At 61.0% G+C, this 57,671-nt stretch carries 52 protein-coding genes (2 of these 52 cut by a window edge); 29 read left to right on the plus strand and 23 right to left on the minus strand.

Features of this window, described 5'->3' with window-relative positions; genetic code table 11:
• On the minus strand, positions 1-732 hold the 5' portion of the coding sequence (locus tag R3175_RS10590) for a hypothetical protein (protein ID WP_318944242.1). 333 nt of this gene lie to the left of the window's left edge; the window shows 732 of its 1,065 coding nt (coding positions 1-732); its start codon is at positions 730-732; the stop codon falls past the left edge of the window.
• Between the two features lie 318 nt (positions 733-1,050).
• A complete protein-coding gene (locus tag R3175_RS10595) occupies positions 1,051-1,665 on the minus strand; it encodes a TetR/AcrR family transcriptional regulator (protein ID WP_318944243.1) in 615 nt (204 codons plus the stop codon).
• Positions 1,666-1,819: 154 nt separating this feature from the next.
• Between R3175_RS10595 and R3175_RS10600 the strand changes: the two genes are divergently transcribed.
• The 9 genes from R3175_RS10600 to R3175_RS10640 all read left to right on the plus strand — a co-directional run bounded on the left by R3175_RS10600 (position 1,820) and on the right by R3175_RS10640 (position 13,803).
• The gene (locus R3175_RS10600; protein WP_318944244.1) at positions 1,820-3,637 is read left to right on the plus strand and encodes an acyclic terpene utilization AtuA family protein; all 1,818 of its coding nucleotides are present in this window, start codon (positions 1,820-1,822) and stop codon (positions 3,635-3,637) included.
• A complete protein-coding gene (locus R3175_RS10605; RefSeq protein WP_318944245.1) occupies positions 3,634-4,500 on the plus strand; it encodes an SDR family oxidoreductase in 867 nt (288 codons plus the stop codon). Before R3175_RS10600 ends, R3175_RS10605 begins: the two co-directional genes overlap by 4 nt.
• A gap of 11 nt (positions 4,501-4,511) precedes the next feature.
• Entirely contained in the window at positions 4,512-6,128 is a 1,617-nt protein-coding gene (locus R3175_RS10610; protein ID WP_318944246.1) for an acyl-CoA carboxylase subunit beta, read from the plus strand.
• A gap of 43 nt (positions 6,129-6,171) precedes the next feature.
• Positions 6,172-7,329, plus strand: coding sequence for an acyl-CoA dehydrogenase family protein (locus R3175_RS10615; RefSeq protein ID WP_318944247.1), 1,158 nt, complete (start codon positions 6,172-6,174; stop codon positions 7,327-7,329).
• A 21-nt stretch (positions 7,330-7,350) separates the two neighbouring features.
• Entirely contained in the window at positions 7,351-8,184 is an 834-nt protein-coding gene (locus tag R3175_RS10620) for an enoyl-CoA hydratase/isomerase family protein (protein ID WP_318944248.1), read from the plus strand.
• 9 nt (positions 8,185-8,193) lie between these two features.
• Positions 8,194-10,170: an acetyl/propionyl/methylcrotonyl-CoA carboxylase subunit alpha gene (locus R3175_RS10625; RefSeq protein ID WP_318944249.1), complete on the plus strand. Its 1,977-nt coding sequence runs from the start codon at positions 8,194-8,196 to the stop codon at positions 10,168-10,170.
• Positions 10,167-10,994 carry an NAD(P)-dependent oxidoreductase gene (locus R3175_RS10630; protein ID WP_318944250.1) on the plus strand — a complete coding sequence of 276 codons (828 nt, stop codon included), beginning with the start codon at positions 10,167-10,169 and terminating at the stop codon, positions 10,992-10,994. Before R3175_RS10625 ends, R3175_RS10630 begins: the two co-directional genes overlap by 4 nt.
• A 77-nt stretch (positions 10,995-11,071) precedes the next feature.
• The gene (locus R3175_RS10635; protein ID WP_318944251.1) at positions 11,072-12,901 is read left to right on the plus strand and encodes a long-chain-acyl-CoA synthetase; all 1,830 of its coding nucleotides are present in this window, start codon (positions 11,072-11,074) and stop codon (positions 12,899-12,901) included.
• A 215-nt stretch (positions 12,902-13,116) separates the two neighbouring features.
• On the plus strand, positions 13,117-13,803 hold the full coding sequence (locus R3175_RS10640) for an SDR family oxidoreductase (protein WP_318944252.1): 687 nt from the start codon (positions 13,117-13,119) through the stop codon (positions 13,801-13,803).
• A gap of 185 nt (positions 13,804-13,988) precedes the next feature.
• Here R3175_RS10640 and R3175_RS10645 read toward each other — a convergent pair whose 3' ends face one another.
• Positions 13,989-14,465 (minus strand): DM13 domain-containing protein, encoded by a 477-nt coding sequence (locus tag R3175_RS10645; RefSeq protein ID WP_318944253.1) that lies wholly within the window; start codon positions 14,463-14,465, stop codon positions 13,989-13,991.
• Positions 14,466-14,754: 289 nt separating this feature from the next.
• The gene (locus tag R3175_RS10650) at positions 14,755-16,902 is read right to left on the minus strand and encodes a TonB-dependent siderophore receptor (RefSeq protein WP_318944254.1); all 2,148 of its coding nucleotides are present in this window, start codon (positions 16,900-16,902) and stop codon (positions 14,755-14,757) included.
• A 293-nt stretch (positions 16,903-17,195) separates the two neighbouring features.
• On the opposite strand from R3175_RS10650, the gene R3175_RS10655 reads away from it, so the two are divergent.
• Positions 17,196-18,047, plus strand: coding sequence for a sterol desaturase family protein (locus tag R3175_RS10655; RefSeq protein WP_318944255.1), 852 nt, complete (start codon positions 17,196-17,198; stop codon positions 18,045-18,047).
• A 30-nt stretch (positions 18,048-18,077) separates the two neighbouring features.
• On the opposite strand, the gene R3175_RS10660 is transcribed toward R3175_RS10655, so the two are convergent.
• Positions 18,078-19,058, minus strand: a complete 981-nt coding sequence (locus R3175_RS10660; protein ID WP_318944256.1) for an NADPH:quinone oxidoreductase family protein — start codon at positions 19,056-19,058, stop codon at positions 18,078-18,080.
• A 140-nt stretch (positions 19,059-19,198) separates the two neighbouring features.
• On the opposite strand from R3175_RS10660, the gene R3175_RS10665 reads away from it, so the two are divergent.
• The 5 genes from R3175_RS10665 to R3175_RS10685 all read left to right on the plus strand — a co-directional run bounded on the left by R3175_RS10665 (position 19,199) and on the right by R3175_RS10685 (position 23,991).
• A complete protein-coding gene (locus R3175_RS10665; RefSeq protein WP_318944257.1) occupies positions 19,199-19,933 on the plus strand; it encodes a trimeric intracellular cation channel family protein in 735 nt (244 codons plus the stop codon).
• Positions 19,934-20,110: 177 nt separating this feature from the next.
• Positions 20,111-21,409 carry an NCS2 family permease gene (locus tag R3175_RS10670; protein WP_318944258.1) on the plus strand — a complete coding sequence of 433 codons (1,299 nt, stop codon included), beginning with the start codon at positions 20,111-20,113 and terminating at the stop codon, positions 21,407-21,409.
• A gap of 11 nt (positions 21,410-21,420) precedes the next feature.
• Complete coding sequence (locus tag R3175_RS10675; RefSeq protein ID WP_318944259.1) at positions 21,421-21,963, plus strand: adenine phosphoribosyltransferase; 543 nt, start codon at positions 21,421-21,423, stop codon at positions 21,961-21,963.
• 12 nt (positions 21,964-21,975) lie between these two features.
• A complete protein-coding gene (locus R3175_RS10680; RefSeq protein ID WP_318944260.1) occupies positions 21,976-22,638 on the plus strand; it encodes a fumarylacetoacetate hydrolase family protein in 663 nt (220 codons plus the stop codon).
• A 42-nt stretch (positions 22,639-22,680) separates the two neighbouring features.
• Positions 22,681-23,991 (plus strand): AarF/ABC1/UbiB kinase family protein, encoded by a 1,311-nt coding sequence (locus R3175_RS10685; RefSeq protein WP_318944261.1) that lies wholly within the window; start codon positions 22,681-22,683, stop codon positions 23,989-23,991.
• Positions 23,992-24,507: 516 nt separating this feature from the next.
• On the opposite strand, the gene R3175_RS10690 is transcribed toward R3175_RS10685, so the two are convergent.
• On the minus strand, positions 24,508-25,191 hold the full coding sequence (locus R3175_RS10690; protein WP_318944262.1) for an SIR2 family NAD-dependent protein deacylase: 684 nt from the start codon (positions 25,189-25,191) through the stop codon (positions 24,508-24,510).
• Positions 25,191-26,582 carry an FAD-binding oxidoreductase gene (locus R3175_RS10695; protein ID WP_318944263.1) on the minus strand — a complete coding sequence of 464 codons (1,392 nt, stop codon included), beginning with the start codon at positions 26,580-26,582 and terminating at the stop codon, positions 25,191-25,193. The genes R3175_RS10690 and R3175_RS10695 overlap by 1 nt, the downstream gene beginning before the upstream one ends.
• Before the next feature lie 200 nt (positions 26,583-26,782).
• Between R3175_RS10695 and serA the strand changes: the two genes are divergently transcribed.
• Together serA and R3175_RS10705 are read left to right on the plus strand one after the other, a co-directional pair.
• Positions 26,783-28,012: a phosphoglycerate dehydrogenase gene (serA, locus tag R3175_RS10700; RefSeq protein ID WP_318944264.1), complete on the plus strand. Its 1,230-nt coding sequence runs from the start codon at positions 26,783-26,785 to the stop codon at positions 28,010-28,012.
• Between the two features lie 166 nt (positions 28,013-28,178).
• Positions 28,179-28,463 (plus strand): hypothetical protein, encoded by a 285-nt coding sequence (locus R3175_RS10705; RefSeq protein WP_318944265.1) that lies wholly within the window; start codon positions 28,179-28,181, stop codon positions 28,461-28,463.
• Positions 28,464-28,526: 63 nt separating this feature from the next.
• Here R3175_RS10705 and R3175_RS10710 read toward each other — a convergent pair whose 3' ends face one another.
• Positions 28,527-29,183: an OmpA family protein gene (locus R3175_RS10710; RefSeq protein WP_318944306.1), complete on the minus strand. Its 657-nt coding sequence runs from the start codon at positions 29,181-29,183 to the stop codon at positions 28,527-28,529.
• Between the two features lie 42 nt (positions 29,184-29,225).
• Complete coding sequence (locus tag R3175_RS10715; protein ID WP_318944266.1) at positions 29,226-30,239, minus strand: alpha/beta hydrolase; 1,014 nt, start codon at positions 30,237-30,239, stop codon at positions 29,226-29,228.
• A gap of 168 nt (positions 30,240-30,407) precedes the next feature.
• Here R3175_RS10715 and R3175_RS10720 point away from each other — a divergent pair, with 168 nt between their 5' ends.
• Positions 30,408-31,301 carry an alpha/beta hydrolase gene (locus tag R3175_RS10720; RefSeq protein ID WP_318944267.1) on the plus strand — a complete coding sequence of 298 codons (894 nt, stop codon included), beginning with the start codon at positions 30,408-30,410 and terminating at the stop codon, positions 31,299-31,301.
• Positions 31,298-32,059, plus strand: a complete 762-nt coding sequence (locus R3175_RS10725) for an SDR family oxidoreductase (RefSeq protein ID WP_318944268.1) — start codon at positions 31,298-31,300, stop codon at positions 32,057-32,059. The genes R3175_RS10720 and R3175_RS10725 overlap by 4 nt, the downstream gene beginning before the upstream one ends.
• On the opposite strand, the gene R3175_RS10730 is transcribed toward R3175_RS10725, so the two are convergent.
• Genes R3175_RS10730 through R3175_RS10745 form a run of 4 tightly spaced genes read right to left on the minus strand, consistent with a single transcriptional unit; the run spans position 32,049 to position 35,301 of the window.
• A complete protein-coding gene (locus R3175_RS10730) occupies positions 32,049-32,369 on the minus strand; it encodes a GIY-YIG nuclease family protein (protein ID WP_318944269.1) in 321 nt (106 codons plus the stop codon). The two genes, R3175_RS10725 and R3175_RS10730, sit on opposite strands and share 11 nt — an antisense overlap.
• A complete protein-coding gene (locus R3175_RS10735) occupies positions 32,366-33,271 on the minus strand; it encodes a DMT family transporter (protein WP_318944270.1) in 906 nt (301 codons plus the stop codon). The genes R3175_RS10730 and R3175_RS10735 overlap by 4 nt, the downstream gene beginning before the upstream one ends.
• Positions 33,272-33,299: 28 nt before the next feature.
• Complete coding sequence (locus tag R3175_RS10740) at positions 33,300-34,580, minus strand: TRAP transporter large permease (RefSeq protein ID WP_318944307.1); 1,281 nt, start codon at positions 34,578-34,580, stop codon at positions 33,300-33,302.
• 43 nt (positions 34,581-34,623) lie between these two features.
• Entirely contained in the window at positions 34,624-35,301 is a 678-nt protein-coding gene (locus tag R3175_RS10745) for a TRAP transporter small permease (protein ID WP_318944271.1), read from the minus strand.
• 147 nt (positions 35,302-35,448) lie between these two features.
• Here R3175_RS10745 and dctP point away from each other — a divergent pair, with 147 nt between their 5' ends.
• Complete coding sequence (gene dctP / locus R3175_RS10750; RefSeq protein WP_318944272.1) at positions 35,449-36,546, plus strand: TRAP transporter substrate-binding protein DctP; 1,098 nt, start codon at positions 35,449-35,451, stop codon at positions 36,544-36,546.
• 81 nt (positions 36,547-36,627) lie between these two features.
• Here dctP and R3175_RS10755 read toward each other — a convergent pair whose 3' ends face one another.
• On the minus strand, positions 36,628-37,428 hold the full coding sequence (locus R3175_RS10755) for a mechanosensitive ion channel family protein (protein WP_318944273.1): 801 nt from the start codon (positions 37,426-37,428) through the stop codon (positions 36,628-36,630).
• A gap of 12 nt (positions 37,429-37,440) precedes the next feature.
• Positions 37,441-38,523: a hypothetical protein gene (locus R3175_RS10760; protein WP_318944274.1), complete on the minus strand. Its 1,083-nt coding sequence runs from the start codon at positions 38,521-38,523 to the stop codon at positions 37,441-37,443.
• 376 nt (positions 38,524-38,899) lie between these two features.
• On the opposite strand from R3175_RS10760, the gene R3175_RS10765 reads away from it, so the two are divergent.
• Entirely contained in the window at positions 38,900-40,204 is a 1,305-nt protein-coding gene (locus R3175_RS10765; protein WP_318944275.1) for an MFS transporter, read from the plus strand.
• A 241-nt stretch (positions 40,205-40,445) separates the two neighbouring features.
• Entirely contained in the window at positions 40,446-40,766 is a 321-nt protein-coding gene (locus R3175_RS10770; protein WP_318944276.1) for a hypothetical protein, read from the plus strand.
• A gap of 147 nt (positions 40,767-40,913) precedes the next feature.
• Here R3175_RS10770 and R3175_RS18135 read toward each other — a convergent pair whose 3' ends face one another.
• The 4 genes from R3175_RS18135 to R3175_RS10795 form a co-directional block, all read right to left on the minus strand.
• A complete protein-coding gene (locus tag R3175_RS18135) occupies positions 40,914-41,885 on the minus strand; it encodes a thrombospondin type 3 repeat-containing protein (protein ID WP_413231764.1) in 972 nt (323 codons plus the stop codon).
• A gap of 115 nt (positions 41,886-42,000) precedes the next feature.
• Positions 42,001-43,062, minus strand: coding sequence for an OmpA family protein (locus R3175_RS10785; protein WP_318944277.1), 1,062 nt, complete (start codon positions 43,060-43,062; stop codon positions 42,001-42,003).
• 533 nt (positions 43,063-43,595) lie between these two features.
• Positions 43,596-43,958: a hypothetical protein gene (locus R3175_RS10790; protein WP_318944278.1), complete on the minus strand. Its 363-nt coding sequence runs from the start codon at positions 43,956-43,958 to the stop codon at positions 43,596-43,598.
• Between the two features lie 72 nt (positions 43,959-44,030).
• Positions 44,031-44,654: a LysE/ArgO family amino acid transporter gene (locus tag R3175_RS10795; protein WP_318944279.1), complete on the minus strand. Its 624-nt coding sequence runs from the start codon at positions 44,652-44,654 to the stop codon at positions 44,031-44,033.
• Positions 44,655-44,772: 118 nt separating this feature from the next.
• Between R3175_RS10795 and R3175_RS10800 the strand changes: the two genes are divergently transcribed.
• Positions 44,773-45,651, plus strand: a complete 879-nt coding sequence (locus R3175_RS10800) for a LysR family transcriptional regulator ArgP (RefSeq protein ID WP_318944280.1) — start codon at positions 44,773-44,775, stop codon at positions 45,649-45,651.
• Here R3175_RS10800 and R3175_RS10805 read toward each other — a convergent pair.
• The 3 genes from R3175_RS10805 to R3175_RS10815 form a co-directional block, all read right to left on the minus strand.
• On the minus strand, positions 45,636-47,297 hold the full coding sequence (locus R3175_RS10805; protein WP_318944281.1) for a methyl-accepting chemotaxis protein: 1,662 nt from the start codon (positions 47,295-47,297) through the stop codon (positions 45,636-45,638). The genes R3175_RS10800 and R3175_RS10805 overlap by 16 nt on opposite strands.
• Positions 47,298-47,553: 256 nt before the next feature.
• Entirely contained in the window at positions 47,554-49,569 is a 2,016-nt protein-coding gene (locus R3175_RS10810; protein WP_318944282.1) for a PhoX family phosphatase, read from the minus strand.
• A 160-nt stretch (positions 49,570-49,729) separates the two neighbouring features.
• Positions 49,730-49,969: a hypothetical protein gene (locus tag R3175_RS10815; RefSeq protein ID WP_318944283.1), complete on the minus strand. Its 240-nt coding sequence runs from the start codon at positions 49,967-49,969 to the stop codon at positions 49,730-49,732.
• Between the two features lie 324 nt (positions 49,970-50,293).
• Between R3175_RS10815 and R3175_RS10820 the strand changes: the two genes are divergently transcribed.
• Together R3175_RS10820 and R3175_RS10825 are read left to right on the plus strand one after the other, a co-directional pair.
• Positions 50,294-50,458: a hypothetical protein gene (locus R3175_RS10820; RefSeq protein ID WP_318944284.1), complete on the plus strand. Its 165-nt coding sequence runs from the start codon at positions 50,294-50,296 to the stop codon at positions 50,456-50,458.
• 253 nt (positions 50,459-50,711) lie between these two features.
• Entirely contained in the window at positions 50,712-51,521 is an 810-nt protein-coding gene (locus R3175_RS10825; protein ID WP_318944285.1) for a crotonase/enoyl-CoA hydratase family protein, read from the plus strand.
• A 64-nt stretch (positions 51,522-51,585) separates the two neighbouring features.
• Here the strand turns inward: R3175_RS10825 and R3175_RS10830 are convergent, their stop codons facing one another.
• Positions 51,586-51,918, minus strand: coding sequence for a hypothetical protein (locus tag R3175_RS10830; RefSeq protein ID WP_318944286.1), 333 nt, complete (start codon positions 51,916-51,918; stop codon positions 51,586-51,588).
• A 605-nt stretch (positions 51,919-52,523) separates the two neighbouring features.
• On the opposite strand from R3175_RS10830, the gene R3175_RS10835 reads away from it, so the two are divergent.
• The 4 genes in view from R3175_RS10835 to R3175_RS10850 are tightly spaced (each overlapping or abutting the next) and all read left to right on the plus strand, a layout consistent with a single transcriptional unit that may run on beyond the window.
• Positions 52,524-55,325, plus strand: coding sequence for a monovalent cation/H+ antiporter subunit A (locus tag R3175_RS10835; protein ID WP_318944287.1), 2,802 nt, complete (start codon positions 52,524-52,526; stop codon positions 55,323-55,325).
• A complete protein-coding gene (locus tag R3175_RS10840) occupies positions 55,325-55,690 on the plus strand; it encodes a Na+/H+ antiporter subunit C (protein ID WP_318944308.1) in 366 nt (121 codons plus the stop codon). Before R3175_RS10835 ends, R3175_RS10840 begins: the two co-directional genes overlap by 1 nt.
• Positions 55,687-57,204, plus strand: coding sequence for a monovalent cation/H+ antiporter subunit D (locus tag R3175_RS10845; RefSeq protein ID WP_318944288.1), 1,518 nt, complete (start codon positions 55,687-55,689; stop codon positions 57,202-57,204). Before R3175_RS10840 ends, R3175_RS10845 begins: the two co-directional genes overlap by 4 nt.
• A protein-coding gene (locus R3175_RS10850; RefSeq protein WP_318944289.1) for a Na+/H+ antiporter subunit E crosses the window boundary here: on the plus strand, positions 57,204-57,671 show its 5' portion. Its footprint extends 21 nt past the window's final position; only the first 468 of its 489 coding nucleotides appear in the window; it begins with the start codon at positions 57,204-57,206; its stop codon lies off the right edge, out of view. The genes R3175_RS10845 and R3175_RS10850 overlap by 1 nt, the downstream gene beginning before the upstream one ends.

The following is a 57,671-nucleotide window of genomic DNA, read 5'->3' on the forward strand; positions in this document are numbered from 1 at the left end:
ATCCGGAGCCAGCGCCGGCTGGGTATCGGGGATCAGCAGCCAGACCAGGGCCCGGATGGCGTTGGGCAACCCTGCCCATTTCTCGTTGTCGAGGCACTGAGCGGCCCGCTCCGCCTGGGGGGCGATGTTCCGGGGCACACCAGCCATGGCGCCGGAGTTGGCATCGTTGACGATGCCCTGCATGCCGGTCAGCAGGCCGACCATGAAGGTCAGCTCATCCTGATCCTCGAACAGGAAGGGGCACTCGACATTTTCCTGGCTGGGGTCATAGTCGTAGGCGCGCATCGCCCGCTGGAAGGCCTGGTAACGACGCTTGGCCACCTCGGCATTCAGCCGTTTCATGCTCTCCCGAGCATCCTTGGCCTCGGCCACGTTGCCCTGGTAATCCGCTCGCAGGTACCGCAGCTCCTCTTCCCAGGCCAACAGCTCGGTGCAGTTGCCGGCCAGCAACATCAGCAGTGAACCGGTAGTATCCGGTGAGGACGTTACCCGGGAGAAGGAATACACCAAGGGATCCAGCGATTCACCCAGGCTGCAGGCCATCTTGGGATCGTCCATCTGCAACACGTAGGGGGTGGCTTCGCCTTCGGCATAGTTAGTCAGAACAATGCCCGTGGTGGAATAGATAGGGTTGGCAGAACAGCCCGCCAGCACTAGCAGAGAGGCTACTACCAGCAGCTTGGCATGGATTCCGCGCAGGATTGCTTTTGGAGTCGCTAAGGAGGAAGTCATAGATCGCCCTGTTTACGTTGTTTTTATTGACTCAAGAGGCCAGCGCAATTGACCCACCCGCATTTCCAGCCGAAGCAATCGGACCAGCCAACGGCACGCCACTCAAGTCGTGTCTCTCAATTACGAAGAATGCGACGAACGTCGCACAACGATAATGGCTTTATCGCCAAAAAAATATGCCGATCAGGCCAATGGCCCATTTGCAATAGTTGGAAAATTCTTCGCATCCCGTTTTATTTCAGGATGTTACTGTAAATAGCAGAAATGGCACGAACGTGCCAGACAAGAATGGAAAATCAGGAAATTCCGGCCAACTTTTTAACCCGTCAGCCCGAGGCTCCGCATCACCTGATCGGTCAACTCCGACATCCCCATCTCCCCGCCGGGGCGGTACCAGGTCACGGTCCAGCTTAAGGCACCGGTGAGGAGGCGACGAACAACAAATGGCTCGGCGGCAACGTCGCCAGTCTCGTACAGGCGGCTGAGCACATCCAGCCACAGCTGCTCGTAGATATCCCGCAGCGCCAGGACTTCCTCCTGCGCTTCCGGGGACAGGCTGCGCCACTCGAACACCAGCACCGACATGGCCTCACTGGTCTGGCCGTTGATCGATTCCAGCTCGGCGTAAATCAGTGCCCGCAACTTCGCCCGGTCGCCGTCCGCTTGATCGACGGCTGCCTGCATCAGCGCCGTGTTGAGCCGAATGGTTTCCACCATTACCGCCTTGAGGATGGCCTCCTTGGTGCGGAAATGGTGAAACAGACTGCCGGACTGAATGCCAACTGCCGCCGCGAGATCCCGCACGGTGGTCCGTTCGTAGCCCTTGTCCCGGAACAGGCGCGCCGCCTCTTTCAGCAATCGACCGCGAGCGCTGTCCGGGGCGGAAACCAGATTATCGGCAATGAGGGCATGGAGGATGTCGTCTTGGTTCACAGGCAGATCCGGCTGATTGTCAGGAAAGACCCATTCTATCGTGTTGCGCCCTATTTACAAACCAAGCGCTTGCTTGGTATCGTCATTTGACACTCGCAACATGGCAGCCATGCCATCCACGACGTCACTGTCATCCGCACAATAAGGTCAACTCATGGCAGAGCTCGACACCCAATCCCAGTCAATCCGGATCGGCTGTTCCGCCGCTTTCTGGGGCGATACCGAAACCGCCGCCCGGCAGTTGGTCCAGCGCGGTGACCTCGATTACCTGGTCTCCGACTACCTGGCCGAAATCACCATGTCCATTATGGCCGGACAGAAAATGAAGGATCCCAAGGCCGGCTATGCGCGGGACTTCGTCCAGAGCGTGATGGGCCCGCTGCTTCAGGAACTGAAAACCAAAGGCATCCGGGTGCTCAGCAACGCCGGTGGGGTCAACCCGGTGGCCTGCCGGGATGCCCTGCAGGCGCTGTGTGACCAAGCCGGCGTGGACCTGAAGATTGCCCTGGTACTGGGGGACGACTTGATGCCCCAGAAAAAAGCTCTGGTACAAGCCGGTGTTACCGAACTGACCACCGGGGCGCCGATGCCGCCGGTCATGGTGAGCCTGAATGCCTACCTGGGCGCACCGGGCCTGGTGGCCGCGCTGGAGCAAGGCGCGGACATCGTGATTACCGGTCGCGTTGCCGACAGCGCCCTGGTGCTCGCCCCCCTGGTCCACGAGTTCGGCTGGGCCTGGGACGACTACGATCGCCTGGCCCAGGGCAGCCTGGCCGGGCACCTGCTGGAATGCGGCGCTCAGGCCACCGGCGGCAACTTCACCGACTGGCAGGACGTGGCGGACGGCTTTGAGGACATGGGGTTCCCCATCGCCGAAGTCAGTGCCACGGGCGACTTCATCGTCACCAAACCGGAAGGGACGGGCGGCCAGGTCACCCGCGGCACCGTCGCCGAGCAACTGGTCTACGAAATCGGCGATCCCCGCGCCTACCTGCTCCCGGATGTAAGCTGCGATTTCACCCGGGTCGTCCTTGAGGAACTGGGCGATGACCGGGTTCGGGTTACCGGAGCCAAGGGCCGACCACCGACCGACAGCTACAAGGTATCGGGCACCTGGCCCGATGGTTTCAAATGCACCGTCACCTTCCTGCTGGCCGGCATCGATGCCAAGGCCAAAGCCCAGCGGGTGGCCGACGCGATCCTGGCCAAGACCGGCCGGATGTTTGAAGAGCGCGGTTTCCCCCCCTACAGCGAGACCAGCATCGAACTGCTCGGCACCGAAGCCACCTACGGCCCCCATGGCCGAGCCGACCAGTGCCGGGAAGTGGTGGTCAAGATCAGCGTGGCACACCCTAAAAAAGAGGCCCTGGTACTGTTCTCACGGGAAATTGCCCAGGCCGCCACCGGGATGGCCCCGGGTCTGACCGGCATTGTTGGCGGCCGCCCCACAGTATGGCCGAAGATCCGCCTGTATTCCTGCCTGGTGCCCAAAGACCGGGTGACCGTCACCATCGACCTCGGGGGCGAAGTCACGCCGGTGCTTGTGGACACCCAGGGCGGCTTCAAACCGGATACTCTGCTGACCAACAAGGTGCCTGCCCCCGACCAGGACTCCGACACCGAGGTTCCCCTCATCGAGCTCGCCTGGGCCCGCAGTGGCGACAAGGGCGACCACAGCAACATCGGCGTCATCGCCCGGCAGCCGGAATACCTGCCATACATCGCCGCGGCCCTCAGCGAGCAACGGGTCGCCGACTGGATGGCCCACACCCTGAATCCGGACCACGGCCGGGTCACTCGCTGGGCACTGCCCGGGCTGCACGCCCTGAATTTCCTGCTGGAGCACAGCCTGGGAGGCGGCGGTGTCGCCAGCCTGCGCATCGACCCCCAAGGCAAGGCCTTTGCCCAGCAGTTACTGGAAATCCCGGTCCCGATCGCCTCCTCCGTCTTGAACAAAGGAACTCCATCATGAGCTATCAATCCGTACTTCGCCCCGGCCTGTTCGAGGGCCAAACCTTCATTGTGACCGGTGGCGGCTCCGGCATCGGCCGCTGCACCGCCCACGAACTGGCCTCCCTGGGTGCCCGGGTGGCGCTGGTAGGACGCAAGGCAGAAAAGGTGGACGCGGTGAAGGCCGAGATCACCGAAGACGGCGGCAGCGCCACCGCCCACGTCTGCGACATCCGTGAAGAGGAGTCGGTGAAAGCCACGGTGGCGGCCATCGTCGAGGAACATGGCGGCCTGCACGGGGTGGTGAACAACGCCGGCGGCCAGTTCCCCTCGCCGTTGACCGGCATCAACCAGAAAGGCTGGGAAACCGTGGTCCGCACCAACCTCACTGGCGGTTTCCTGATGGCCCGGGAGGCCTATACCCAGGTGCTGGCCAAGTCCGGCGGCGCCATCGTCAACATCGTGGCCGACATGTGGGGCGGCATGCCCGGTATGGGGCACTCCGGTGCCGCCCGGGCGGGCATGGTGAACTTCACCCAGACCGCCGCCTACGAGTGGGGGCACTCCGGGGTAAGGGTTAACGCCGTGGCCCCCGGCTGGATCGCCTCCAGCGGGATGGACAACTACCCCCCCGCCATGCGGGAGTGGATCCGCAACCTGGCCAGCTTCGTGCCGCTGAAACGCATGGGCACCGAGGCGGAAATCAGCGCAGCCATCTGCTTCCTGCTCAGCCCCGGTGCCGCCTTTATCAATGGCGACTGCCTGCGGATCGATGGCGGTGCCTCCCAGGGGTCGCCGATCTGGCCGCTTCCGGAGGCCAAAAACAATGATCCGTTCAACGGATTCCATCGCAGCACAACGCCCAAAGTGCTCAGCGAGGACTGAGGAGACCTGCCATGGAAGTATTGGAAAGCACCCTCTCGGCCCATTCCGACGAGTTCCGGGCCAACGCCGAGGCCATGGAGGCCCATATCCAGACCTGGCGCGAGGTGGAGCAGAAGGTCCTGGACCTGGCGGAAGCCGCCCGGGACAAGTTCACCAAGCGCGGCAAACTGCTGCCGCGGGACCGACTCAACCGCCTGCTGGACCGGGGCACCCCGTTCCTGGAGCTGTGCTCCCTGGTCGGTTACAAGATGCACGACGACAAAGACGGCAGCATGGCCGGGGGCGGCATCATCGCCGGCATTGGCGTGGTCAGCGGGGTACGCTGCCTGGTGGTGGCCAGCAACAGCGCGATCAAGGGCGGCACCATCACCCCGGCCGGTCTCGACAAGACCCTGCGGCTACAGCAGATCGCCATGGAGAACAAGCTGCCGGTGGTGTCCCTGTCCGAGAGCGGCGGCGCCAATCTCAACTACGCCACCGATATCTTCGTACTCGGCGCCCGGGGCTTCGCCAACCAGGCCCGCCTGTCCGCCGCCGGCATCCCCCAGGTGACCGTGGTGCACGGCAACGCCACCGCCGGGGGCGCCTACCAGCCCGGCCTGTCGGATTACGTTGTGACTGTACGCAACAAGGCCAAGATGTTTCTCGCAGGCCCGCCGCTGCTGAAGGCGGCCACCGGCGAAGTGGCCACCGATGAGGAACTGGGCGGCGCCGAGATGCACGCCCAGGTGGCCGGCACCGCCGAATACCTGGCAGAGGACGACGCCGACGGCATCCGCTATGCCCGCAACATCCTCTCCGCCCTGCCCTGGAACGAGCAGTTGCCGCCCCAGCGGGAACTTGACTGGGAGGAGCCGAAGTACTCACCGGAGGAGCTGATCGGGGTGGTCCCGGCGGACGCCAAGAAGCCCTACGACGTACGGGAGGTTATTGCTCGCATTGCCGACGGCTCCCGCTTCATGGACTTCAAGAACGAGTACGACGACCAGACCGTGTGCGGCACCATCCGCATCGAGGGGCACTCGGTGGGGGTGATCGGCAACAACGGTCCCATCACCCCACAGGGGGCCGTCAAGGCGGCGCAATTCATCCAACTCTGCGACCAGGCCGGTACCCCCCTGCTGTTCCTGCACAACACCACCGGTTTCTTGGTGGGTACCCATGCCGAGCAGCACGGCATCATCAAACACGGCTCCAAGATGATCCAGGCCGTCGCCAACTGCCGGGTACCCAAACTGGCCGTTGTAGTCGGTGGCTCCTACGGTGCCGGCAACTACGCCATGTGCGGTCGTGGCCTGGACCCGCGCTTTATTTTCGCCTGGCCCAACAGCCGCACCGCCGTCATGGGCCCGGCCCAGGCGGGCAAGGTGATGCGCATTGTGGCGGAGGAGAAACAGCGCCGCAGCGGTGTCGAACCGGATGAGAAGACCCTGGCGTTCCTCGAGCAGGCCACCGCCAAGAAACTGGAGGACGGCTCCACCGCCCTGTTCGGTACCGCCCGGCTGTGGGACGACGGCCTGATCGATCCCCGGGACACCCGCCGGGTCCTGGCCCTGGCGTTGTCCGTCTGTCGCGAGGCCGAAGCCCGACCGCTGCGCCCCAACACCTTCGGCGTCGGCCGGCTTTAAGCCCACAAGAACAAGCATCCATTACCCAGTTACGGAGAGACCCATGAAATTCACCGCAGAACACAAGGCCCTCAGAAAGACCGTCCGCGATTTCGTCGAGAAGGAGCTCAACCCCTACATCGACGAATGGGAAGCCGCCGGCGAGTACCCCATCCACGACGTCTTCAAGAAACTCGGCAACCTCGGTCTGCTGGGCATCCACAAACCGGAAGAGTATGGCGGCATGGGGCTGGACTACAGCTACAACCTGGTGGCCGCAGAGGAATTCGGCCGCGCCAAGTGTGGCGGCGTGCCCCTGTCCATCGGGGTACAGACCGATATGTGTACCCCGGCCCTGGCCCGCTTCGGCTCCGACGAACTGAAACGGGACTACCTGGTCCCGGCCATCGCGGGCGACATGGTGGGCTGCATCGGCGTTAGCGAGGTGGGCGCCGGCTCTGATGTTGCCGGCCTGAAGACCACCGCCAAGAAAGACGGGGATGATTACATCATCAACGGCTCCAAGATGTGGATCACCAACTCGCCCAAGGCGGATTTCATCTGCCTGCTGGCCAACACCTCCGACGATTCCGCCCACAAGAACAAGTCGCTGATCGTGGTGCCGATGAACAGCCCGGGCATCAGCTTCAGCAATCACCTGGACAAGCTGGGCATGCGCTCCTCGGAGACCGCCCAGGTGTTCTTCGACGACGTTAGGGTGCCCCAGCGCAACCGCATCGGCGCCGAGGGCACCGGCTTCATGATGCAGATGATGCAGTTCCAGGAAGAGCGCATGTGGGCGTCCGCCAACATGATCCTGGCGCTGGAGAACTGCGTCGAGCAGACCATCGCCTACTGCCGCGAGCGTCAGACCTTCGGCCAGCCGCTGATCGACAACCAGGTCATCCATTTCCGGATGGCCGAGCTGCAAACGGAAATCGAAGCCTTGCGGGCGCTTACCTACGAGGCCTGCGACCTGCACATCCAGGGCAAGGACGCCACCCGCCTGGCGTCCATGGCCAAGCTGAAAGCCGGCCGCCTGGGCCGTGAGGTGACCGACAGCTGCCTTCAGTACTGGGGCGGCATGGGCTACATGTGGGACAACCCGCTGTCCCGGGCTTACCGGGACGTACGGCTGGCGTCCATCGGCGGCGGTGCCGACGAGATCATGCTGGGCATCATCTGCAAGATGATGGGCACCCTTCCCGGCAAGAAAAAGTAAGCACCAGGCAGGGAGACAGCCATGACCGATCTACCCCATTGCGACACCTTAACCCTGGAGCGCCAGGGTCACGCCCTGCGGATCACCCTCAACCGGCCCCAGGTCCGCAACGCCATGAGCCTGCAGATGGTGGCCGAACTGGCGACCGTGTTCAGCCAGATCGAAACCGATGACAGCATCCGCGCCGTGGTCCTGCGCGGCAGCGAGGGCCACTTCTGCGCCGGCGGCGACATCAAGGACATGGCCGGCGCCCGCGGTCAACCCGCGGCCGAGGGCGAACAGGACCCGTTCTACCGCCTCAACCGCGCCTTTGGCCACATGATCCAGCAGGTCAACGAATCGTCCAAGGTGGTCATTGCGGTGCTGGACGGCGCGGTGATGGGGGGCGGATTCGGCCTGGCCTGCGTCTCCGATGTCGCCCTTGCCGGACCCACGGTGACCTTCGGCCTGCCGGAAACCAGCCTTGGGGTCATTCCCGCCCAGATCGCGCCCTTCGTGGTGGAACGCATCGGCCTGACCCAGACCCGCCGGCTGGCCCTGCTGGGGTTACGGATCGACGGCGAGGAGGCCGCGCGACTGGGATTGATCCATCAGCTCTGCGCCGAGGACACGGCTCTCGAGGCCGCTGTCGCCGAGGCCCTGGATCGCATCCGCCATTGCGCTCCGCAAGCCACGGCCGCGACCAAACAGTTGCTGCACCGCGTCGGCAAGGAGCCCATGCACAGCCTGCTGGACGATGCGGCAGAACAGTTCGCCGCGGCGATTCGCGGCCAGGAAGGTGCCGAGGGCACCCTGGCCTTTATGCAGAAGCGCCCACCGGCCTGGGCGGAATCCGGACCGGTACAGGAAGACTGAGGAAGCGTCATGTTGAAGAAACTGTTAGTCGCCAACCGGGGCGAAATCGCCGTCCGGGTCATCCGTACCGCCCGCGCCCTGGGCTACCGCACCGTGGCCGTATACTCTGAGGCTGACGCCCACGCCCTGCACGTGCAGGAAGCCGACGAGGCGGTGCTGATCGGCCCGCCGCAGGTGTCGGCGTCCTACCTCAAGGCCGAGGCCATCCTCGACGCCGCCCGCAAGACCGGCGCCGACTGCGTGCATCCCGGCTATGGCTTCCTGTCGGAGAATGCCGGCTTCGCCAACGCCTGCGCCAATGCCGGCCTGGTGTTCGTCGGCCCGCCGGCCGCCGCCATCGAGTTGATGGGCAGCAAGCGGCGCTCCAAGATCGCCATGCAGGAGGCCGGCGTGCCAGTGGTGCCCGGTTTCGAGGGGGACAACGCCAGCGATGACGAGCTGATGGCCGCCGCCCGGGACATCGGCTACCCGCTGATGATCAAGGCCTCCGCCGGCGGCGGTGGCCGCGGCATGCGGCTGGTCCATGGCGAAGTCGACTTGGCGGACAACATCGCCAGGGCCCGCTCCGAGGCCAAACAGGCCTTTGGCGACGACGAGCTGATCCTGGAAAAGGCGGTGATCGAGCCCCGCCACATCGAGATCCAGGTCTTCGCGGACAACCACGGCAACGCCGTCTACCTGGGGGAGCGGGACTGCTCCATCCAGCGCCGGCACCAGAAAGTGGTGGAAGAGGCCCCCTCCCCGTTCGTCACCCCGGAACTGCGCCAGGCCATGGGCGAGGCCGCGGTCAAGGCGGCCCTGGCCTGCAACTATCGGGGCGCGGGGACGGTGGAGTTCCTGGTGGACCAGCAGCGCAACTTCTACTTTCTGGAAATGAATACCCGGCTGCAGGTCGAACACCCGGTGACCGAACTGGTCACCGGCCAGGACCTGGTGGCCTGGCAACTCGCGGTGGCAGAGGGAGAGCCGCTGCCGCTGGACCAGGACCAGATCCGGCTCGACGGGCACGCCATTGAAGTCCGCCTCTACGCCGAGGACCCGGCCCACCAGTTCACCCCTCAGACCGGTCGACTGGACCGGTTTGAGCCGGCTTCGGGGGATGGCATCCGGGTGGACAGCGGCATCCGTAGCGGCGATACCGTCACCCCCCACTACGACCCCATGCTGGCCAAAGTGATTGCCTGGGGCCAGACCCGCAACGAGGCCCGGCGACGGCTGATACGGGCCCTGGAAGATACCCAGGTCAACGGCGTGGTGACCAACCGCTATTTCCTGAGCCGGGTTATTGACCACGAGGTCTTCGGAGCCGGTGAAGCCACCACCGCCTTCCTGGACCAACACTTTGCCGGCGATCCCTCGCTGTCGGAGGCAACCGTTTCGCCACGGCAATTGGCGATGGCCGCCGCCGTGCTCAACCACGACCATGGCCACACCCGGGGCTGGAGCAACGCGCTGGCGACGGTGGTCCCGCTGCGCCTGGAAAGCGGCCAGGGCACCCACGAATTGCTGGTCCAGCGTCACGGCAACGACCTTCAGGTGCGTATTGGCGATGAACAAATCGGGCTGGCAGACCTCCAGGTTGACGATGGCCAGCTATGCTATATCGACAACGGGGTTCGTCACCGTTGCCAATATCAGCATTGCGGCGATCACCTATATTTGCAGCTGTCTGGACAGTCGGTGCGGTTGACCGACCGGACCCACCAGCCCCCGCAAGTGGACAGTCTGGCCGGCTCCGGCAAGGTCCTGGCCACCATGGACGGCGCCATCATCGACGTACTGGTCGAGGAAGGGCAGCCGGTCCGCCAGGGGGATGTGCTGGTGATTCTGGAAGCCATGAAGATGGAACACCCGGTCAAGGCCGATCGGGATGGCCGGATTCGTAGCGTCCATACCGCACAGGGCGATCAGGTCCGAAGGCAGCAGTTGTTGGTGGAAGTCGAACCCACCATCGAAGCACAAGCCGCCAAGGAGACAGATCAATGAGCCGACTTTCCGATCGAACCGTGTTTATCACCGGAGGCAGCCGCGGTATTGGCCGCGCCATCGCCCTGGCCTGTGCCCGGGAAGGCGCCCGGGTGGTGATCGCCGCCAAGTCCGACACCCCGCACCCCAAGCTGCCGGGCACCATTCATACGGTGGCCGATGAAATCCGGCAACTGGGTGGCGAGGTTCTGCCGCTGGTGCTGGATGTGCGGGACGAAAACATGGTCAAGGCCCGCATCGATGAAGCCGCCAACCATTTTGGTGGCCTCGACATGCTGGTCAACAACGCCGGCGCCATTCGCCTGCAGGGGGTCGAGAAGCTCAAGGTGAGCCGTTACGACCTGATGCACCAGGTGAATGCCCGGGCGGTGTTTGCCTGCAGTCAGGCCGCACTGCCCTGGCTCAAGGACTCGCCCCAGGCCCACATTCTGAGCCTGTCGCCGCCGTTGAACCTGAATCCGAAGTGGTTTGCCCAGTACGGGGCCTATACCACCACAAAATACGCCATGACCATGCTCACCATCGGCATGGCCGAAGAGTTTCGACGCTACGGCGTCAGCGTCAACGCCCTGTGGCCGAAGACGCTGATCGCCACCGCCGCCATCGAATTCGAGGTGGGCGGCAAGGCAATGATGGAGCAAGGACGCAAGCCGGACATCATGGCCGATGCCGCGGTCAGCATCCTCGGCCGCAGCGACCAATCCCTGACCGGGCAGGCGCTGATCGACGAGGACGTGTTGAGGCAGGATGGGGCGAGTGACTTCGATCGCTACCGCTACGCCGAGACCGACAAGCCGCTGCTGCCGGACCTGTTTCTCGACTGAGCCCCGGGGCATTGCGTATCCGCGGGGCCGGCAAACAACATTACTGATCCATTGCACCAACCCGAACGGATAACCGCATGACCGACAACACCGTCACCGCACGCGATCTGGTCCGCAGTCTGCCTGGCATACTGCGGCGCATTCCCTCCATCGCCAAGGGGTTCTACTACTACTCGGTAAAGGACGATCAGAAAGAGCTGACCCTTGGCACCCTGATCGAGCATAACGCCGAGAAGTACGGCGACCGCAATGCCATCCTCTATGAAGACCGCAGCATCAACTGGCAGGACTTCAACGCCTGGGCCAACCGCTACGCCCATTTCTTCCGCGCCCAGGGTCTGCAGAAAGGCGATGCGATTGCCATCTTCCTGGAGAACCGGCCGGAGCTGCTGGCGGTGGTGGCCGGTGCCGCCAAGATCGGCGTCGCCTGCGCCATGCTCAACACCTCCCAGAAGGGCAAGGTACTGGAGCACAGCATCAATCTGATCCAGCCCAAGCTGGTGGTGGTGGGCGAGGAACTCACCGAGTCCTTCGACGGCATCAGGGACAGGCTGGAGCTCCAGCACGAACGTCCCTTCCTGTTCCTCGCCGACGCCAACACCCTCAACGTGTTTGGCGAAGCGCCCCAGGGCTATGCCAACCTGGCGGAACTGGTGAGCGCCTACAAGGGCGTCAACCCGGTGGTCAACACCCCGCCCACCCTGGGCGACACCGCCATCTACCTGTTCACCTCCGGCACCACCGGCCTGCCCAAGGCGGCGCCGGGCTCCCACCGCAAGTTCATCAAGGCCTACGGCGGCTTTGGCCTGATGTCCCTGAGCATGGAACCCGAGGACGTGCTGTACTGCACCCTGCCGCTGTACCATGGCACCGCCCTGCTGGTGTGCTGGGGGTCGGTCATTGCCGGCGGCTCCGCCATCGCCCTGCGCCGCAAGTTCTCCGCCAGTGCCTTCTGGGACGACGTGCGCCGCTACCACGCCACCACCTTCGGCTACGTGGGCGAGCTGTGCCGCTACCTGCTGAACCAGCCGGCCAGCGACCAGGACCGCAACCACAGCCTCACCAAGATGATTGGCAACGGCCTGAGGCCATCGATCTGGACGCCCTTCAAGGACCGTTTCGGCATCGAGACCGTGGCAGAGCTGTACGCCTCCAGCGAAGGCAACATCGGCTTCAGCAACTTCTTCAACATGGACAACACTGTGGGCTTCTCCACCGCCCCCTACAAGCTGGTGAAGTTCCATGAGGGTACCCGGGACCCGATCCGCAACGCCAAGGGTTTCATGGAGGAAGTGAAGCCGGGTGAGCCGGGCCTGCTGCTCGGCGAAATCACCAAGAAGTGGTCCTTCGAGGGCTACACCCAGAAGGAAGCCACCGAGAAGTCCATCCTTCGGGACGCCTTCAAGAAGGGCGACCAGTGGTTCAACACCGGCGACGTGCTGCGGGAAATCGGTTTCCGCCACCTGCAGTTCGTGGACCGCATGGGGGACACCTTCCGCTGGAAGGGTGAGAACGTCTCCACCACCGAGGTGGAGAACATCATCGACGGCTCCGGCCTGGTGGAGGAAGCCATCGGTTACGGTGTCGAGATCCCCAACACCAACGGCAAGGCCGGCATGGTGACCCTGGTGCCCCAGCAGGGCAAGGCGGATTTCGACATCCAGGCGCTGTTCAACTATCTCAGCGAGAACCTGCCGCCCTATGCCATCCCGGTATTCATCCGGGTGACCGACGGCATCGAGAAGACCGGCACCTTCAAGTACCGCAAGGTGGATATCCAGAAGCTGGCCTATTCCACCGAGAAGGCCGAGGACGATGTCTACGTCAGGTTGCCGAAGACTCAGGAATACACCCTGGTGACGCCAGAGTTGGAGAAGGAGATCAACGAAGGCAAGGTGCGGTTCTGATCACCCGCCAGATTCATTCAGCGGGGGCGTGAAGGATCACGCCCTTCTGCTCTTTCCCCGCAGTGTCCTCCCTATCCTAACGGCCGGTTGAACAATGACGCGCATCCGCGTCATGCAAATTGAGTATTCAACTAACCCGGCGGTTGCCCGATAATCCCCTGACAACAGAACACCCCAACCCATGGAAAGATCACTGAATCAGGGATGTAGCACCTATGACGACACTGATTATTGGCGCGAACGGTAAGATTGGACGTCTGCTGGTTGAGAAATGCGTTGCCAACGGCATGGCCGTCAGGGCGATGGTCCGTCACAGCGGGCAGGCCCAGCAGTTTGAGGAGATGGGCGCCGAGGCCGTAATGGGCAATCTGGAAGGCTCGATGGATGAGGCCTTTCGGGGCTGCGAGCGGGTGGTATTCAGCGCCGGCTCCGGCCCTTCGACCAGTCCCCACAAGACACTGCTGGTGGACCTGTGGGGCTCGATTCGGGCCATCGAGCACGCCGAACGGCAAGGGATACGCCAGTTCGTCATGGTGAGCTCGCTCAAGGCGGACGATCCCCTCCGCGGCCCCGAGAAGATCCGTCACTACCTGGTGGCTCGCAATTGCGCCGACGACCGGCTGATGCGATCCAGCCTCGACTACACCCTGCTGAGACCGGGGCGACTGCTGGACGAGCCCGCCCAGGGCGCCTTCGACAACCAGGTGGACTGGGCCGACGACACCAATCGCACCTCGGTCATCAGCCGGGAAGACGTTGCGGATGCCATCGTCGAGCTGCTGCGCCACCCCCTTCCCTCCAGCAGAGTGATTGACATGGTTTCGGGCCAGCAACCCCTGCCGGAATTCCTGAAGCAATATGCAAGAAGTGTGGGCAATCCAGAGAGACCGCTAAGACAATGAGCCTGATCGAACACATTGCAGATCGCTCCGCCTGGACACCACGGGACCTTGAGAAGGATGACAGCTGGAAGGTCTCCCTGACCGACAGACACTGTAACAGCAATATCCGGATGCAGGTTTTGGTGAGGTCTATCGGCCTCATGCGTTGACTGAAAGCACCCTGGCAGCCCGTAACATGGGCGGGGCTAACGGTACCGTGCCGCGGTGATGAATTCACCGAAGGACTCGCACCAAACCACCGCCGTGGTGTAGCGGGACGGGTCCACATCCGGCGGTAAGGACACCTGGAAATTGTCGAAGGTATTGACGTCGCCGACACGAACCATCCGCGCCTTCAATTGCTCAAACGCTTCTTCACTTTCCACAAACTCCGGCGACAGATAGAGCTTATAATCCGGGCCTGGGGCCAGTTCGCCCTTGAAGGAAATACTCTGCTCGCCAACGAACAGCGTGCCCTCCCCCCAATGCAACGCATCGCTCCCCTCGAGGTCTCGGCGAAACTGCCCGGAGAACCGTGCACCGTCGTCCGCGGCCGCGACTTCAGCGGCAGAGGGCGCGGGTGGTGCAGTGAGAATTGGCAACACGTAGATGCCAGCGATAAACCCAACAAGCCCAACAATGCCGTGGGATGCGAGTAGTGCGAGCACAGCAAGCTTCTTCATGAATCGGATCTCCGATGGGCACAACAGTAGTGACTGTTATCGACCCCCCTCACACGCATTGAATCACCCTATTGGGGGCACAAAGGTTAAAGATCACTGTGCCACCCACTGGCGACATCGGCCTCAATTACTGAACGCGTCTGGGTATTCCAAATATTAAAGCCGGATTTGGCGGTGGCCGCCAATGAACCCGGCTTGCTGTCGCAGAATCCGGCCAGCCGCAAGGCCGGTATTGCACGCCGGCCTAACTCTGCCCGCAGTTACCAGCGTGCTCCAGCCGTCACAGTGCTCAGTAGTGCCAAGTCAGGCTGGCCTGTAGGTTCCGCGGGGCGCCGTGGAACGCCTGATACCACTGCGGGCTGTTGAGGTATTTCTCGTCGGTCAGGTTCTCCACATTCACCGCCACATTCAGGTGGGTGGAGAGGTCGTAGCTGGCAAACAGGTCCACCAGGTAATAACTGTCCTGAACTTCCGTGCTGCCGGCAAAGGTTTCATTTTGCCACTTCACCCCACCGCCGACTCGCAGGGCCGGCACTGGCGGTAGCTGGTAGGCCGCGGCCAGCTTCAGCAGCTTGGTCGGGATATGGGTCCGGGTGTCGTTGCCGTCTTCATCTTCGATATCCAGGTAGGTGTACCCGGCGCTCATGTTCAGGCCGGTGAGCACTTCGCCAGAGACCTCAATTTCAAAGCCCTCGCTCTCGATTTCCGTTCCCCGGTACAGGTTCAGTTGCGTATCCGGGTCGCGGCCCACGAACTGGCCGAAGTTCTCCTGCCGGGACCGGAACAGGGCCAGGGTCACCACGGCCCGGCCGTCGTTGAGTTCCTGCTTGAGCCCCACCTCGGTACTCTCGCCCTCAACCGGCCCCAGGGGATCCAGGTTTTCATCCACCCAGGTCTGGGCCTTGAACACCTCGCTGTAACTGGAGTAGACAATCAGGCTGTCGAGGATGTTGTAGGTGGCCCCGATGTAGGGCACGGTTTCGGTTTCAGACACCTCCTGCGAAGAGCCATAACTTACCCCATCCTGATCAATCTCCACGGTTCGGGCACCCAGCAGGATGGACAGATCGTCGGTCGGGTTGAGCCGGGACGACACATAGTAGGAGTTCTGGGTCTGATCGATGTCGGTCGAAGACGTAGCCGGATCGTCGATATCGAAGGCGGGACGCGGCGTATTGCCCTCAGCCCAGTCGCCGCCGACCGGATCGTCGTAACCGGACCAGGCGCTGGCATAGACAGATCGTCCCGTCAGCTCGATGTCGGCCAGGTTTACGCCGGCAACCAGTTCGTGCTCCCGGCCGCCCAATGAGAAGACGCCGCTGAAAAAGGCGTCAACAATGTGTTGCTTGTCTTCCGCCCTATACTGGCTGGCGGAGCCGACGAGCCCTTGCTCGGTGACGGGATCGGGGACACCGGACAGGTAGAAGGTTTCCGAATCTTGGTCAATGTCGTTGTAGGTGTAGATCGCCTTGAACGTCCAATCGCCACCCAGCTGCTGGGCCAGCTCGACAAACGTCTGGTTCCGCTCGACGTCCCAGAACGCCCAGTCCGGCGCCGTATTGGTTGAAACCGGGTAATCGGTCAGCGAGCCGTCGGAATAGAACAGCGGTAAACCACCGGAGGAAGCGGCATCGGCATCGCTGTTATTGTAGCTGTGCCCCAGGGTCACCAGGGTGGTGTCGGTGATATCCGCCTCGATCACACCGTAAATCACCGCCTTCTCTTCCGAGTAGCGATCGAGATAGGAGTCACCTTCCTCCCCAGCGACAACCAGCCGCCCCCTGATGCGGTCGTTGATCGCGCCCGAGAGATCCCCCTCGATGCGGCGGGTATCCCACTCACCGACCGTGACCGCCGCCGACGCCTGCACATAGTCGGTGGGACGCTTGCGAATGAAGTTGATGGTTGCCGAAGGGTTGGCCAGTCCGGTCACCAACCCGGACGCACCCTTGACTACTTCCACCTGCTCGAAGATCGCCGTGTCTTCCTGACCCTGGTTCAGGCCGAAGGCAAACGGAACCCCGACGCCATCGTACTGGAAGTTAACAATGTCGAAGCCCCGGGCCGTGTAATAGGTGCGGTCGGTTTCGACCTTCTCCACAGTCACACCCGGCATGTAATCCAGCACATCATTGACCTCACGTAAGGAAAAGTCTTCGATCTGGTCCCGGGAGATCACCGATACGGATTGCGGTGTTTCGAACACCGGCAGGTTCAGTTTGGTGGCCGTGGCCGTAGTATCGGGTTCGCCGTAAACAAAGATGGCATCCAGCGTGCCAACGCCCTGCTGCGGTTTGTCCGCCCGTCCCCCCCGGTCAGAGGTTACGGCGGCGCCGTTTTGTTGGGGATCCGTTTCGGAATCGGCTGCGGCGTGGGCATAACCATTACAGAAGGAGGCCGTGGTGAGCAGCGCGGCCCCGAGAGGCAATGTCTTCATCATTTTCTCCGTAAAATGCGTGAAGCTTGTCCAAGGGGTTGTACAAGCCAAAAAACGTGCCTATGCTAAGCTCACTACGCCTTTAATGCAAATCATTCTCATAATCATTTATTCCAGTGACCGGAGTCATCGCGGCCCCCGCCACGGAACTCAACGATGGAATCTCAGGACCATCGACGGCATCGGTCGATGAAACAGGAACTGACTTTAACGCGGCCAAGGCAAGGTGTTGCCCCCGAACCGGGGCATCACTGGTGCCTGGCAGCGACACGGAAGTTCATAAGGAGGAAGCAATGGAACTGCTCACTCACCAGGCCCTGTCGGTTGCCGCCGGCTTGACGCTCCAGCTACTGGCCTGGCTGGCCCCACTGCGGACGCAGTCCGGCGAGAAAGAAACCCGCTGGGACCTCACCGCCATGCTGTGCGGGGTCGGCTTCGCGCACATCTACACGTTTCTGGTTGCGGTGCCGCTGTCTGGCCTCCTGGTGTCACTGGCCCCGGTTCAGCAATGGCAGGCCTGGGTTGGGACAGGCCCACTCTGGCAGACCTGGATCCTGTACCTGGTGCTTGGCGACTTTCTTGCCTACTGGGCCCACCGCTGGCTCCATGGCCGACTGTTCTGGCACAGCCACGCCTGGCATCACTCGCCGAAACACATCTGGTGGCTGTCCGGCCTGCGCGCCTCACCGCTGCACGTGGTGCTGCTGATGCTCCCCTACACGGTCAGCTACCTGGTCTTCCCATTGGACGCCACTGGCCTGGCGCTGTTCGGCGTAATCCTGTTCGGCATCGCCAACCAGCACTGGCTACACTCCAACATCCGGGTTCCCTTTCCCCGCCAACTGGAATGGCTGGTGGTGACGCCGCGCTATCACTTCGTGCATCACAGCGCCGACAAGCGATTCACCAACTCCAATTACGGTTTCATCTTCACCGTCTGGGACCGGCTCTTTGGAAGCCATACCCCGCCGGAGCGGGTTGCCCCTGACGAGCGACTCGGATTGGACTACGACAACAGCAATGTGCGTTTTTTGTTGGGATTGCCGCCCGCCACCGTGACGGACAGGGGCACTGCGCCATCGAGTGAGGGCAGAGAAAGGCCGCAAGCTAAAGAGGAAGGAGCAGCCCCGGCCCTGCCAGACTGAACAGGTTCATCCGGGGCATGAGGTGTTCGGTCAGGCGGAGACTTTCAGTACAATCTTGCCCTTGGCCCTTCGCTCGCTGAGCGCATTCAAGGCGTTGACGTAGTCCTCGAATTCGTACACTTCGCTCACCTTCGGGTCGATCTTGCCCTGCTCGTACAGCGCCAACAGCTCCATCATGTTGCTGGCGCTGGCTTCCGGCTCCATGCGGGTGAAGTTGCCCCAGAATACGCCCACCACCGAGCAGCCTTTGAGCAGAGCCAGGTTGGCGGGGATCTTGGGAATCTCGCCGGCGGCAAAGCCGATGATCAGATGCCGGCCGTTCCAGGCCATGGCACGCAGCGCCTGCTCGGTGAAGTCACCGCCCACCGGATCGTAGATCACATCGACGCCCTTGCCATGGGTCAGGTTCTTGACCCGCTCCTTTAATGGCTCCTCGGTGTAATTGATCACCTCATCGGCGCCGGCGCCCCTGGCCACCTCGAGTTTCTCGGCGCTGCTGGCCGCGGCAATGACTTTTGCCCCCATCGCCTTGCCCAGCTCGACCGTGGCCAGTCCCACACCGCCACTGGCCCCCAGCACCAGCAGGGTCTCGCCGGGCTGGATGTCGGCGCGCTGCTTCAAGGCGTAATAGGAGGTGCCGTACACCATGGTGAACGCGGCCGCCTTCTCGTCGCTCATGCTGGCGGGCACCGGCAGCAGGTTCTCCTCGGCGATGACGATTTCTTCGGCAAAGGCGCCGAACCCGGTCAGCCCAGCCACCCGGTCGCCCACTTTGAACCGAATCACCTTGTCGCCGACAGCCACCACCTCACCGGACATTTCTCCGCCGGGAGAGAAGGGCATGGTGGGTTTGAACTGGTACTTGCCTTCAATGATCAGGGTGTCGGGAAAGTTCAGGCCAGCAGCCTTGATCCGAATCTTGACTCCCCGCCCCTTGGCTTCCGGGCTCTTGACATCTTCGATCACCAGCTTTTCCGCCGGCCCGTATTCTTTGCATAGAATCGCGCGCATGGTGGTTTTCCTGTTTTGGCCTGCCTGTCCATTCAGAGGCTAACTAATCTGGAGGCTATCGGTTAACGCTAATCCCAGACCTACCATGAATCAAATAAAACGGACTGATACTCCACTATCGAAGCTGTTTATGGAGAGGAATGAAAGCCCCCCCAGAGAAGCGGGAAGCACGCTTTAATGGTGAATCCGTGACCGATTTTCGCTATGCTGCGCGCACTTCAAAACACCCCTTTATCCCGAAGATCACGCGGAACTGTACGTCCATGTTCGACATCATCTATGGCCTGGAAATGATCGGCGTCGTCGCCTTCGCCATTTCTGGCATGATTGCCGCCCGCTCCAAGAATATGGACCCGGTGGGCGTGTTTACCATCGGCTTTATCACCGCGCTGGGCGGCGGTACCCTGCGCGACCTAATGATGGACAACCACCCGTTATACTGGATCAAGCACCAGGAACAGCCCATGCTTATCCTGGCACTGGCCATTATCTTCAGCTACTGGCATCGCCTGGGTCGCCTCAGGGAATCTCGCATCGTGTTTCCCGACGCCATTGGGCTGGGGATCTTCTCGATCCTGGGCGCACAGTTGGCCCTGGATCTGGGTCACTCCTGGTTTATCGCCTCCCTGCTCGGCGTAATGACCGGCACCTTCGGCGGCGCACTGCGCGATACCCTGTGCAACGAGGTACCGTTCATCTTCCGCAAGGACCAGGTTTACGCGTCCATTTCCTTTGCCGGGTGCTGGCTCTATTTCCTCTGTCAGTGGCAGCTGGCCAGCGAAAGCGCAGCCCTGACCATTGGTCTGCTGTTCATTGTTATCGGTCGCTTGCTGGCAGTGCGCTTCGATATCCGGCTGCAACGCCCCCATCACTGACCGGCCAGGACCAACGATTTAACTCGTTTCGCAGCCGTCGTACTGGGGGCTTCCCCTACTTGGCCCAGGGAACCTCTGCCGGTACCATTGCGATTTTTTAATCCATTGGCCTGATACTGGCGCGAAACCGCCGCCAAAATCGAATCTTCGACCAGCCCCAAAAGGCAGACATTCCCCATGCTTGAACGACTGTTCCAACTCAAGGCGCACGGCACCACGGTCCGTAAAGAGGTTATCGCCGGCATCACCACCTTCCTGACCATGGCCTACATTATTGTGGTCAACCCCAGCATCCTGCAGGGCACCGGCATGGATTTTGGCGCGGTCTTCGTCGCCACCTGCCTGGCCGCCGTCATCGGTACCCTGATCATGGGGCTCTGGGCCAACTACCCCATTGCCCTGGCGCCCGGCATGGGTCTGAACGCTTTTTTCTCGTTCACTGTTGTCGGCAGCATGGGCTACAGTTGGCAGATTGCATTGGGCGCCGTGTTCATTTCCGGTCTGTTGTTCTTCCTACTCAGCATCCTTCGGGTGCGGGAGTGGATCATCAACAGCATTCCCATGTCCCTGCGGTTTGGCATATCCGCCGGCATCGGCTTCTTCCTGGCGCTGATCGCCCTGAAGAATGCCGGGATCGTCATCGATCATCCGGCAACCCTGGTGGGCCTGGGCGACATCAAGACGGCGGAGACGCTGCTGTTCTTTGGTGGTTTCCTGCTGATTTGCGCCCTGTCCTACCGACAGGTCACCGGCTCGGTGATGATCGGCATCATCGTGGTCACCCTGGCGGCCATGGGCCTGGGCATGGTGGAGTACCAGGGCCTCATTTCGGCGCCGCCCAGCCTGGCGCCCACCCTGCTACAGCTGGACATTGCCGGTGCCCTCGACGTGGCCATGATCAGCGTGATCTTTGCCTTTCTCTTCGTTGACCTGTTCGACACCTCCGGCACCCTGATCGGCGCGGCCCAGCGGGGCAACCTGCTGGACGAGGACGGCAAGCTGCCGCGCCTGGGCCGGGCGCTGATGAGCGATTCCGTCGCCACCATGTCCGGCGCCGCCCTCGGCACCTCCACCACCACCAGCTACATCGAATCCACCGCCGGCATCTCGGCCGGGGGCCGAACCGGTCTGACCGCCGTGGTGGTCGCCGCCCTGTTCCTAGCCTGCCTGCTCCTGTCACCCATCGCCAGCATCATTCCGGCCTACGCCACGGCGCCCGCCCTGCTGTATGTCGCCGTGCTGATGACCAGCGGGCTCAAGCTGATCGACTGGGATGACCTTACCGAGGCCGCCCCGGCGGTGGTTACCGCCCTGATGATGCCGCTGACCTTCTCCATCGCCAATGGCATTGCCCTGGGGTTCATCACCTATGCTTTACTGAAAGCAATGAGCGGCCGCTGGTCCCAGCTAAGCGCAAGCGTGAGCATTATCGCCGTGGTGTTCGTACTGAAATACATTTTCCTGGACGCAGCCTGATCGGATCCGCTATGGACTACTTTGCAGACAACATCAAGAAAGCCATCCGCACCGTGCCGGACTGGCCCAAACCAGGCGTCAATTTCCGGGACATCACCACCGTGCTGCAGGACCGGACCACGTTTCGCAAGCTGATTGACGCCTTTGTGCACCGCTATCATGGCCAGAACATCGATGCCATTGCCGCGGTGGATGCCCGCGGCTTCGTCATCGGCTCCGCCCTGGCCTATGAGATCAACGCCGGCCTGGTATTGATCCGCAAGAAGGGCAAGCTGCCGTTCGACACCCTGGTGGAGGACTACGAGTTGGAGTACGGCACCGCCTCGGTGGAGCTGCACAAGGACGCCTTCCACCCCGGCGACCGGGTGGTGCTGGTGGACGACCTGATCGCCACCGGTGGCACCATGCTGGCCGCGGCCCGGCTGATTCGCCGCATTGGCGCTGACATTGTCGAGGTTGCTGCGATGATTGACCTGCCGGAACTGGGCGGGTCGCAAAAACTGCGCGACGAGGGCCTGGACGTTTATACTGTGTGCTCGTTTGACGGCGATTAAAGGAGTACGGCCATGCACGACTACCAGCACCACTGGAAGGACGGCACCCCTATCCACCTGCCCCTGGGCAAGATTGTCTGTATTGGCCGCAACTACGCCGAACACGCTCGGGAGTTGAACAACCCGATTCCGGACGAGCCGCTGCTGTTTATCAAACCGGCGACAGCCGCCATGCACATCACCCGCCCACTGAATCCCCCCAGGGACCGGGGGTCGGTTCACTTCGAGACCGAGCTGGCGGTCCTGATCGGGCGCCCGCTGTCCAGCGCCTCGGAGGAAGACGCGAGAGACGCCATTCTCGGTTATGGTCTGGCGCTGGACCTCACCCTGCGGGACGTCCAGGCCAAGCTGAAGGACCAGGGGCATCCCTGGGAGCGGGCCAAGGCGTTCGACGGTGCCTGCCCCCTGTCGCCGTTCGTGGCCGCCGAAAAACTGGCGAAGGATCATCTGGAGTTCACCCTGGACATCAACCGTGAGCGTCGCCAGAGCGGCGATACCCGCCATATGCTGACGCCAATCGTTCCCCTGATTTGCCATATCAGCCAGCATTTCTCCCTGCTCCCTGGAGATGTGGTGCTGACTGGAACCCCCGCCGGCGTCGGCAAACTTGAACCCGGGCAACGGCTGTCGCTGGAACTGGAGGATGCCCTGTTTGTCGAAACGACGGTCGTCTGAGACCATCAACCTCATCGCCTATACAGGACACCAATAACCGCCATGGCCAAAAAACCGGTTACCACCCGCAGCGGACGTTTCTTCAAACTGGCCGGCATGACCGCGTCGGTGGCCAGCCAGTACGCCGGCCAACGTGCCCGCCGCCTGTTTGCCGGCGAAGAGAGCTACGAGGCCCGCAGCGAAGGCTACACCCGCATGGCGGACCAGATTGCCAACACCCTCGGGGAGATGAAGGGCGCGGTGATGAAGGTGGGCCAAATCGCCTCCCAGACTCAGGACTTCCTGCCCAAGGAATTCTCCGACGCGCTGCAGCGACTGCAGAAAGAAGCCCCGCCCATGCCGTTCGAGGTGATCGTGGGGCAGATCGAGTCGGAGTTGGGCAAACCGGTGAGCGAGCTGTTCGAATACCTGCAGGAAAAGCCCTACGCAGCGGCCTCCATCGGCCAGGTCCACCGCGCTCGGTTAAACGAAGGCACCGATGTGATCGTCAAGGTCCAGTACCCCGGCGTGGACGAGTCCTGCGATTCCGACCTCAAGCAACTGCGCCTGGCCCTCAAGCTCGGCGGCCTGCTGAAGATGCCCAAGGAAAGCGTCGACCAGCTGTTCGCCGAGATCCGCGAGCGATTGAAGGAAGAGCTGGACTACGAGAACGAAGCCCGCAACATCCACCAGTTCCGGGACTTTCACCAGGACGACCCCTGGGTACTTATTCCCGACGTCATCGACAGCCATTCCACCCGCCGGGTGCTCACTCTGGAGCTGCTGGAAGGCGACCATGTCAGCGAGGTGACGCCGGAGCGCTACGGCCAGGACATGATCAATGAGATCGGGCACCGGATCTTCACCACTATGGCGGACCAGCTGTTTCGTTTCCAGTGCATCCACGGCGATCCCCACGCCGGCAATTTTGCCTACCGGCCGGACGGCACCATCATCCTGTACGACTTCGGTTGCGTGAAGAAGCTCAAACCGGAGATTGTCGAGGCCTACCGCAAGGCCCTGGTCGCGGCCCTGCAGGAAGACTACGAGGCCCTGGACCGCCACCTCATCGACCTGGGCGCCCGGGTGGAATCCAAACCCGCCATCGACGAGGCCTACTACGCCATGTGGCGGGACATCCTGATCCAACCGTTCGACACCGCTAACCCCTACAATTTCGCCGAATCGGAGATTCACAAGGACGTCGCGGCCAAGACCAGCACGGTGTTCAAGTACCTGGACTATTTCCAGCCGCCGGTGGAGAGCATCTTCATCGACCGGATGATTGCCGGGCATTACTGGATGCTGAAGCGGCTGGGGGTGCAGGCGGCGTTTCGGTCGGAATTGGAAAAGTATCTAGAAGGTGCGGGCTAATTGCCTCCAGCTTGAGGGTTTTGTGCTTGTGGTCGGTGGTGGGTCTTCCTCCGCTCTCCTCTAAGGTACGTCCCTGTACCTGTCGGAGACCGCGGCATCCCTGCCGCTGCTCCGGAAGACCCACCACCGTCCACCCCGAGGCTGAGGAGATATCGCTTCAGAACCAAACGTGCTAGTTCGTTATTGCTGACAGGCTTTAGACCCGTAAATTGTCCGGGCCATCGGGAGGGGGAGCCATACGGAACAGGGGCATGGACGCCCCAGGAACCTCTGGATGGACCAAGCGGTAATTTTGTGGGTGCTGAAGTGCTCAGTGACAAGGCGCGGATCGCCGGAAATAGCCGTAGCCCCTACTTAGCGCTCAATGAGCACTTTAGCGCTCACCCGAAGGGGCGCTCTGAACGAGCGCCAGAATTATCAGTTGGTCCATTCAGCGGTTCACGAACATTGCAGGTACAGCACGTACCTTCAATGCGGTGGAGTATGGCTCCCCCTCCCGATGGCTTGCACCAAAGCTTAAATCTTACCCAGACTAGCGATCCACTCCGCAACACCCTCACAGGCACCTTTCCGGATTACCCTGGCTCGCGTCACACTCGCCGGCTCACCCGGATCAACTACCGTTACTGGTACATCGAAATCTACCTCATGCACCAACCCGGCAGCGGGATAGACCTGCAAGGACGTCCCCACAATCAGCAACTGATCGGCAGTGCGGACCACTTCCGCGGCCACCTCGATCATCGGTACCAGCTCGCCAAACCAGACAATGTGCGGACGCAACTGGCTGCCGCGCTGGCAGGTATCCCCCAACTGGATGGGTTTGTAGCCAATGTCGTAAATGTCGTCAGGATAGCGGGTGCTGCGGGCTTTGGTGAGCTCGCCGTGCAGGTGGATCACCTCGCTGGAGCCGGCCCGCTCATGCAGGTTGTCCACGTTCTGGGTGATGATGGAGACTCGGTAGTCGGCCTCCAGCTCTGCCAGCAACCGGTGGGCCCGATTGGGCTGGGCGGATTCCAGCTGCCGGCGGCGGTCGTTGTAGAAGCGCAACACCAGCTCCGGGTTACGCTCGAACGCCTCGGGCGTGGCCACATCGTAGACACTGTGCTGCTCCCACAGCCCACCGTTGTCACGGAAGGTGGAGAGGCCGCTTTCGGCGCTGACGCCAGCGCCGGTCAGGACTACGATGCGGGGTTTCATCAGTCGATCAGCTTGCCCGGGTTCATGATGCCGTTGGGGTCAAACACCTGCTTGATGCCGCGCATGTAGGCGATCTCCGCCTCGCTGCGGGTGTACTGCAGGTAGGGCTTCTTGGTCATGCCCACGCCATGCTCGGCGGAGACACTGCCCTGGTGGCGTTCCACAATCTCGAACACCCACTTGTTAACCTGTTGGCACTTCTCGAAGAAGTCTTCCTTCGCCATGCCTTCGGGCTTGAGGATATTCAGGTGCAGGTTGCCGTCACCGATGTGGCCGAACCAGATGATCTCGAAATCCGGGTAGTGCTCGGTGACCACCGCGTCGATCTCGGTGAGGAACTCCGGAACCTTGGAAACCACCACGGAGATATCGTTCTTGTAGGGCGTACGCGGGGCGATCGACTCGGAGATGCCTTCACGCAGCATCCACAGGTTCCTGGCCTGGGTCTCGCTCTGGCTGATCACACCGTCGAGCACCCAGCCATTCTCCACGCACTGCTCGAACAGGCTCATGGCCTCATCCATTACCTGATCGGACACCGCCTCGAACTCCAGCAGCGCGTAGTACGGGGCCTCGGCCTCAAACGGCGCCTGTACCTGACCGTGGGCCAGCACATGCTGCATCGCCTGGTGAGAGAAGAACTCGTAGGCGGTCAGGTCGATGCTCTTCTGGAAGGTCTGCAACACGTCCATGGTGTTGGTCAGGTCGTTCAGCCCCAGCACCAGCACGGTTAGATTGTCCGGCTGGCGAGTCAGCTTCATGGTCGCTTCGGTAATGAAGCCCAGGGTGCCCTCGGCGCCGATGAACAGGTGGCGCAGGTCGTAACCAGTGTTGTTCTTCTCCAGGTCCTTGTTGAGCTCCAGAATATCGCCCTTGCCGGTCACCACCGTCAGGCCGGCCACCCAGTCCCGGCTCATGCCATAGCGAATCACCTTGATGCCGCCGGCGTTGGTGGACAGGTTACCCCCCAGCTGGCTGGAACCGGCGGAGGCGAAATCCACCGGGTAGTAGAGTCCCTTGTCTTCGGCAAAATCCTGCAGCTGCTCGGTGATCACCCCGGCCTGGCAGTGCACGGTACGGTCACTGGCGCTGAATTCGAGAATCTGGTTCATGTAATCGAAAGCCACCACCACCTCGCCGTTCGCCGCCACCGCGCCGGCACTTAGGCCGGTACGGCCGCCCGACGGAACCAGGGCAACCTCCGCTTCATTGGCGAACTTCACCAGGGCCTGCACCTGCCCGGTGGTCTTGGGAAACACGATCGCCAGGGGCTTGGGGGGGTAAATCTTGGTCCAGTCTTTTCCGTAGTTTTCCAGGTCGGCGGGATCAGTCAGCACTTTGCCATCGTCCACCAGGGTCTTGAGAGTGGCAATGATCTGTTCGGGATTCATGCAGTTTCCGGTCTCAGTAAGGGTTAAGCAGCCGCCACCAATGGGGAATTGATCCAGGTGATGCGACGCGCTGTGAAAATCTGCGTTTATGGTATCATACCGCCCCTGTTCTGTGAGCCTGACCGCTGGCAGCGGCCCTGTAGGGGCTCACAGGTGACATTACAGTCATACGACGCGACGAAAGGTCTGGAAGCAAGCCCATGTCAAATACGTCTCTCGAAAAGAGCAAAATCCGGATCCTGCTGCTGGAAGGCGTGCATCAATCCGCTATTGATACCCTCAATGCCGCAGGCTACACGAACATTGAGTATCTGACTCACTCGCTGGCCGAGGACGATCTGATCGAAAAGATCGCCGACGCTCATTTCGTGGGTATCCGCTCGAGAACTCAACTGACCGAAAAAGTATTTGATGCCGCCCAAAAGCTGGTGGCCGTAGGCTGCTTCTGCATCGGCACCAACCAGGTGGACCTGAAGGCAGCCACCCGTCGTGGTATTGCGGTGTTCAACGCGCCATTCTCCAACACCCGCAGTGTGGCCGAGCTGGTGCTGGCCCAGGCCATCCTGCTGTTGCGCGGCATTCCCGAGAAGAGCGCCAAGGCCCATCGCGGCGAGTGGATCAAGTCCGCCAAGAACAGCTACGAGATTCGCGGCAAGAAGCTCGGTATCATCGGCTACGGCAGCATCGGTACCCAGTTCAGCGTGCTGGCGGAAGCGCTAGGCATGGACGTGTACTTCTACGACGTGGTGTCCAAGCTGCCGCTTGGCAACGCCACCCAGGTGGGCACCCTCCATGAGCTGCTGAACATCGCCGATGTGGTCAGCCTGCACGTGCCGGAAACCCCCGCCACCAAATACATGTTCGGTGCCGAGCAGTTCGCCCAGATGAAGCCGGGCAGCATCCTGATGAACGCCTCCCGGGGCACCGTGGTCGACATTGACGCCCTGGCCGAGGCGGTTCGCAGCGGCAAGCTGTTGGGCGCAGCCGTGGACGTCTTCCCGGTGGAGCCGAAGTCTAACGACGAGGAATTCGTCTCTCCCCTGCGGGAATTCGACAACGTCATCCTGACGCCACACATTGGCGGCTCCACCATGGAAGCCCAGGAAAACATCGGCCGCGAGGTGGCCGAGAAGCTGTCCATGTACAGCGACAACGGCACCTCCGTGTCCTCCGTCAACTTCCCGGAAGTGGCCTTGCCGTCCCACCCGAACCAGCATCGCCTGCTGCACATCCACGAGAACGTGCCGGGCGTGATGTCCGAGATCAACCAGGTATTCTCGGAGAACGGCATCAACATCTGTGGTCAGTACCTGCAGACCAAGGAAGAAATTGGCTACGTAGTGGTTGATGTCGATAAGGAGTACAGCGAACTGGCGCTGGAGAAGCTGAAGTCCGTCAAGGGCACGATCCGCTGCCGCGTGCTGTTCTGATCCGCGTGAAAGGACGGACATCGGAAAAGGCCTCGCTTTCGAGGCCTTTTTTGTGCCTGGCCATTCTCCATTAACAAATTGTAGAGATTTCCCGGCTCCGAATACTTGCGATGCAAAAATTAAAGACCATGGTAAATGGTACACATCTACCAAAGAGGTATCTGCCATGTCGATCAAAGACTCGCTGATCAACAAACTGGAAACCCAGGCGGGAAAATGGAATAAAGAAATCGAAGCCCTTCATGCCAAAGCCGAGGCCAAGATCGCAAACGCTAAGGATGAGGAGGCAGAAGCCCGTATTGAGAAGGAGTTTGCCGAAAAAATCAAAGAGCTTGAAGACCGAATTGAACAGTCCCGGGAAGAGCTCAAGAAGATAGTCGATGCGGGTGAGGACAAGCTGAAGGACCTCCGGGAACGCATCGACGAATGGCTGCCCAGCAACACCAACTGAGCGGCTGGGCTCTCCCAGCGCCGGAGGAACTCATGGCGCTGGGACATGGAACCACCTACCGACTTACTGAATCGGAGCGAGTGTCAGCTCAACACGACGGTTCTGCTCACGGCCCGCGGCTGTGTCGTTGGAGGCAATCGGGTAGCGCGGTCCGTAGCCTACGGCACGGGTTCGGCCGGGCTCGATGCCCTGGTTCAACAGGAAGTCACGAACCGAACCGGCACGACGCTCACTCAGCAACTGGTTGTAGTTCTGGGAACCGGTGCTGTCCGTGTGCCCCTCGATACCAATCACGGTCTTGTCGAACTCCTTCAGCACCAGCGCCACAGACTCAAGAACGCCGGTAAAGTTGGGCTTGATGGTGGACTGGTTAACATCGAAGGTAATGTTACCCGGCATGATCAGCTCGATCTGGTCGCCATTGCGCACCACCCGAACCCCGGAGCCTTCGAGCTTCTGGCGCAACTGCGCTTCCTGGCGGTCCATGTAGTAGCCGATACCACCACCGACCGCGCCACCAGCGGCCGCACCGATGAGGGCGCCCTTACCACGATCGCTGCTGCTGGAGGTTGCCGCCCCCACAGCAGCACCGCCAATGGCACCAATGATGCTGCCCTTGGTGGCGCTGGAGACCTTCTCCTCACCGGTATAAGGGTCATAGGTCATGCAACCTGCGAGTCCCACTGTTGCGACTGTGAATGCCAGAATTGTTTTTTTCACCATACACCTCTGCACTTTGACTTGGTTGTGAGAATTGATGACTCAGCAGGCCTCCGAGTAACGCCCCGACTCAACTTGATCAAACGAATCGATGATGCTGTTGAATACGGTCGCCTGCAGATCCTTTGCTTCATTCACCAGATGGTGTCGACCATCGGGAATCCGGATTTCCTCGACTGACGCAAACTTGTTTCTTATGATCCGCAGGTTATGTTGCCAGTCAACGGTTAAATCTTTTTCACCTTGCACGACGGTAATCGGAAACTGAACCGGCCGGCAGGATTCGATATGCGGTACCCACTGCCGCAGCGCCGTTACCCAGTCCACATGCACCGCCCTGGCCTGTAACGGGTCGTGTTCTTTCAGGAATCTCAGGAACCGGCCATTGCCACTGTTTTCCGAGAAGATCCTGCGCCACCGTTTGAGAAACGGGCGTGCAAGGCTGTGCAGCATCTTGGCGCCCAGCCACCCCATCGGCCGAACCAGCGGCGCCAATAGCACCACCCGCCGAAATTCAGAGGTCTGTTCGTCATGGTGATTGGACAGCAGATAGTCCAGAAGTATCGCGCCCCCGGTGCTCTGGCCGACCGCGTACCAGGGCGCCTGGATCCGTTTGCGCAACCGCGCCATCACGTCACACAGTACCGTCTGATATTCCATAAAGCTGCCAATGGCCGCTGGCGTACCACTGGACAGCCCGTGACCGGGCTGGTCATAGGCCAGCACGTCATAGCCAGCACCAAGGCAGCGGTCAATCAACTGACTGTACAAGCCAATATGGTCGAAGTAACCGTGCATGATAAACACGGTACCTCTCGACGCCTCCGGTTGCCGGTAATAGTGCACCACCACCTGATGACCTCCCGCCGTCAGGTAGCCTTGCCTGTACCGCACCTTCGGATGCTCCACCCACAGATCCAGACCATAGAACCGGCAGTAGGCCGTCGCTTCCTCACCCAAGGCGGTCGCCTGATCCGGATCAAACGGCGGAATCTTGCCGAGCAGCGAGCTCCTGTCCCAGTCCGGAATTTCTATGTTATCGGTTTTCCAATACACGTAGGATTACACGCCTGTCATGATGGGTTGGTCAAAGTAAGGAGAAGATTAGCACACCCGGCCGGAAATCCAGCGCCGCGTTGTGGCTGTCACCCTTGCCAATGGCCCCTCGCAACTCACTGACTATGCTGAGGGCCAAACCATTACCGCCCCCCAGGAGATCCCTTGATGCTGCAAACCGTCCTGACCACCGGACTACGCCAAACCCTGCAACGGCTGGTCAAACCCCTGTTAAACCCGGCCATTCCGGTGCCGCTGCAGCGCAGCCTGATCCGCCAGGTCTATCGAAGCTCCATTCCCCCCCTGGGCAGCCGTTTCAGCAAGATCCAGTTGGCCAACGTGCCGGTGCTGCGCACCCGGTACGGTAAGGAATCCAGGCACGCCATCCTTTATCTGCACGGTGGCGCCTATGTTATTGGTTCTCCTGAGACACACAAGGGCATAACCGGCCACCTGGTAAAGACCGCCCAGTCGACGGTGTACGCCCCGGATTACCGCCTGGCCCCGGAGCACCCCTTCCCGGCGGCGCTCGATGACGCGGTTACCGTCTATAAGGCCCTGCTTGACCGGGGGCATGCTCCGGAGAACATTGCCGTTGCCGGCGACTCCGCCGGTGGCGGGCTCGCCTTGGCCCTGGCCATGCGCCTGCGGGACGAAGGCGTTGCCCTACCCGGCTCGCTCACCCTGTTTTCGCCCTGGGTCGACCTGACCCACGCCGCACTCTACGCGCCGGAGAGCGAGCCGGTACTGCAGCGGCGCTGGATCGAGAACGCCGCCGGCCTTTACTGTGCCGGCGAACTCCGCACCCATCCCTACATTTCGCCGATTCATGGTGATCTCCATGGTCTGCCACCCATCCTGATTCAGGTAGGCAGTGATGAAATCCTGCTGAACGACTCCCAGCGCCTTGCCGACAAGGCCCGTCAACAAGAAACCGAGGTCACCCTGGAGGTTTACAACAGCCTCTGGCATGTCTTCCAGGTGCATGCCGGGCAGTTGTCCCGCGCCACCGAAGCCATGACAACCGCCGGTGATCACATACGGAGCAACCAAACCCTATGAAAACCATCCTGATCACCGGTGCGGCATCAGGCATCGGCGCCGCCACCGCTCGCAAATTCGCCCGCGAAGGCTGGCGCCTGGGCCTGATGGACATCAACGGCAAGGCGCTGTCCGAGCTCAACCAGACCCTCGGCGGCCAGCACTGGACCTGCGAGGTCGACATCACCAAGGGCGAGTCCATTGACACGGCATTACGTGAGTTTGCCAGCTTCAGCAACGGCAAGCTGGACCTGCTGTTCAACTGCGCCGGCATCCTGCGCGTCGGGCAGTTTGAAGACATCGACATCGAGGACCACGCCCGCATCATCGACATCAACGTCACCGGCCTGATCCGGATGTGTCGCGCTGCATTCCCGCTGCTCAAACAGACCGAGGGCGCGCGGGTCATCAACATGAGCTCAGCCTCGGCCCTGTACGGCACGCCGCACTTCGCCAGCTACTCCGCCTCGAAATTCGCCGTGCGTGGCCTGACCGAGGCCCTGAACATCGAGTGGAAGGCCCATGACATTGTCGTACAGGACATCATGACGCCCTTCGTCAAAACCCCCATGGTCGACAGCCAGACCTTCAAGGCACCGGTGATCGAACGGCTGGGCGTCAACCTGTCGGCGGAGAACCTGGCGGACGAAGTCTGGCTGGCCTCCCGAACCGATGAGGTCCATCACCTGGTTGGCTTGCAGTTCAAATCCCTGGCCCTGGCCAGCAAATGGCTGCCCAACTTCTTTACCCGTGGCCTGATGGCAGCCCTCAGTCACTGAGCACGGAATTCGGGCCGGCCTTGCTCTCCCCAGCATCGGACAAGACCGGCAACGATTCGTCGCCGCGGATCAGGGCTTCCTTGCGCGCCCTGCGCCAACGCTTGACCTGCCATTCCAGCCGCAACGCGTCGGATCGGCTGCCCACTGCCACCGAGAACGCCAGGGACAGGGGGCCCTTGCCCCGCAGACTGCGCGCGCCTTTGGGTGCACCCGCCTGATGCTCCGCAAAACGTCGCGTTACGTCGGTGGTGATTCCGGTGTAGAGCTGGCCGGAGGCCGTTCGCACCAGATACAGATGCCAGCCACTCATGATGCTGCGGCCTCGGTCATCTTGCCCCGCACCTTCCGCTGCTGGATCCACAGGCCGGTCACAATCAGCACCAACCCCACATAGGTAGACTCCAGGATGACCTCCCCCAGAATCCAGGAGATAAACACCAGGGAAAGGAACGGCGAAATGAAAATCAGGTTGCTGACCCGCGCGGTGTTTTCCGCTCGCTTCATGGCGTAGGACCACAACACGAAGGCCAGCCCCATCTCAAAGACACCGACATAGATGGCGCTGAACAAGCCGGTTCCCGGGGTGAATTCGAAATCATCGGTCAGCGCACAGGCTACCAATATGAAGGGCAAGCCACAGACAAAGTTCAACAGCAGTCCGATCACCGGATCCCGCGTGTCCCGGGTAGCAATGATCCAATAGGCCGCCCAGACCAGCGTGCTGCCCAACGCAAAGGCCACCCCCACCGGGTTGGAGAAGCTCAACGACAGCACCTCGCCGCGGGTGGCAATCACCACCACACCGCTGTAACAGACCAATCCGGCCAGAACATCCGCCGAGCGCAGGCGCTGGCCCAGAAAGGGTACTGACAGGTAGGCCAGCACCAGTGCCCAGGTGTAGTTCAGCGGCTGGGCCTCCTGGGCGGGCAGGCGGTCGAAGGCGCCAAACAGCAGGAAATAATAGAGGCCGGGATTGATCAGCCCCATCAGCAGGGAAAGCAGGTATTGCCGCCGGCTGAGACTGAATAGCTGCCGCCAACGTCCCTGTATGACCACCACCCCTGCCATCACTGCTATGGAGGCGAGACAGGCCACCAGCAGCATCTGAACCGGGCTTAATTCCCGTAACGACAGCTTGAAGGCGGTGGCCACCGTCGACCAAAGCAGGACCGCGCCAAGCCCGAAGAGCATGGCGTGAGTCTGGTTCTTCATAGATTGACTGACCCGGTTGGGCCTGGCCCTACTCCATCAGGCCAGGCAGGAACAACGCGATCTGCGGGAACAGAATCAGCAACACCGTCGACAGTAACAGCAACACGATGAACGGCGGCGTTCCAGCGATCACATCCAGATAGGGCCTTCGGAAAATGGCCACGGCGGTGAATATATCGCATCCAAATGGCGGTGTCGCCGAACCGATGGCGGCCTGCAGAGTCACTAGGGTACCCACCAGCACCGGATCGATGCCCGCTGCAGCCACGGCAGGCGCAAAGATTGGGGTCAGGATCAGGATGACCACAATGGGATCAACGAACATACAGCCGATGAAGTAGGACACCGCGATCAGCGCCAGCACCATGTAGGGACTGTCTGCCGCATTCTCGATCACTCCGCTCAACATCAGTTCCGGCAGCTTGGCGAAGGAAATGACCCAGGAGAAGGCGGTACCCGCCGCCACCAGGATAAACACCACCGCGGTGATTAACCCGGTGGAAAGAGCCACGGAAGGCAGATCACGGAAACTGACCTGACGAAAGATGACCATCTCCAGCAACAGGGCATAGGCCACCGACATGGAGGCCGCCTCGGTAGGGCTGAACATGCCGGAATAGATGCCACCGATAATGATCACCGGGAACCCCATCGGCAGCAGCGCCCGCCGCAGCGCGACCAGACGATCGTGCCAACTGGCCTTCTTCATCAGGGGGATCTTCAGTTTGACGGACTTGACGTAGCAATACACCGAGAACAGCGCCAGGATCATCAGCCCCGGTCCAATTCCGGCAATGAACAGGTCTCCCACCGAGGTGCCGGACACCACCCCATAGATGATCATGCCGATGGATGGGGGAATCAGCAGGGCAATGTCACTGGCGTTGATGATCAGCGCCATGGTGAACTTGTCGGAGTAGCCGGCCTCGATCAGCTTGGGCCGCAGTGGCTGCCCCATAGCCACCACCGTCGCCTGGGTGGAGCCGGACACGGCGCCAAACAGGGTACAGGAAACCGCGGTGGTCATTGGCAGGCCGCCGCGCATGTGACCGACAAACTTGGCCACCAGGTCCAGCAGCCGGTCGGCGGTGTGGCCCTTGATCATGATGTCGGCCGCGAGGATGAACATCGGTACCGCCACCAGAACGCTCTGGGAGATACCACCAATCATCTGCTGGACAAGCACCGGCCCCTCCATAAACGGGAACTGAGTGAACAGCAGCACCATCGCCCCCACCAGCAGCGGCACCATCATCGGGAAGCCCATCAGCAATAGCACGATCATCACCACGGCAACAACAATGGCCATGGAGTCCATCCCCAGACCGGCCAGCCCCAACATTTCCATCAATTCAGTCACGGGATTCCTCCTGGCTGCTCGACTTCTTCTTGTCATCGGCTTGCAGATCAGACTCCCAGAACTCGTCAGCCAGTCCAACCTCGGAAGTCAGCTCATCAAGCTCCGCCTCGTACTCATCCGGATGGTGCCAGGACAACCAGGCCCCCGGACTCACCAGATTTCGGACCCCGGCCAGCAGGAACTGGGCAGAACCTACCGCCAGACCAACTGGCGCAATCAGGTACACCGTCCACAGCGGCATCCCCAAAGACGGCATCCTGCGGCCAGTGGTCTGCAACTTCATCACGTATTCCCAGGCGTAGACCGCCAGCAGGGCGAGGAGTGCACAAGATACGAAACTGACAACGGTCAGGAGTATCTTCTGACCGACGGGGGGCAGCAGGTCATGAATGGCGGATACCCGAATATGGCGGGCGTTACGCACCCCATGCCCCACGCCCACGAACGTCACCACCACAACCAGCAGCTGTGCCACCTCATCCGCAAATGACAGGCTTGCACCGAGATTGCGGGCAAAGACGTTGATGACGCTGACCGTGGCCATGGCAAGGATGCCTACGATCAGGATGGATTTTTCGATGAAATTGAGACCCGTATCCAGCCAACGAAAAGGAATTTTGATGTAGTTTCCGACACGTTGGCCTGCGGATTCCCCGGTCGGCTCAGTCATTTGCGAGACTCCATTTCCAATGTCCTTTCACACAGTATAGGGTGATAAAGGTGGAAAACATCAAGAAATATGTCTATCTAATAACGTGTTATCTTGATTTTTGCGCCACCGTTTATAACGAGGAAGACATCGCTAAGGAGATAAGAAATGACGATACTCACACGCTGGCTGGGAAGCTTGATCGTGGCACTTTCACTGGTTCTGGTGGGGTGCTCCGATAGCGGCGAGGAAGAGCAGGCCGCATCGACCACCACGCAGTCCTCCCAGGAATCCGCCCCCGAGGCCATGGCGGAACCTGTCACTTGGCGCTTTGCGCTGGAAGAGATCGAAGGCAGCGTCCAGGATGCCTACGCACAGGAGTTCAAGCGTCAGATCGAGGAGATCTCCGATGGCCAGATTTCAATTGAGATCTACCCCTACGGCGCCCTGGGCACGTCCTCCCAACTGACCGAATTGGTCCAGGACGGCTCCATTCAGCTGGCCTTCGCCTCTCCGGGCCACCTGGCGTCGGTCATCCCGGAAGTGGGCATCTTCACCATGCACTTTGTGCTGTCTGACGATAACGACATCAACAAGGAAGTGCTGTCGAGCGATCGGGTACAGAACCTGTTTGAAGAGCCATATGCCGAGCAAAACATGAAGCTGCTGGGCATCGTGCCGGAAGGCTGGATGGTGTGGACCGGCAGCAAGGCGCTGCGCTCCCCCGCCGACTTCAAAGAGTTCAAGATGCGCACGATGACGTCGCCGATTCTTACCGAGTCCTACAAGGCCTATGGCGCGAACCCGTCGCCCATGCCCTACTCCGAGGTGTACAGCGGCCTGCAGCTGAAGCAGATCGACGGCCAGGTCAACCCGATCTTCGCCATCGAGGAAATGAGCTTCTACGAAGTGCAGGAAGCCATGACCTTCGCCAACCACGCCCAGTTCATTGCCACGGTGGTGTCCAACAAGGAGTGGTATGAAAACCTGCCGGACGACCAGCGTCAGTGGCTGGATGACACTCGTGAGTCGTTGGTGGATTACATCTACGAGAAGCAGGCCCAGTTCAACCAAGAGCGCCTGGAGAAGATCAAGGCAAACAGCGACATCGAAGTGGTTGAACTCACCGATGAGGAGCGAGAGGTATTCCGCGAAGCCAGCATGGGTGTCCGGGATATTTACGTAAAGGCCGCCGGTGAGCGCGGCCAGGAAATCCTCGACACCATCACTGAAATGGTCAAGGAGGCCGAGGCAGGCCAGATGTAACTCACTGCCTTCCGGTGAGATCCCACAAGGCACGGCTCCGGCCGTGCCTTTTTTGAATCAACGGGTCACCGGCGTGGACTATCAATTCACCAGCGGCGGCACACGGGCAAATCGAACACCTTCGTTCGATAGCGCCTCTGAACTGCGCGTCACCAGGTCACTCTGGAACGCAAACTGGTCCTTCGGAGCCAATGGGTAGGCCTTGATCTTGTAGCACATGCCGTAGGGCTGATTGCTCACATTCACCACCACCGGTTGCCAGGTCTTGACCAGCGGACTGGTGTAAGCCACATCCCGCAATAATGATCTCACCTGCCCCACATCATGGTCTGGCTGCAGGCACAGTTCGGTGACACACATCAGGTTGTCTGTGCCGTCGTTGCCGTTCGCAATCAGGGCGCTCCACAGCACACTGTGGGGGATCACCACCACGGTGTCGTCCGGGGTGACGATCTTAGCGGCCCGGGTACCAATATGGCGCACTTCGCCGTACCGGCCGTTCACTTCGATCCAGTCACCGGGCCGGTAGGGCATTTCGTAGAGGGTGACAATGCCGGCAATCAAACTGTTGGCGTAGTCCTTGAAAGCAAACCCCAGGGCCAGCCCCAGCGCGCCAAACACCGCCAGCATGTTCTCAAAGGAGGGTTCGATCAGCACCGGTACCACCAGCACGATCGCCACTACAATCACCATCAGGCGCAATAGCGGCACGGACGCCAACAGGTACAGCCGAAGCTTGCCACCCAGAGACTGGGCCAGCCGGGGCAAGAACGTCTGAATCACAGTGATCACGACGACTGCAATCGCCACCAGCAGAACCGCCTCGATGACGGACTCCGACGTCAGGGAGGACAGCGCCTCCTTCAGGCCAAAATCGTCCATTACGTTTTCCCCCTAGAACCCATCAACCGGATAGCCCTCGCTTTGCAACCGACGTCTGACCCAGGGGTAACCCTGCGGCGTCACCTGCCACGCCTCGTCCTGATTGACCACCAGGTCGTAACGTTCCAGGTAACCCAGGGCCCCCTCAACCTCCCCCGGAGAAAGACCGGTCACCAGGGCCAGGCGCTGACGGTTCAGGCCGCTGTGCAGCAAGACGGCGTGGAGCACCAGGCCTGCCGGTCGCGAGATCGTTGAAACGGAAGGCAGGGCAACCTGATCCAGCGGCACCACCCAACAGTCTCGCTGACCCGCCACTGTGGCCTTAGCAGGCCCCGCCTCGCCTTCCGGCAACGCTTCATCCGGCCTTACCCGCAACGCACGCTGCCAGATGGCAAGCGCAACCCCGGGATTCCCCCGCGCCAGGGCAGCCAGATCCTTCAGGTAGGTGCTCAAGCGGGCACCGTTGGCAGCGTTGGGTTCATCAAGGGGCAGCACCCAGTAACCATTATTGGACTTGCGCACCCGCAGCGGTAACCCCGATCCATCCCCAGGCAGACTCTCCAGCCATACCGAAAGCTCTTCTGCCCTCATCGGCGCCGGCGTATAGACGGTAACCGGCAGATCGGAGAGGTAGCGATACCAAAAACTCCAACACCAGCTGGAACAACCGACAATCCCGGGCGCAGTGTGGCCGAGGGTCACCCGGTTGAACAGCTCTTTCACCAAGGCTAGCCCCGCGTAATGCCGAAGCCAGAACTTTGCCAGCTCCGGGATCACCCAGGGCCGGTCCAATGGCTGCGCATTCCACCAGGCGGCGGCCTCCTCCGGCCCCATCCCCAATTCCTCCGGCGGCTCGATCACCTGCCACTGACGAGCTTCCGCAAGGCGCCACAGCGGCGCATCCAACCCGGAAAACGGCGGTGCCACCAGGAAGGCGGTGGTGCCATTCGAAGTCGGACCTGGCCCCGCCTCATCCAGAGCCATCCCCAGAGCCATGGCTCGCATGGACCAGTCCGGCTCCGGGGCCAGGCGCCGGAGCTGCAATTGACTGACGGTGGTGATATCCGCCGCAGCAGTGAAACCGGCGTCATCCAACCGCCCTCCTTGGCGAAGCCGGACCCAGGCTGACCGTAATCCGTCTCGCAGAGTATGTCTGACTGACGCAGTGGGCAGTTGCCAGTCGGCCAGGGGTACAACGCCTCCGGGCAACGCGTGTCCGCACGTTATCGCCTGTCCCTGATCAGCCAAGGCGTTTCCTGCTAAATCGTTTGCCATGCGGCGGTTCCTTATCCGATAACCCACTTAGTAACGATCATCCCTTCTTGACCTCGCCACGCCAAGCGCCACACTCCCAATTAGGCCCCATCAGCCTGAACATATCCGGGATCCCGACACTGGCACGGCGGTTTCTGTACCGGGATAATCACGTTCCCGCACTGACTGACCGCCCGAAACTCCAGGAGCAGGAAGTTTGACCGAAGCGAGCAAGAACGCCACAGACAAACTGTACGACCTGATCGCCAACGAAGAGGACGCCCGTGCCTGCAGCGACATCCCGGACGAGGCCTGCCGGGAGGTGCCACGGAATTTTTTCCTGATCCTGGCCAGCAACGTGCTCACCAAACTGGGTGATCTGCTGACCAGCCCCAAGACCGTCCTGACCTGGTTAATGGGTACCATCGGTACCCCGGCGCTGGTCGCCTGGCTGGTGCCCATTCGCGAATCCGGTTCCATGGTGCCACAGCTGCTGATTGGCGCCTGGGTAAGGCGTAGGCCGGTCCGCAAGGGGTTCTGGGTGCTCGGCAGCCTGGGCCAGGCGGCCAGTGTGGCCGTCATGGCGGCGAGTATCTGGTGGTTGCAGGGTTATGCCGCCGGCGGGGTAATCCTGGCCGCTCTGGTGTGCTTCTCGCTGTTTCGTGGCTTCTGCTCGGTGGCAATGAAAGATGTCCAGGGTAAGTGCGTTCCCAAGGGGCGACGGGGCCGCCTGTCCGGTCTGGCCACTACCCTTGGGGGTGCCGGCACCGTGCTGCTGACGTTGCTGCTGTTCTGGGGTCGGGGTGAGCCCGGCATCGCCTTCTACACCGGGGTGCTGCTACTGGCCGCGCTCATGTGGCTGGTGGCCGGCAGCCTGTTTGCCTGTGTGGAGGAGTATCAGGGGGAAACCGGTGGCGGCGGCAACGCCTTCAGGCAGGCTGTGGTCAATCTCAGCCTGCTGAAAACCGACGCCCCTTTCCGTCATTTCGTGTTCACCCGCAGTTGCCTGTTGTGTTCGGCCCTCGCCGCCCCCTACCTGGTCCTGCTGGCGCAACAGCAAACCGATTCCGGCTGGCTGCTGGGGGGCTTCCTGCTGGCCAGCAGTCTTGCCGCATCACTCAGCGCCAGCGTCTGGGGCTGGATGGCGGACCAGTCCAGCCGCCAGGTGATGCTTCGCGGCGCCATCATCGCCAGCTCCCTGTGCCTGATTATCGGAACACACGCCCTGTTTATGACCTCGCAACCGGCACCGATCTGGCTGTACCCGGCCGCCTTCTTTATTCTGGGCATCGCCCACGCCGGCGTTCGCCTGGGCCGCAAGACCTACCTGGTGGACATGGCCGGTGGCAACAAACGCACAGATTACACGTCCGTCAGTAATACCCTGGCCGGCGTGCTGCTGCTGGTTGTCGGTGGTCTGAGCGCCGCGGTGTCATTCCTGTCCGAGGGGGCCGTCATAATCATGCTGGGTCTTCTCGGCCTGGTTGGCACACTCTCGGCCCAACGGCTTCCCGAAGTATGACCAATGGGGAATATCGGAACCCCGACGCCTTCAACCACCCTACATTTTGTGACGCGCCTCACGGTTTGAGTGTTAAACTAGGAACCTATCCCAACCGGGCTAGAGCTCTTCAGCGTTGTTAGAAATTGATTGATCCACCAGCCGGTCTCTGCTTTGGAGGTCGTTCCATATCATTGCCGGCCCCTCTGGCAAAGATCGCTGTCCCAAACCGGCTGGCGGCGGGTGTTTTACAGGATTGACCATGCAGAACGATTCTCATGCAGTAGCCGAACGACAGGATCCACCCGAGGTGGCCGAACTCCCCAACCGGTTTATTGATACGTCAGTGGGTTGGTACGTGCTAACACGGGAACGGGCGGACCTTGGCCCCTACGTGTCGCTGTCCGAGGCCAAGAGCGCCCTGTCCCGGCACCTGAAGCAACACCAGAGTGTCACCAGCCGTTCCCCGTACGCGTCGTTTTCCGGGTTTGACGTGCACGACCCCCAGACCTGCCACAAGATCAATTGTGGCCGCTGTGCCGAAGCGGCGCTGCTGGAGGAGAGGATGACGTCGGGATGGTAGCTAGGAGAATTATCGCCTACAGGGCGACTCCGGCATAAGGACTCCCCAGCACCAGGGATGGGACGGTGTGCCCAGACTGTTGGTGGCGGCATCCTCAACGAAAAAAGCCCCGATCTCTCGGGGCTTTTTTTGTGCCAGGATTATCCCTTAGAGCGCATCCGGGCTCGCACACACTGCGAAGACGTCCAGCGTATTCAGTAGGTTGAGCCCCCCCAAGGAGACCACTACTTCGTCAAAGTCTTCAGTCGTGTCGAAGGTCAGGAAACCTACGGTGGTATCACTGATACTGCCCATCAAATCCAGGTTGGCCAGTGTGAGATCCGAGAAGGTCTCCTGGGCGCTACCATCCAGTCTCGTAGTAACGGTAATCTCGCTCAGCAGGGACACGCTCAGCAAGTCACCCGCATCCGCCACCGCCACGCCGAGCTTGTTCGGTCCTTCATAGGTCTCGATGGCATCGGTCACGGTCAGTTCTGGACTTCCAGCTACCCCGGAGTCCAGGGTCGCCGTATTCAACAGATTGCCGTCCACAACGTTGTCCGCGTTGTACACACAGCCCGACAGGCACAGGAATGTTTGAGAGCCAGACGCCGAAGCCGCCGGCTCCTGGAACGGCTTATACGGTGCAGATTCAGCCGTACCGCAGGCGTATGCGTCCTCACCTGAGTTGTCTACCGGATCACAGGCATCACCAACGCCATCACCATCGGCATCTTCCTGACCCGCATTGGCGGTGTCCGGACAGTTGTCCTGGTCATCTTGAATGCCATCACCGTCGGTATCGGTGTTGTCATCACAGGCATCCCCGATGCCATCACCGTCCTCGTCTTCCTGTCCCGGGTTGAAGACATCACGGCAATTGTCGTCGCCATTGGTGATGCCGTCGCCGTCATCATCGCCACTGTCTTCGCAACCCGGCGCATTGTTGGGGTCAGCGGGGCAGTCATCCACGGAATCATCGATGCCGTCACCGTCCCGGTCGCTGTCACAGACATCGCCCAGGCCATCGCCGTCCAGGTCTTCCTGATCCGGGTTGGGGATCAATACGCAATTGTCATCGCCATTGCGAATGCCGTCACCGTCGTCATCCGCGTTAAAAATGGCGCTATCGCCAGCCACTGCCCCATCAGAGGTGCCGTCTGACTGACACCCCGCCAAAGCCAGTAAAAACGTGACCAATACAACCAAAGGCCAATTCAGTTTTGTTTTCATACTTCTTCACCTTCCTTTTGCGTCACTTGGAGATGACATTGAATTCAACTCGACGATTCCGTTCACGCCCTTCCTCGGTATCGTTACTCCGAACAGGCTGAGTTTCACCGTAGCCCACCGCCGTCATCTGGCCGGGGTCGACTCCCTGCTCGATCAGATAGTTCCTGACCGAATCTGCACGTGCCTGGGACAGTTCCAGGTTGTAGCTGTCGGAGCCCACCGAATCGGTGTGGCCAGCCAGCTCCACGCTTAGATCTGTTTGGCCCTTCAGCGCTTCCGCGGCGCGGTTAAGGATGTCCCGCGCGTTCGCTGTCAGGCGATCAGAGTTGAATTCGAAGGTGACACCACGAAGTACCACGGACTGTTTCTCATCGGTTTTCACACAGCCCACGTTATCAACTTGCAAACCTTCGAGGGTATTCGGGCACTGGTCGACACCATCCACCACACCGTCGTTATCGGAGTCTGCCAGTTCGACAACGCGCTCAGACTCAACCACAACCGGACGTTCGATCACAGTAACCTTTTCGACGACCTGGCGACGGGTGGCGCCGATGGGCACGGTAATGCCCACCCCAAAGTGCCAGTCAAACAGGCCGTCATCGTAATTGTCATACAGGTAACGCACTTCACCCCGGAGACGGAGGCCGGATTCGGTCAGCGGAGAGGTCAGCACCCCCAGTCCCAGATTGGCGTAGCCATCAAACTCGCTGGCGGGGTTGTTGGCAACGTCGTTGCGGGAAATGCCCAAACCGGCCAAACCATAGGGGGTAAACTCGGCGTCTCCAAAGAACCGGTAGGAAATGTCTGCCCCCAGACCCTGCTGGTAGAAATCCGGACCACCGTCTTCACCGGTTTCCATCACGCCGGCAAAAAAGGTCGGTTCCAACCACCAGTGACGATCAATTCGAAGCCCATAGATAACCCGGACAGCAGAGCCGTACTCATCGGTACGGTCCTCGTCCGGCTCAATGTAGGTACCCAAAATCGAGATTTCGTCGGTGTGCTGCACACTGTCCGTAGCAAGTACAGGCGTTGCAGCAGCCAGTGCCATTGCCAGCGCCGATTTCCCCAGTCGTTTCATCGCAATCCCCTTCATGGATGGCCGTTTTTTTAGATTATGTAGCTTTTCAAGCTAGTTACTCACACGAAGTTCACTTGAAGTATTAGCATGCATGGTGATCCATGCCAGTTCATGCTGCGTAATAGATGTATCAAGTGATAAAGCCGTTTCCCTACTCTTGGCCCAAAGCGAGCACCTTGCACGCTTTCCGCTGGGACTGGGAGTCAAAAAAAGAACACGCACTGTTCATACTTTGGTATGAGCAAACATTGATCAGTTGCACCTTTTGCAAAGCTTTGCGTGTACGTGCGCCCCCGTCTTTTCGCAAGTCACTGATTCCCTTTGATCAAGGAAGGGCCAGCATGCTTAATTGTACATATGTGCCATCAACATAACAGAAGATAACAGAAAGAAATTGACCGTTACGTCGAAAAATGACGTCAAGCGTGTCATCTCAGGCCAAGCCACCCGCAGGGCTCAGGACAGAAAATCCAGGGCGATGGGAAGACGCCGATGGGGGACAAAGAACCGAGGTTACGGCAACCGGCGGGGGCTCAGGGAGACACACCATCGTTGAGCGCCAGGGCGCCTTTAACGATGCGGTAGATCAGCCAGATGGAGGCGGCTAGCAAAATCAGCCAACCGATGAGGATGAAAGTGGTAATGGTGCCGATCACCATCCACAGAAGACCGAGCCAGAAGGTCCGGATCTGCCAGCGAAAATGCGGTTCAACCCAACTACCGGTCACGTCGTCCAGCTTGACGTAGTTGATGATGATACCCACCAGACCGGTTACGCCACCGGTAAAGAACACCAGGGCTTGCAGGATATAGACCACCACCGCCAGATTACGCGCAGGGTCAGAACGCCGGGCGACCGGATCGGGGTCTGCGGGGATGAATTCCTGGTCGGCCACGCAATGCTCTCCTCCGAGTGGATACCGGAATAAACATACCACATTCCCTAGCAATTCCCACACAGCCCAACGTTACCCGAGTCCGCCGGGGTTGATGCCATTGAGCGCGAGATGGAGCGCAATGCCCCCCATCATGGCGGCGATGGCACCGTCGATCATGCGCCAGGCGACAGGTTTGGCCAGCACCGGGGCCAGGGCCGCCCCGCCCCAGGCCAGCAGGCCGAACCAGAGTACCGAGGCGCTGCTGGCGCCGGCCAGGAAACCATAGGGCTCCGATTGCTGGGCCCCGACGGCGGGCACTAACAGCAAGGTGTCCAGGTACACCTGTGGATTGAGCAGGGTCACCGCCAGCGTTGTCGCCACCACCACGGTCCGGCTGTTACCGGCAGAATCGCCAGAGCGTAACTGCGCGCGTCCACCCAGCGTCCGCCACAACGCCAGCACCGCGAGCCAGGCCAGGAAGCCAACGCCCAGCCAGCGCAATACCTCCAGGGATGCCGGATACGCCATTAACAGCGCGCTCACGCCAAACATGCCGGCACTGAACAGCAGCACATCCGCCCCCATGCACAATCCTGCCACCCACCAGTGATGCTGTCGGCGAATGGCCTGCCCCAGGACATAGGCATTCTGCGCCCCGATGGCAACGATGATCCCGCCGCACACCAACAACCCGGTCAGATAGCTCTCCAACATGTCCGTCCCTCCATACCTGCACGGCCGGTGGCGATAACCGCCGGTTTCATGGGGGCCAGATTACGCCTGCTCGCGTATACTTAAAAATCATTCTCTTAATCATCCATTAGAATTTCTTATGCTGGATTACAAACTGCTGGAAGCCTTGGCCACCGTGGTGGAAGCCGGCGGTTTCGAGCGCGCAGGTGTTGAGCTGGGACTCTCCCAGTCAGCCGTCTCGCAACGCATCAAACTGCTGGAAAGCCGAGTGGGACAACCGGTTCTGGTCCGTCACCCGGAACTGCGGGCCACTGCCCTTGGCCGGCAATTGCTTAACCATGTTCAGCAGGTACAGTTGCTGGAGCGGGACCTGCAACGCGGCTTGCCGAGCCTGCACACCGAACGGAGCCGATTACGCATTGCCCTGAACGCCGATTCCCTGGCCACCTGGTGGGCCGAGGCCATCGGCCGTTTCTGTCGAGAGGAAGGCCTGTTGCTGGACCTGGTGATCGAAGACCAGGACATTGGTCTGCGCCGAATGCGCGAAGGCGACGTCGCCGCCTGCCTGTGTGCCGGCGACCAGCCGGTGGCGGGGGCCCGCTGTGTTGAGTTGGGGCGAATGACCTACCGGGCCCTCGCCCGCCCGGACTACCTTCGCCAGCACTTCCCCGACGAGCTGGCGTTGGGCCGTTTTCGACAGGCGCCGGCCATTGTGTTCGGCCCCCACGACCAGCTCCAGCACCGGTTCCTCGCCCAATGCGGGTATCACGGCCAGTTTCCCTACCATCTGTGCCCCTCATCCGAGGGGTTTGTGCAACTGGCGCGGGCGGGCATGGGCTATGGCATGATTCCGGACCACCAGGGACGTCCGCTACTGGCCAGCGGCGAACTTGTGGAGATCGCCCCCGAGGCGCCCCTACAGGTGCGGCTTTACTGGCATTACTGGCGTCACGGGGGCGATTTCATGGATCGGCTGACCCGGACCCTGGTTCACCAGGCCAGTCACCTGCTGGCCTGATCCGGCTCGGTCCTGTTGGGACGGTAACCCAGCCGGAAACCGCCCCAGTGCCTGCCCTGAACGTATATGGGCACCGACAGATCGTGCATGATTTCCCCGGTATCCCGGCGATAGGTTTGCAGCAACATGTCCTCGGTGTGGCTGCCACAGCGGGCGCCCGTTCGGTCGTTGAACAGTCGCTTGCTGCGGCTCTTGACCAGGTCCACCTCATGATTGCCGGTGGATGAATGGGCGAAATCCCGATTATGGGTCGGCACATAGCCGTCCGGCGCGCAGGCAATGGCGAACACCAGGGCGGGATGGGCATCCTTGATCGGTTCCTGGATCGCCGGCAGGTGTTGATCGGTGAACCGGTCGAAACCGCAACGGTACTTGGGCGGATCGGCGTTGAGGATGGGCTCACGGTTCCGGTCAAAGAGCTCAGTCTCCCGCAACTGCCCGTCTCTGAGGGCCTGTTCGAACCGGGCACCGATACGGTCGGCCCCCTCCCGGGCCTGGCGGTAGAAAAACTGATGGTAGCTGGCATCGCTGCTCAGGGCATAGGCGGCGTTCGCTTCCTCCGCCAACTCCATGAGCTTGCCCGCCTGCACCGCCAGGGACTCGACGCTGACATCGCTCTCCGAAATCTGATCCCGGAGGGATGCGATGGCATGAAACATCTGTTGCAGGCTCTCGTCGTTGTGCTGGTCGTTGGCCGCCATCTGGGCCACCCGCTGCTCCAACTGGTCGGACTGCTCACGGATCTCGTGGAGTCGCTCTCCCACCCCTTCCACCGAAGCCAGCCCCTCGTCCACACTGTCGGCCAGCGCCTCGATCCGGGACACGATCACAGCGGTATCGTTGCGTATCTCGTCCAGGGTCTGGGCCACCTCACCGGTGGCCTGGGCGGTCCGGCTCGCCAGTTGCCTGACCTCATCGGCCACCACCGCGAAGCCCCGCCCCTGGTCACCGGCCCGCGCAGCCTCGATGGCGGCATTCAGTGCCAGCAGATTGGTCTGCTCGGCAATACCCTGGATCACACTGGTCACACCCTGGATGCGATTGGATTTCTCATTGAGGTCCTGAATCAGCGCCAGGTTTTCGCTGGATTGCTGATGGGCCAGGCGTACCCGCTCGATGGCACTGTCCAGGGCCTGCTTGCCCTCGGCGCTCAACTGGCTGGCCTGCCGCGCCATCCCCGACGCTTCCTTGGCCTGCTGAGCGGACTGGCGGACAGTTTCGGTAATCTGCCCGGCGTAGTCGGTCATTTGCGAGGTCTCACGGACCTGCTGATCCAGACGGAGCTTGAGCTGGTCCGAGTTGTAGGAGACTTCAGCAGCGGAAATGGCATTGGCATCGGCGTTGGCGGACAGCCGCCGAATGAGTGAGCGGGCGGTTTCGGCGTCGGTCACCAGCTTTCGCCCCGCCTCTCCCAGGGGGTTGTCTGGATCCAACTCGCCCTTGAGCATGCACTGGAGCCCCCGGTCCAGAGGCTCCAGCACCCGCAGCACGAAAAATCCGGTGGCCACCGCCATACCGAGGGTCAGCCCTATCAGAATGGATATCGGTTCCAGCGTCAAAAACAATGCCAATGAATGCCCCACAATCGCCAGTAAAAGCGCAACAATGGCCCCAGCCACCGCCACACGCCCCTTCAATAACCTCATAGCAACCTCAGCGTCAGCTTCGCACCAGAATGGCCCGGCGGTTCGGGACCACCCTCGGACAAGCCTAAGAAATTGCGTTACGGTTATAACTGATACTTTAGTGTCGATTTCGGGGAATATAACGAGGCGATTACGAATTAAGGCGCCCCTGAACGCCAGAGGTGATCCAGAAATAGTCAGATGCTCCTTAAAACAACAAACGCTCCGGTCCTACCAAGAATCGGACCAGAGCGTTTTTATAGGGTCTGACCGTGAATCAGCTGCCGATAACACCACCGTCATCCTTGGTGACAATCACGGTGGCATCACGGGGCCGGGCGGAATCCGCATCCGGCCAATGGCCGTCGGGATGCTGGATGTTGACGAACATGGTCCTGCAGTCCGGCGTGGTGACGACTCCGGTGACCTCGCACCCCACCGGTCCCACGAAGAAGCGGCGAATATCCCGGGTGCGGGGGTTCGCCGCCAGCATCATGTTGTTCTGGTAGGGCGGGGCATCGGAGCCGTCGGTCTGGATCCACAGCTTGCCCTGATAGTCGAACCACAGGCCGTCGGGGCTGTTGAAGTGGTTGGATTCATCCAGGGTGACCACGGCTTCGCCATCCACCACGGTTTCGGTACCGGGTTCGCCGGCAAAGACAAAGATGTCCCAGGTAAACCGGGTGGCATCGTGCTTGTTGCCTTGCTCCCGCCAGTTGATGATGTGGCCGTTGGGGTTGGGTCCCTGGGGGTTGGCGGCGTTGGTGTCGTCCGGTGAACGGCGGCTGTTGTTGGTGAGGGTGAAGTACACCTTGCCACTGGCGGGGTCCACCGCGCCCCACTCCGGCCGGTCCATGGGGGTAGCTCCAGCAATGTCGGCGGCCAGACGGGTGTTCAGCAACAGGTCTGCCTGGCTGCTGAAGGGGGCCTCGAACGGGATGTTCCCCACTCTCCCGGCGGCTAACGCCGCATTCATCCGGGCAACAAAGTCGGCATCCTCCAGGGACAGCGGCAACCAGTCACCGGTGCCGTCATCATTGAAGCGGGCAACGTACAGGGCGCCCTCGTCCAGCAGGCGACCATCGGCGGTATCCGGGTAGTAAGGCTGGGCGGACACGAACTTGTAGATGTATTCGAACCGGGAGTCATCACCGGAGTAGCAGACCACCGGCTCACCTTCACGCACCGGCGCGAAGATCACGCCTTCGTGCCCGAAGCGCCCCAGGGCAGTCCGCTTCTGGGGCTTGCTCTCGGGCGCAAATGGGTCAATCTCCACCATGTAGCCGAACGTGTTGGGCTCATTGCGGTAGTCGTCCAGGGAAGACGCTCCCGACGCGGAGGCATTGAACCGGACGTATTCGTCCGCCCCGCTCTCCGCCAACTCCCAATCGTAACGGGACGCGCCCCCCACGCCATGACGGATCTGTTCTTTCGGTCGCTGCTGGTCGCGGTTGGCAAAGTAACCATGCCAGTTCTCTTCGGCGGTCAGGTAGGTGCCCCAGGGCGTCGGCCCCATGGAGCAGTTGTTCAGGGTGCCTCGGGTGCGGGTGCCATCGCTGCTGAACTTTGTGTAGAGCTTGCTGAAACCGCGCAGCGGACCACGGATGTCCATTTCGGTGCCGCCGGTGATTCGGCGGTTGTAATCGCTGCCGTGAACCACCTGCCATTCGCCGTCGCTGTCACGCTTGATGTGAATGACGGACACACCGTGGGCGGCAATTTCCTTGCGCACTTCGTCATCCGGCCGTGCGCCGTTCACATAGGTGGCGCCGGCCGGGTGCAACGCCTCCTGGTTAATGTACTCGTGGTTCATGACCAGCAGGCCCTCGCTGGAGTCCTGACCACCCGCCTTCAGGTCGATCGGGAAGAAATGCATGCCGTCATGGTGCATGCCCACCTGGCTTTCATGGTCCGCCCCGGTGTTGGAACCGTCGTCCAGAAAATCCGGCAGACCACCGGTCAGCGGAGTCCCCCAGGGCACAAACGTCTGGGCGGTATAGCCTTCCGGCACAACCACCCGGTTCAGGGTGGATACACCAACGGCCGCAAAGCCCAGCCTGGCGTCGAGGTGGGCACGACCGTTGCCCTTGCCACGACGATCATCCGGACCGCCGATGGTCAGGGCCGCGCCTCCCATCAGACCGACCAAGGCTGCGCCAACGCCGCCCTTCATCAATGTCCGCCGCTTCATACGGTTGGCGAGCACAGAGGCAAATGGCGTATTGTCAGACTCATTGACAACCGGTTCATAGTTCGGGTCCTGAAACTGGGGATCTACATCTTTCTTGGCCATAGCGATCGTCTCTCTGGGTTATTAGGTAGGACCGGGCAAACGACAAATTGCACCCGGTGCTCCCAGTGTCATGATCGGACTTGACCAATTGGTGAAATAACGAAGACAACCTGGTGACAGGTTGATGAAAAGATGAAACGAAACACGGACTGACCCCGGGTCAGGGTGAAAGAGCCTGCCCATTGAGGAGAATCAGGTGGTCCAGCCGTATCAGTTTGCCACGTCCGCTGAGTAGAAAATCCTCGCCGGCCCGGGAGAACATTTCACGCACCACGTCATGCACCGTCTGCACCTGGCCAGACTCATCGCGATAGATGAGTTCAACCAGCTCTCCGGACTGCAGGTATTCTCTCAATGCGGACTGGATCGCGCAGCCAACTGGCTGATAGTCATTGGTCATGGAAAACCTCTGCGACCCCCATGGGGATCCCATTCCGACACAGCGGCGTTCGTTATTTTTGTTCAGCTCAGTGTGGTTCACACGAGCGGATTTCGCCAACCGCCGGCCCGCAATCATCAGGCACTGACAGGTTCCTGACAGGTCTGAACAACGGACGACCCCGTATTTCCCGGTAGGTATCGGCGATGATGCCACCTTTGATCCGGTGGCACGCCATATGCAGCATTAAAGAATATCGGAGCACTGCCGATATCATTGTAAAAGACTCTGACAAGAGTGTTTTAAGGCGCAATAACGAGGTGTTAGACGTGGGAGGTAAGTACCATGAATGCACCGGAGCGAGCAGACCAGACAGCCTTACTCAACCGCCTTTACGACCTGAAACTCAAACAGCTGCTTCAGGCCCGCAAACAGGCTGACAGCCTGTTATACCGAGTTCTCTCGGCCGAAGCCCAGGCCATTAGCGATGCCATGAAAGCCAACCGCTAACCCTGCCTTCCAGCTTCAACGAGCTGGACACCCAGGTTCCAGGACCAACGGGGCCCCTGCCCGGCTCCGTTGGCCTTCGCCGCACCCGGCTGGTAAAGCGGCGAATCATTGCCGCCTTTCCTACCCTGACGGCCAAACCACTTCGCGCTGGGGTGCCACCGGGGCAAGCCGTTAACCGGATCAATCACCGGGGAGCCTCCGACGTGGTAGCATAGCCGCTTTCGAGCAGATCAGGAAAAGGTAGGCCACCACGATGAGCGCAGATAACGAACGGGTTTTGCTGGACATTGAACAGGGCATTGCCACCGTCACCCTGAACCGTCCGGACAAGTACAACGGCCTGGACATGCCCATGTTCGAGGCGATCACCCGGGTGGCCCGCCAGTTAAAGAAAGACCGCAGCGTTCGGGTCATCATTCTCAAGGGGGCGGGTGAAGCCTTCTGCTCCGGCCTGGATGTGGCCAAAGTGTCCAAGAACCCGATGAACTTCCTCAAGCTGCTGGTCAAGCCAGGCCGCAAGATCAGCAACCTCGCGCAGGACGTCGCCTACCTTTGGCGGGACGTTCCTGCCCCGGTTATCGCGGTGACCCATGGCTACTGCTTTGGCGGTGGCTTCCAGATCGCCCTGGGTGCCGATTTCCGCTTTACCACGGCGGACTGCGAATTCTCCATCATGGAAAGCAAATGGGGACTGATTCCCGACATGAGCCTGTCAGTGACCCTCAGGGAGCTGATCAGTATCGATCTGGCCAAGGAGTTGACCATGACCGCCCGTCGCTTTACCGGCCAAGAGGCCAAAGCTATAGGGCTGGTCTCCAGGGTATGCGACGATCCGCTGGCTGAAGCCCAGACCTTTGCCCGGGAGCTGGCCTCCCGCTCTCCGGACGCGGTGGCCGCCAGCAAACTGCTGTTCAACCGGACCTGGACAGCCCCGGACAAGACAGCCCTGGACTGGGAAACCCGACTGCAGAAGAAGATCCTGGCACGCAGCAACCAGCGCACCGCAGTTGCCCGCAACACCAACGACCCGGATCGTGGTTACGGGGACCGGCGGGGGTTTTGAGCCGATCCGGAAAAGAAAAAGCCCCGCTAGTCCTTACCGGGGCTTTGGGGTCGCGAACGCTGCCTTATTCCATCGGCATCACGCTTTGCTCAAATTCTTCCCTGTCGATGCTGCCATCCTGGTTTGCATCGCTAACGTCCAGCGTGATGGACTCGCCGGCAGCCTCTGCAGCTTGGCCGGCGGCGGTGCTGCCATAAATATTCAGCTCCTCAGCACTGATCAGGCCATTGCCATCAGCGTCCAGTTCTTCGAACTGGGGCGAGCTCATGCTGGTCATACCCTGATCTTCCATCATGGTGTCCTCGCCGGCTCCAGCTTCGTCAGTAGCAGCCAGCGCCAGCGGTGACATCAGCGCGAACGACACTGCGGTGGCAAAGGTCAAGGTCTTGATCTTCATAAGATATCTCCTGTTATAGATGCCTTGATTCGATCTGGTTTTGACCACAAGCCTGGCGCAATCGGACCAAGGTCCGGTGTCGCCGGTCTCAACCCGGTTACCCTCCTTTCCGCTGAACCGCAGGAAAGTCGTGCAGGGTCAACCGGTGATCGGGTCTCAGATCCGGCAGGACAACCCTGGGTAGGGCCTCTCTCCTGCCACCCGATGTAACTATTAAGGACCGGGAATACCGGTTTATCCAGTGAAATCTGCTTAATATGTAACCAAAGTGGATAGATCCCTGGGACTCACCTGACTGAACAGACGGTCAATATTCACGCCAAAGTCTTGACCTGAAAGGAGGGCCACGTATCATCACACTTCGCGAATTGATTGCGGAGCGTTCATGACTGTTTGGCCCAGAGTTCATCCAGGCCCAGTTCCACCTCAAACCCTGGCGTGCACGGGCGTGCGTTGGGGCCGGCTTCCGTATTTTCCAGACCCACCCCGCCAACTCTGAGTAGCCTCCGGCTGCCTCTGCAGCCTCGGTGATGGCTACTAAACTCAGGCAACCAAAGTAATTAACTCAGCCACAACAGTGGCATGGATTCAACAACGAGGTTGCGATGACGCTATCGCTAGTCGTTTTACTACCGTTTCTCGGGGCTGTTGCTGCGCCCCTGTTTGCCCAGGCTGGCCGCACGGCCATCGCCATCGCTTCGTCCGTGCCGGCGCTGATCGCCCTGATGGCGCTCTTCCCGCACTGGAAACGACTGGCCGACGGCGGCGTTCTGGTTCAGACCTTCGAATGGATGCCTTCCATTGGTCTCTCTCTGAGCTTCCGCCTCGACGGGCTGTCGCTGCTGTTTGCACTGCTGATTCTGGTGATTGGCCTGCTCATCATTCTGTACGCCCGTTATTACCTCAAGCCCCACGAGAATGTTGGCAAGTTCTACGCCATGCTGTTGTGTTTCAAGGGGGCCATGCTGGGGATTGTGCTGTCCAGCAACCTGCTGCTGATGCTGGTGTTCTGGGAGCTGACCAGTCTGACGTCGTTCCTGCTGATCAGCTTCTGGAACCACAAGAAGGATGCCCGTCGCGGCGCCCGCATGGCGCTGGCGGTCACCGGCGGTGGTGGCCTGGCCCTGTTGGCCGGTATCCTGTTGATCGGGCGCATCGTCGGCAGTTACGAGCTGGATGACGTGCTGGCCGCCGCCGACCTCATTCAGGCCCATGCGCTGTACCCGTTCGCGCTGACCCTGGTGCTGCTGGGCGCCTTCACCAAATCGGCCCAGTTCCCATTCCATTTCTGGCTGCCACACGCCATGCAGGCGCCCACACCGGTTTCCGCCTACCTGCACTCCGCCACCATGGTGAAGGCGGGCATCTTCCTGATGGCCCGGCTGTACCCGGCCCTGGCGGGCACCGAGCAATGGTTCTACATGGTCAGCTTCACCGGCATGGCCACTTTGCTCATTGGCGCCTACGTGGCGCTGTTCAAGCATGACCTGAAAGGGCTGCTGGCCCACTCCACCGTGAGTCACCTGGGACTGATTACGCTGCTGTTTGGCATGGGCACCAAGCTCGCGGCGGTGGCCGCGCTGTTCCACGTGATTAACCACGCCACCTTCAAGGCCTCCCTGTTCATGGCCGCCGGCATCATCGACCATGAAACCGGCACCCGCGACATGCGCCGCATCAACGGCCTTTGGCAGTTCATGCCCCACACCGCCACCCTGGCCATGGTGGCTGCGGCCTCCATGGCCGGTGTCCCCCTGCTCAATGGCTTCCTGAGCAAGGAGATGTTCTTTGCCGAATCCCTGGCCCTTAACCTGCCGGGCCTGTGGGCCTATGTGCCTCCCCTGGTGGCAACCCTGGCGGGGATCTTCGCGGTCGCCTATTCGGCGCGCTTTATCCATGATGTGTTTTTCAACGGCAAGCCAAAGGACCTGCCCGTCTATCCGCCCCACGAGCCACCACGTTACATGAAAATTCCGGTGGAGATCCTGGTGTTTGCCTGTGTGATGGTGGGGATGTTTCCGGCCATCTCCATCGGGCCGCTGCTCAACATTGCCGCCTCCGCCACCCTGGCCGGCAACGTACCGGACTATCAACTGGCGGTGATGCACGGCTTCAACCTGCCGCTGCTGATGAGTTTCCTGGCATTCTTCGGCGGATTGCTGATGTACAGCCAGCGCCAGCGTTTCTTTGACTTCCACGCCCGGTTCAAGGAAATCGACGAGAAGGCGATCTTCGAGAAGGTCGCCCTGAAAATGGAGGACCTGGCCGCAACCTTTACCCACATGCTGGAGAGCGGCTCGCTGCAACGCTACGCCCTGCTGTTCGTGCTCAGCGCCATTGCCGTTGCCTGGGGCCCCATCAGTGAGCTGGGCGTCTTCGTAGGAGCCAATGGCCTGTCCCCGATTGACGTCCCCACGGCCACTGGCGCCCTGGTGCTGATGCTCTGCGCCGTTGGCACAGCGGCAATGCACCGGACCCGTTTCTACGCCCTGATCCTGCTCAGCGTGGTGGGATTATTGGTGGCGCTGGCCTTCGCCCGTTTTTCCGCCCCGGACCTGGCGATGACCCAGTTGTCGGTGGAGGTGGTCACCATCGTGCTGTTGATGATGGCCCTGTACTACATGCCGTCCTGGACTCCCATTGAAGCATCCTGGTCCCGGCGGATTCGCGACATCGCCATCGCCCTGGTGGCGGGGGCCGGCATGACCCTGATCACCCTGGCCATGCTGACCCAGCCGTTCGACTCGATATCCAGCTATTTCCTGGAGCACAGCAAGAAAGGCGGTGGCGGCACCAACGTGGTCAACGTCATCCTGGTGGATTTCCGGGGCTTCGATACCCTGGGCGAGATTACCGTGCTGGCCATCGCCGCCCTGGGCATCTACACCCTGCTGAAAAATGTTCAGCTGACGCCGCCTCCCGGCGACGGCCACGGCCATCCCTGGACGCGGGATGCCTATCCGGTGATGCTGCGCCAGATTGCCCGGCCGATGCTGCCGCTGGCACTGATGGTGTCGCTGTACATCTTCCTGCGCGGCCACAACCTGCCTGGCGGTGGCTTCATTGCCGGCCTGATTACCGCCGTGGCCCTGCTGTTGCAGTACATTGCCAGCGGCATGCAATGGACCCAGGCCCGGGTCTCCATCCGCTACCACAATGTGATCGGCCTGGGGCTGTTGTTCGCCGTGGTTGCCGGTGCTGGCAGCTATGCCTTTGGCTTCCCGTTCCTGACCTCCACCTTCGGTTACATTACCTGGCCGGTGGTAGGCAAGTTTGAAGTGGCCTCGGCGCTGATCTTCGACCTGGGGGTTTACCTGACAGTGATCGGCGCCACACTGCTGGCCCTGGTCAGCCTGGGTAACCTGTCCCCCCACTCGGCCATCACACACCTGAAAGGAGGCGAATGATGGAACTGGCCTTTGCCCTGACAATCGGCACCCTGACCGCCTCCGGTGTCTACCTGCTGCTACGCGCCCGCACCTTCCCGGTGATCGTTGGCCTGACCCTGCTGTCATATGGGGTCAACCTGTTTCTGTTCTCCACCGGTCGCCTGGTCACCGGAGGACAGCCGATCCTGGGCAGTACCGACAACTATTCCGACCCGCTCCCCCAGGCCCTGGTGCTGACCGCCATCGTCATCGGCTTTGCCATGACCGCTTTTGTGGTCGTGCTGGCGTTGCGCAAACAGGCAGACCACCATGACGACCACGTCGACGGCCGGGAGAGTTCCGCCCGTCTGCGGTTGGAGGATGAGGAGGAAGACGGCCGATGAACCACTGGCTGACCGCACCAATCCTGATTCCGTTACTCGGCGGTATCATTCAGATCTTTATCGGCTATGCGCCGATTTCCCTGCGCCGGACACTGGCCCTGTCCACCACCGTACTGCTGCTGGTGTCCACCATCGGCCTGCTGGCGCTGGCCAGCGATGGCAGCTACCGGGTTTACACCTTCGGTAACTGGGCGCCGCCGTTCGGCATCGTCCTGATACTCGATCGGCTGTCGGCGCTGATGCTGTTGATGACAGCCATCCTGGCGTTTTTCTGCCACCTGTTCGCCGTCCACAAGACCGACGAGAGCAGCCGCCAGTTCCACGCCCTGTTCCTGTTTCAGTTGCTGGGACTGAACATTGCGTTCCTCACCGGCGACCTGTTCAACCTGTTCGTGGCCTTTGAGGTACTGCTGATCGCCTCCTACGGTCTGCTGATGCAGGGGACCGGCACCAAGCGCACCATCCCCAGCCTGCACTACGTGGTGCTGAACCTGGCGGGCTCCGCGGTGTTCCTGATCAGCGTGGGCATGCTGTACAGCGTCACCGGCACCCTCAACATGGCCGACCTGGCGGTCAAGGTTCCCCAGGTGAGCGCCGAGGACCTGCCGCTGGTGAAAGCGGGCGGCCTCATGCTGCTGGTGGTGTTCGGCCTCAAGGCCGCCATCCTGCCGCTGTGTTTCTGGCTGCCCAAAGCCTACGGAGCCGCCACGGCGCCGGTGGCGGCCCTGTTCGCGGTGATGACCAAGGTGGGTTTCTACGCCATCGTCCGGGTGTTCACGCTGATCTTCGGCGCCGATGCCGGGCCGCTGGCCCACCTGGGGCTGGATTGGCTGTTCCCCCTCGCGCTGGCCACCCTGGCCATGGGTGTCGTGGGTGCAATCGGGTCCCGCAGCCTGCGCACCCTGATCACCTGGCAAGTCATTATCTCCATCGGCACGCTGTTGGCGGCGGTGGGCCTGGGAACCCAAGAGGGCACCTCGGCAGCGCTGTTCTACCTGCTAAACACCACCTGGATCGTGGCCGGTCTGTTCCTGGTGGTGGACCTGATTGCAGGCCAGCGCGGTGCCGCGGCGGACAAGATCGTCACCGCACCGCCCATGTACAACCGTACCCTGCTGAGCGTGCTGTTCATGCTCGGCGCGGTTGCCTCGGTCGGCTTGCCGCCGCTCAGCGGTTTCTTCGCCAAGCTGCTGATCCTTCAGGCCGCCACTCCCGGACCCCAGCTGGCCTGGCTGTGGGGGGGGCTGATCATCGGCAGCTTCTTTACCCTGATTGCCTATAGCCGCGCCGGCTCCATCGTGTTCTGGCGTACCGTGGAGGGCCACGTATCGCAGCCGGAACGGCTGACCCTGCCATTGACAGTGGCCGCCGGCGGTCTGGTGGGCATGGCGGTGGTGATTGTGTTGCTGGCAGGCCCGATCAGCGCCTATGTGGATGCCACCGCCGAGCAACTGTTCAATACCAGTGAGTACCTGGCCATCCTGCAGGCCCAGGTCGTGGTGGGAGGACTCTGATGCTGTCCCGACTCGGATTTCCACAACCGTTTCTCAGCCTGAACCTGTTCCTGGTCTGGCAAGTGCTCAACGACGGCGTGTCCGGTGCCAGCGTCGTGATGGGCCTGATCCTGGCCTGGCTACTACCGCGACTGACCAGTAATTTCTGGCCGGAGCGCCCGGCCCTGGTCAAGGGGTGGCTGCTGCCCATGTACATCTTGCGGGTACTCTGGGACATTGTGGTGGCCAGCGTGGCGGTGGCCCGTCTGGTATTGAGCCCGCGCAAGCCCCGACCGGTGTTCATTTCCTACCCGCTCAGCCTGGAACACCCTCTAGCCATCACCATGCTGGCCAGCACCATCTCCCTAACCCCGGGCACAGTGAGTGCCGATGTCAGTGACGACAACCGCATCCTGCTGATTCACGCCCTCGACGCCGAGGACGAGCAGGAAGTCATCGACACCATCAGGCAGCGGTATGAAAAACCG

This window comes from Marinobacter sp. (assembly GCF_033722735.1).
Lineage (GTDB): Bacteria > Pseudomonadota > Gammaproteobacteria > Pseudomonadales > Oleiphilaceae > Marinobacter.

What these genes read in the sequence shown, in the direction of transcription:
- R3175_RS10600 (WP_318944244.1), top strand. Translation starts at nt 1,820, where the DNA reads ATGGCAGAGCTCGACACCCAATCCCAGTCAATCCGGATCGGCTGTTCC.
- R3175_RS10605 (WP_318944245.1), top strand. Translation starts at nt 3,634, where the DNA reads ATGAGCTATCAATCCGTACTTCGCCCCGGCCTGTTCGAGGGCCAAACC.
- R3175_RS10610 (WP_318944246.1), top strand. Translation starts at nt 4,512, where the DNA reads ATGGAAGTATTGGAAAGCACCCTCTCGGCCCATTCCGACGAGTTCCGG.
- R3175_RS10615 (WP_318944247.1), top strand. Translation starts at nt 6,172, where the DNA reads ATGAAATTCACCGCAGAACACAAGGCCCTCAGAAAGACCGTCCGCGAT.
- R3175_RS10620 (WP_318944248.1), top strand. Translation starts at nt 7,351, where the DNA reads ATGACCGATCTACCCCATTGCGACACCTTAACCCTGGAGCGCCAGGGT.
- R3175_RS10625 (WP_318944249.1), top strand. Translation starts at nt 8,194, where the DNA reads ATGTTGAAGAAACTGTTAGTCGCCAACCGGGGCGAAATCGCCGTCCGG.
- R3175_RS10630 (WP_318944250.1), top strand. Translation starts at nt 10,167, where the DNA reads ATGAGCCGACTTTCCGATCGAACCGTGTTTATCACCGGAGGCAGCCGC.
- R3175_RS10635 (WP_318944251.1), top strand. Translation starts at nt 11,072, where the DNA reads ATGACCGACAACACCGTCACCGCACGCGATCTGGTCCGCAGTCTGCCT.
- R3175_RS10640 (WP_318944252.1), top strand. Translation starts at nt 13,117, where the DNA reads ATGACGACACTGATTATTGGCGCGAACGGTAAGATTGGACGTCTGCTG.
- R3175_RS10645 (WP_318944253.1), bottom strand. Translation starts at nt 14,465, where the DNA reads ATGAAGAAGCTTGCTGTGCTCGCACTACTCGCATCCCACGGCATTGTT.
- R3175_RS10650 (WP_318944254.1), bottom strand. Translation starts at nt 16,902, where the DNA reads ATGAAGACATTGCCTCTCGGGGCCGCGCTGCTCACCACGGCCTCCTTC.
- R3175_RS10655 (WP_318944255.1), top strand. Translation starts at nt 17,196, where the DNA reads ATGGAACTGCTCACTCACCAGGCCCTGTCGGTTGCCGCCGGCTTGACG.
- R3175_RS10660 (WP_318944256.1), bottom strand. Translation starts at nt 19,058, where the DNA reads ATGCGCGCGATTCTATGCAAAGAATACGGGCCGGCGGAAAAGCTGGTG.
- R3175_RS10665 (WP_318944257.1), top strand. Translation starts at nt 19,199, where the DNA reads ATGAAAGCCCCCCCAGAGAAGCGGGAAGCACGCTTTAATGGTGAATCC.
- R3175_RS10670 (WP_318944258.1), top strand. Translation starts at nt 20,111, where the DNA reads ATGCTTGAACGACTGTTCCAACTCAAGGCGCACGGCACCACGGTCCGT.
- R3175_RS10675 (WP_318944259.1), top strand. Translation starts at nt 21,421, where the DNA reads ATGGACTACTTTGCAGACAACATCAAGAAAGCCATCCGCACCGTGCCG.
- R3175_RS10680 (WP_318944260.1), top strand. Translation starts at nt 21,976, where the DNA reads ATGCACGACTACCAGCACCACTGGAAGGACGGCACCCCTATCCACCTG.
- R3175_RS10685 (WP_318944261.1), top strand. Translation starts at nt 22,681, where the DNA reads ATGGCCAAAAAACCGGTTACCACCCGCAGCGGACGTTTCTTCAAACTG.
- R3175_RS10690 (WP_318944262.1), bottom strand. Translation starts at nt 25,191, where the DNA reads ATGAAACCCCGCATCGTAGTCCTGACCGGCGCTGGCGTCAGCGCCGAA.
- R3175_RS10695 (WP_318944263.1), bottom strand. Translation starts at nt 26,582, where the DNA reads ATGAATCCCGAACAGATCATTGCCACTCTCAAGACCCTGGTGGACGAT.
- serA (WP_318944264.1), top strand. Translation starts at nt 26,783, where the DNA reads ATGTCAAATACGTCTCTCGAAAAGAGCAAAATCCGGATCCTGCTGCTG.
- R3175_RS10705 (WP_318944265.1), top strand. Translation starts at nt 28,179, where the DNA reads ATGTCGATCAAAGACTCGCTGATCAACAAACTGGAAACCCAGGCGGGA.
- R3175_RS10720 (WP_318944267.1), top strand. Translation starts at nt 30,408, where the DNA reads ATGCTGCAAACCGTCCTGACCACCGGACTACGCCAAACCCTGCAACGG.
- R3175_RS10725 (WP_318944268.1), top strand. Translation starts at nt 31,298, where the DNA reads ATGAAAACCATCCTGATCACCGGTGCGGCATCAGGCATCGGCGCCGCC.
- R3175_RS10730 (WP_318944269.1), bottom strand. Translation starts at nt 32,369, where the DNA reads ATGAGTGGCTGGCATCTGTATCTGGTGCGAACGGCCTCCGGCCAGCTC.
- R3175_RS10735 (WP_318944270.1), bottom strand. Translation starts at nt 33,271, where the DNA reads ATGAAGAACCAGACTCACGCCATGCTCTTCGGGCTTGGCGCGGTCCTG.
- R3175_RS10740 (WP_318944307.1), bottom strand. Translation starts at nt 34,580, where the DNA reads ATGGCCATTGTTGTTGCCGTGGTGATGATCGTGCTATTGCTGATGGGC.
- R3175_RS10745 (WP_318944271.1), bottom strand. Translation starts at nt 35,301, where the DNA reads ATGACTGAGCCGACCGGGGAATCCGCAGGCCAACGTGTCGGAAACTAC.
- dctP (WP_318944272.1), top strand. Translation starts at nt 35,449, where the DNA reads ATGACGATACTCACACGCTGGCTGGGAAGCTTGATCGTGGCACTTTCA.
- R3175_RS10755 (WP_318944273.1), bottom strand. Translation starts at nt 37,428, where the DNA reads ATGGACGATTTTGGCCTGAAGGAGGCGCTGTCCTCCCTGACGTCGGAG.
- R3175_RS10770 (WP_318944276.1), top strand. Translation starts at nt 40,446, where the DNA reads ATGCAGAACGATTCTCATGCAGTAGCCGAACGACAGGATCCACCCGAG.
- R3175_RS10785 (WP_318944277.1), bottom strand. Translation starts at nt 43,062, where the DNA reads ATGAAACGACTGGGGAAATCGGCGCTGGCAATGGCACTGGCTGCTGCA.
- R3175_RS10795 (WP_318944279.1), bottom strand. Translation starts at nt 44,654, where the DNA reads ATGTTGGAGAGCTATCTGACCGGGTTGTTGGTGTGCGGCGGGATCATC.
- R3175_RS10800 (WP_318944280.1), top strand. Translation starts at nt 44,773, where the DNA reads ATGCTGGATTACAAACTGCTGGAAGCCTTGGCCACCGTGGTGGAAGCC.
- R3175_RS10805 (WP_318944281.1), bottom strand. Translation starts at nt 47,297, where the DNA reads ATGAGGTTATTGAAGGGGCGTGTGGCGGTGGCTGGGGCCATTGTTGCG.
- R3175_RS10810 (WP_318944282.1), bottom strand. Translation starts at nt 49,569, where the DNA reads ATGGCCAAGAAAGATGTAGATCCCCAGTTTCAGGACCCGAACTATGAA.
- R3175_RS10815 (WP_318944283.1), bottom strand. Translation starts at nt 49,969, where the DNA reads ATGACCAATGACTATCAGCCAGTTGGCTGCGCGATCCAGTCCGCATTG.
- R3175_RS10820 (WP_318944284.1), top strand. Translation starts at nt 50,294, where the DNA reads ATGAATGCACCGGAGCGAGCAGACCAGACAGCCTTACTCAACCGCCTT.
- R3175_RS10825 (WP_318944285.1), top strand. Translation starts at nt 50,712, where the DNA reads ATGAGCGCAGATAACGAACGGGTTTTGCTGGACATTGAACAGGGCATT.
- R3175_RS10830 (WP_318944286.1), bottom strand. Translation starts at nt 51,918, where the DNA reads ATGAAGATCAAGACCTTGACCTTTGCCACCGCAGTGTCGTTCGCGCTG.
- R3175_RS10835 (WP_318944287.1), top strand. Translation starts at nt 52,524, where the DNA reads ATGACGCTATCGCTAGTCGTTTTACTACCGTTTCTCGGGGCTGTTGCT.
- R3175_RS10840 (WP_318944308.1), top strand. Translation starts at nt 55,325, where the DNA reads ATGGAACTGGCCTTTGCCCTGACAATCGGCACCCTGACCGCCTCCGGT.
- R3175_RS10845 (WP_318944288.1), top strand. Translation starts at nt 55,687, where the DNA reads ATGAACCACTGGCTGACCGCACCAATCCTGATTCCGTTACTCGGCGGT.